Annotated in this window: 49 protein-coding genes and 1 pseudogene (2 of these 50 only partly in view); 27 read left to right on the top strand and 23 right to left on the bottom strand. The window is 70.7% G+C overall.

The window, feature by feature from the left end; translation table 11 throughout:
• On the top strand, nt 1–275 hold the final stretch of the coding sequence (locus ACZ5VQ_RS32340) for a maltokinase N-terminal cap-like domain-containing protein (protein WP_469108011.1). 1,138 nt of this gene lie to the left of the window's left edge; only the last 275 of its 1,413 coding nucleotides appear in the window; the start codon falls outside the window, past its left edge; its stop codon occupies nt 273–275.
• A gap of 85 nt (nt 276–360) precedes the next feature.
• On the top strand, nt 361–2,523 hold the full coding sequence (gene glgB / locus ACZ5VQ_RS32335; protein ID WP_469108025.1) for a 1,4-alpha-glucan branching enzyme: 2,163 nt from the start codon (nt 361–363) through the stop codon (nt 2,521–2,523).
• 206 nt (nt 2,524–2,729) lie between these two features.
• Here the strand turns inward: glgB and ACZ5VQ_RS32330 are convergent, their stop codons facing one another.
• Together ACZ5VQ_RS32330 and ACZ5VQ_RS32325 are read right to left on the bottom strand one after the other, a co-directional pair.
• Nucleotides 2,730–4,088 (bottom strand): MFS transporter, encoded by a 1,359-nt coding sequence (locus ACZ5VQ_RS32330; RefSeq protein WP_469108010.1) that lies wholly within the window; start codon nt 4,086–4,088, stop codon nt 2,730–2,732.
• A gap of 171 nt (nt 4,089–4,259) precedes the next feature.
• A complete protein-coding gene (locus ACZ5VQ_RS32325) occupies nt 4,260–4,910 on the bottom strand; it encodes a TetR/AcrR family transcriptional regulator (protein WP_469108009.1) in 651 nt (216 codons plus the stop codon).
• A 92-nt stretch (nt 4,911–5,002) separates the two neighbouring features.
• Here ACZ5VQ_RS32325 and ACZ5VQ_RS32320 point away from each other — a divergent pair, with 92 nt between their 5' ends.
• Nucleotides 5,003–6,073: a DMT family transporter gene (locus tag ACZ5VQ_RS32320; protein WP_469108008.1), complete on the top strand. Its 1,071-nt coding sequence runs from the start codon at nt 5,003–5,005 to the stop codon at nt 6,071–6,073.
• Here ACZ5VQ_RS32320 and ACZ5VQ_RS32315 read toward each other — a convergent pair.
• Nucleotides 5,973–6,584, bottom strand: coding sequence for a LysE/ArgO family amino acid transporter (locus tag ACZ5VQ_RS32315; RefSeq protein WP_469108007.1), 612 nt, complete (start codon nt 6,582–6,584; stop codon nt 5,973–5,975). The two genes, ACZ5VQ_RS32320 and ACZ5VQ_RS32315, sit on opposite strands and share 101 nt — an antisense overlap.
• Before the next feature lie 68 nt (nt 6,585–6,652).
• On the opposite strand from ACZ5VQ_RS32315, the gene ACZ5VQ_RS32310 reads away from it, so the two are divergent.
• The gene (locus tag ACZ5VQ_RS32310) at nt 6,653–7,573 is read left to right on the top strand and encodes a LysR family transcriptional regulator ArgP (protein WP_469108006.1); all 921 of its coding nucleotides are present in this window, start codon (nt 6,653–6,655) and stop codon (nt 7,571–7,573) included.
• 33 nt (nt 7,574–7,606) lie between these two features.
• On the opposite strand, the gene ACZ5VQ_RS32305 is transcribed toward ACZ5VQ_RS32310, so the two are convergent.
• Nucleotides 7,607–8,140 (bottom strand): hypothetical protein, encoded by a 534-nt coding sequence (locus ACZ5VQ_RS32305; protein WP_469108005.1) that lies wholly within the window; start codon nt 8,138–8,140, stop codon nt 7,607–7,609.
• A 512-nt stretch (nt 8,141–8,652) separates the two neighbouring features.
• On the opposite strand from ACZ5VQ_RS32305, the gene ACZ5VQ_RS32300 reads away from it, so the two are divergent.
• The 3 genes from ACZ5VQ_RS32300 to ACZ5VQ_RS32290 all read left to right on the top strand — a co-directional run bounded on the left by ACZ5VQ_RS32300 (nt 8,653) and on the right by ACZ5VQ_RS32290 (nt 12,079).
• A complete protein-coding gene (locus ACZ5VQ_RS32300) occupies nt 8,653–9,063 on the top strand; it encodes a DUF485 domain-containing protein (RefSeq protein WP_469108004.1) in 411 nt (136 codons plus the stop codon).
• Complete coding sequence (locus ACZ5VQ_RS32295) at nt 9,057–10,694, top strand: solute symporter family protein (protein ID WP_469108003.1); 1,638 nt, start codon at nt 9,057–9,059, stop codon at nt 10,692–10,694. The genes ACZ5VQ_RS32300 and ACZ5VQ_RS32295 overlap by 7 nt, the downstream gene beginning before the upstream one ends.
• Before the next feature lie 134 nt (nt 10,695–10,828).
• A complete protein-coding gene (locus tag ACZ5VQ_RS32290) occupies nt 10,829–12,079 on the top strand; it encodes a DUF4032 domain-containing protein (protein ID WP_469108002.1) in 1,251 nt (416 codons plus the stop codon).
• Between the two features lie 9 nt (nt 12,080–12,088).
• Here ACZ5VQ_RS32290 and ACZ5VQ_RS32285 read toward each other — a convergent pair whose 3' ends face one another.
• The 6 genes from ACZ5VQ_RS32285 to ACZ5VQ_RS32260 form a co-directional block, all read right to left on the bottom strand.
• Nucleotides 12,089–12,937 (bottom strand): universal stress protein, encoded by an 849-nt coding sequence (locus ACZ5VQ_RS32285; RefSeq protein WP_469108001.1) that lies wholly within the window; start codon nt 12,935–12,937, stop codon nt 12,089–12,091.
• 73 nt (nt 12,938–13,010) lie between these two features.
• Nucleotides 13,011–14,141 carry a glycoside hydrolase family 88/105 protein gene (locus tag ACZ5VQ_RS32280; RefSeq protein WP_469108000.1) on the bottom strand — a complete coding sequence of 377 codons (1,131 nt, stop codon included), beginning with the start codon at nt 14,139–14,141 and terminating at the stop codon, nt 13,011–13,013.
• Between the two features lie 109 nt (nt 14,142–14,250).
• Nucleotides 14,251–15,489 (bottom strand): SGNH/GDSL hydrolase family protein, encoded by a 1,239-nt coding sequence (locus tag ACZ5VQ_RS32275; RefSeq protein WP_469107999.1) that lies wholly within the window; start codon nt 15,487–15,489, stop codon nt 14,251–14,253.
• A complete protein-coding gene (locus tag ACZ5VQ_RS32270; protein WP_469107998.1) occupies nt 15,486–17,858 on the bottom strand; it encodes a glycosyl hydrolase family 95 catalytic domain-containing protein in 2,373 nt (790 codons plus the stop codon). The genes ACZ5VQ_RS32275 and ACZ5VQ_RS32270 overlap by 4 nt, the downstream gene beginning before the upstream one ends.
• A gap of 30 nt (nt 17,859–17,888) precedes the next feature.
• The gene (locus ACZ5VQ_RS32265) at nt 17,889–19,733 is read right to left on the bottom strand and encodes an alpha-galactosidase D (protein ID WP_469107997.1); all 1,845 of its coding nucleotides are present in this window, start codon (nt 19,731–19,733) and stop codon (nt 17,889–17,891) included.
• A gap of 263 nt (nt 19,734–19,996) precedes the next feature.
• Nucleotides 19,997–21,181: an ROK family transcriptional regulator gene (locus tag ACZ5VQ_RS32260; RefSeq protein WP_469107996.1), complete on the bottom strand. Its 1,185-nt coding sequence runs from the start codon at nt 21,179–21,181 to the stop codon at nt 19,997–19,999.
• Between the two features lie 180 nt (nt 21,182–21,361).
• Between ACZ5VQ_RS32260 and ACZ5VQ_RS32255 the strand changes: the two genes are divergently transcribed.
• Nucleotides 21,362–23,080, top strand: coding sequence for an ATP-binding cassette domain-containing protein (locus ACZ5VQ_RS32255; RefSeq protein WP_469107995.1), 1,719 nt, complete (start codon nt 21,362–21,364; stop codon nt 23,078–23,080).
• 19 nt (nt 23,081–23,099) lie between these two features.
• Here the strand turns inward: ACZ5VQ_RS32255 and ACZ5VQ_RS32250 are convergent, their stop codons facing one another.
• From ACZ5VQ_RS32250 to ACZ5VQ_RS32235, 4 genes are all read right to left on the bottom strand, one after another.
• Nucleotides 23,100–24,578, bottom strand: coding sequence for an aminotransferase class V-fold PLP-dependent enzyme (locus tag ACZ5VQ_RS32250; RefSeq protein WP_469107994.1), 1,479 nt, complete (start codon nt 24,576–24,578; stop codon nt 23,100–23,102).
• A 143-nt stretch (nt 24,579–24,721) separates the two neighbouring features.
• A complete protein-coding gene (locus ACZ5VQ_RS32245) occupies nt 24,722–25,507 on the bottom strand; it encodes a DeoR/GlpR family DNA-binding transcription regulator (RefSeq protein WP_469107993.1) in 786 nt (261 codons plus the stop codon).
• Nucleotides 25,508–25,559: 52 nt separating this feature from the next.
• Nucleotides 25,560–26,615 carry a 4-hydroxythreonine-4-phosphate dehydrogenase PdxA gene (pdxA, locus tag ACZ5VQ_RS32240; protein ID WP_469107992.1) on the bottom strand — a complete coding sequence of 352 codons (1,056 nt, stop codon included), beginning with the start codon at nt 26,613–26,615 and terminating at the stop codon, nt 25,560–25,562.
• A complete protein-coding gene (locus tag ACZ5VQ_RS32235) occupies nt 26,612–28,060 on the bottom strand; it encodes a four-carbon acid sugar kinase family protein (RefSeq protein WP_469107991.1) in 1,449 nt (482 codons plus the stop codon). Before ACZ5VQ_RS32235 ends, pdxA begins: the two co-directional genes overlap by 4 nt.
• 211 nt (nt 28,061–28,271) lie before the next feature.
• On the opposite strand from ACZ5VQ_RS32235, the gene ACZ5VQ_RS32230 reads away from it, so the two are divergent.
• From ACZ5VQ_RS32230 to ligD, 11 genes are all read left to right on the top strand, one after another.
• Nucleotides 28,272–29,858: an ABC transporter substrate-binding protein gene (locus tag ACZ5VQ_RS32230; RefSeq protein WP_469107990.1), complete on the top strand. Its 1,587-nt coding sequence runs from the start codon at nt 28,272–28,274 to the stop codon at nt 29,856–29,858.
• A gap of 3 nt (nt 29,859–29,861) precedes the next feature.
• A complete protein-coding gene (locus ACZ5VQ_RS32225; RefSeq protein ID WP_469107989.1) occupies nt 29,862–30,791 on the top strand; it encodes an ABC transporter permease in 930 nt (309 codons plus the stop codon).
• Nucleotides 30,792–30,794: 3 nt separating this feature from the next.
• On the top strand, nt 30,795–31,706 hold the full coding sequence (locus ACZ5VQ_RS32220; protein ID WP_469107988.1) for an ABC transporter permease: 912 nt from the start codon (nt 30,795–30,797) through the stop codon (nt 31,704–31,706).
• Between the two features lie 3 nt (nt 31,707–31,709).
• On the top strand, nt 31,710–32,600 hold the full coding sequence (locus tag ACZ5VQ_RS32215; RefSeq protein WP_469107987.1) for an ABC transporter ATP-binding protein: 891 nt from the start codon (nt 31,710–31,712) through the stop codon (nt 32,598–32,600).
• Nucleotides 32,597–33,550: an ATP-binding cassette domain-containing protein gene (locus ACZ5VQ_RS32210; protein ID WP_469107986.1), complete on the top strand. Its 954-nt coding sequence runs from the start codon at nt 32,597–32,599 to the stop codon at nt 33,548–33,550. The genes ACZ5VQ_RS32215 and ACZ5VQ_RS32210 overlap by 4 nt, the downstream gene beginning before the upstream one ends.
• A complete protein-coding gene (locus ACZ5VQ_RS32205; RefSeq protein WP_469107985.1) occupies nt 33,547–34,527 on the top strand; it encodes an aldo/keto reductase in 981 nt (326 codons plus the stop codon). Before ACZ5VQ_RS32210 ends, ACZ5VQ_RS32205 begins: the two co-directional genes overlap by 4 nt.
• Nucleotides 34,528–34,691: 164 nt before the next feature.
• Entirely contained in the window at nt 34,692–35,489 is a 798-nt protein-coding gene (locus ACZ5VQ_RS32200) for an HpcH/HpaI aldolase family protein (protein ID WP_469107984.1), read from the top strand.
• Nucleotides 35,486–36,724 (top strand): sialidase family protein, encoded by a 1,239-nt coding sequence (locus ACZ5VQ_RS32195; RefSeq protein WP_469107983.1) that lies wholly within the window; start codon nt 35,486–35,488, stop codon nt 36,722–36,724. Before ACZ5VQ_RS32200 ends, ACZ5VQ_RS32195 begins: the two co-directional genes overlap by 4 nt.
• A complete protein-coding gene (locus ACZ5VQ_RS32190; protein ID WP_469107982.1) occupies nt 36,721–37,671 on the top strand; it encodes a phosphoglycerate dehydrogenase in 951 nt (316 codons plus the stop codon). Before ACZ5VQ_RS32195 ends, ACZ5VQ_RS32190 begins: the two co-directional genes overlap by 4 nt.
• A 93-nt stretch (nt 37,672–37,764) precedes the next feature.
• Nucleotides 37,765–39,195 (top strand): Nramp family divalent metal transporter, encoded by a 1,431-nt coding sequence (locus tag ACZ5VQ_RS32185; protein ID WP_469107981.1) that lies wholly within the window; start codon nt 37,765–37,767, stop codon nt 39,193–39,195.
• Between the two features lie 144 nt (nt 39,196–39,339).
• A complete protein-coding gene (gene ligD, locus ACZ5VQ_RS32180; RefSeq protein WP_469107980.1) occupies nt 39,340–40,350 on the top strand; it encodes a non-homologous end-joining DNA ligase in 1,011 nt (336 codons plus the stop codon).
• A 95-nt stretch (nt 40,351–40,445) separates the two neighbouring features.
• Here ligD and ACZ5VQ_RS32175 read toward each other — a convergent pair whose 3' ends face one another.
• Complete coding sequence (locus ACZ5VQ_RS32175) at nt 40,446–40,619, bottom strand: CsbD family protein (protein ID WP_469107979.1); 174 nt, start codon at nt 40,617–40,619, stop codon at nt 40,446–40,448.
• Nucleotides 40,620–40,847: 228 nt separating this feature from the next.
• On the opposite strand from ACZ5VQ_RS32175, the gene ACZ5VQ_RS32170 reads away from it, so the two are divergent.
• Complete coding sequence (locus tag ACZ5VQ_RS32170; protein ID WP_469107978.1) at nt 40,848–41,228, top strand: ANTAR domain-containing protein; 381 nt, start codon at nt 40,848–40,850, stop codon at nt 41,226–41,228.
• Between the two features lie 203 nt (nt 41,229–41,431).
• Here the strand turns inward: ACZ5VQ_RS32170 and ACZ5VQ_RS32165 are convergent.
• Nucleotides 41,432–42,220 (bottom strand): annotated as a pseudogene (locus ACZ5VQ_RS32165) (RNA polymerase sigma factor SigF); the annotation flags it as partial.
• 523 nt (nt 42,221–42,743) lie between these two features.
• On the opposite strand from ACZ5VQ_RS32165, the gene ACZ5VQ_RS32160 reads away from it, so the two are divergent.
• From ACZ5VQ_RS32160 to ACZ5VQ_RS32150, 3 genes are all read left to right on the top strand, one after another.
• Complete coding sequence (locus tag ACZ5VQ_RS32160) at nt 42,744–42,926, top strand: DUF6479 family protein (RefSeq protein ID WP_469107977.1); 183 nt, start codon at nt 42,744–42,746, stop codon at nt 42,924–42,926.
• 92 nt (nt 42,927–43,018) lie between these two features.
• Complete coding sequence (locus ACZ5VQ_RS32155) at nt 43,019–43,387, top strand: VOC family protein (protein ID WP_469107976.1); 369 nt, start codon at nt 43,019–43,021, stop codon at nt 43,385–43,387.
• Nucleotides 43,388–43,485: 98 nt separating this feature from the next.
• Nucleotides 43,486–44,322, top strand: a complete 837-nt coding sequence (locus ACZ5VQ_RS32150; RefSeq protein WP_469107975.1) for an EamA family transporter — start codon at nt 43,486–43,488, stop codon at nt 44,320–44,322.
• Nucleotides 44,323–44,419: 97 nt separating this feature from the next.
• On the opposite strand, the gene ACZ5VQ_RS32145 is transcribed toward ACZ5VQ_RS32150, so the two are convergent.
• The 3 genes from ACZ5VQ_RS32145 to ACZ5VQ_RS32135 all read right to left on the bottom strand — a co-directional run bounded on the left by ACZ5VQ_RS32145 (nt 44,420) and on the right by ACZ5VQ_RS32135 (nt 47,433).
• On the bottom strand, nt 44,420–45,637 hold the full coding sequence (locus ACZ5VQ_RS32145) for a DNA gyrase subunit B (RefSeq protein WP_469107974.1): 1,218 nt from the start codon (nt 45,635–45,637) through the stop codon (nt 44,420–44,422).
• A 296-nt stretch (nt 45,638–45,933) separates the two neighbouring features.
• Nucleotides 45,934–46,674, bottom strand: a complete 741-nt coding sequence (locus ACZ5VQ_RS32140; protein WP_469107973.1) for a DUF1963 domain-containing protein — start codon at nt 46,672–46,674, stop codon at nt 45,934–45,936.
• Between the two features lie 147 nt (nt 46,675–46,821).
• Nucleotides 46,822–47,433, bottom strand: coding sequence for a dihydrofolate reductase family protein (locus ACZ5VQ_RS32135; RefSeq protein WP_469107972.1), 612 nt, complete (start codon nt 47,431–47,433; stop codon nt 46,822–46,824).
• Between the two features lie 139 nt (nt 47,434–47,572).
• Here ACZ5VQ_RS32135 and ACZ5VQ_RS32130 point away from each other — a divergent pair, with 139 nt between their 5' ends.
• The gene (locus ACZ5VQ_RS32130; protein ID WP_469107971.1) at nt 47,573–48,199 is read left to right on the top strand and encodes an alpha-ketoglutarate-dependent dioxygenase AlkB; all 627 of its coding nucleotides are present in this window, start codon (nt 47,573–47,575) and stop codon (nt 48,197–48,199) included.
• Nucleotides 48,200–48,239: 40 nt separating this feature from the next.
• Here the strand turns inward: ACZ5VQ_RS32130 and ACZ5VQ_RS32125 are convergent, their stop codons facing one another.
• Nucleotides 48,240–48,635, bottom strand: coding sequence for a DUF6114 domain-containing protein (locus ACZ5VQ_RS32125; RefSeq protein WP_055617604.1), 396 nt, complete (start codon nt 48,633–48,635; stop codon nt 48,240–48,242).
• Nucleotides 48,635–49,327, bottom strand: a complete 693-nt coding sequence (locus ACZ5VQ_RS32120) for a DUF6230 family protein (protein WP_469107970.1) — start codon at nt 49,325–49,327, stop codon at nt 48,635–48,637. The genes ACZ5VQ_RS32125 and ACZ5VQ_RS32120 overlap by 1 nt, the downstream gene beginning before the upstream one ends.
• A gap of 683 nt (nt 49,328–50,010) precedes the next feature.
• Between ACZ5VQ_RS32120 and ACZ5VQ_RS32115 the strand changes: the two genes are divergently transcribed.
• The gene (locus tag ACZ5VQ_RS32115; RefSeq protein ID WP_469107969.1) at nt 50,011–50,676 is read left to right on the top strand and encodes a Tat pathway signal sequence domain protein; all 666 of its coding nucleotides are present in this window, start codon (nt 50,011–50,013) and stop codon (nt 50,674–50,676) included.
• Nucleotides 50,677–50,749: 73 nt separating this feature from the next.
• Here ACZ5VQ_RS32115 and chvE read toward each other — a convergent pair whose 3' ends face one another.
• Complete coding sequence (chvE, locus tag ACZ5VQ_RS32110) at nt 50,750–51,847, bottom strand: multiple monosaccharide ABC transporter substrate-binding protein (RefSeq protein WP_469107968.1); 1,098 nt, start codon at nt 51,845–51,847, stop codon at nt 50,750–50,752.
• A gap of 939 nt (nt 51,848–52,786) precedes the next feature.
• On the opposite strand from chvE, the gene melC1 reads away from it, so the two are divergent.
• Together melC1 and melC2 are read left to right on the top strand one after the other, a co-directional pair.
• A complete protein-coding gene (melC1, locus tag ACZ5VQ_RS32105) occupies nt 52,787–53,158 on the top strand; it encodes an apotyrosinase chaperone MelC1 (protein ID WP_469107967.1) in 372 nt (123 codons plus the stop codon).
• Between the two features lie 27 nt (nt 53,159–53,185).
• A complete protein-coding gene (melC2, locus tag ACZ5VQ_RS32100) occupies nt 53,186–54,010 on the top strand; it encodes a tyrosinase MelC2 (RefSeq protein WP_469107966.1) in 825 nt (274 codons plus the stop codon).
• A gap of 68 nt (nt 54,011–54,078) precedes the next feature.
• Here melC2 and ACZ5VQ_RS32095 read toward each other — a convergent pair whose 3' ends face one another.
• Nucleotides 54,079–56,852, bottom strand: the 3' portion of a protein-coding gene (locus ACZ5VQ_RS32095; protein WP_469107965.1) for an amidohydrolase family protein. It continues 445 nt past the right edge of the window; 2,774 of the gene's 3,219 nt are visible here — the last part of the coding sequence; its start codon lies off the right edge, out of view; it ends in the stop codon at nt 54,079–54,081.

Raw genomic sequence — 56,852 nt, 5'->3', positions numbered from 1 at the left:
CGTGGCGCCCGGAGTGGGCGCGCCGCTGCCGGGACGCGTACTGCTCGGGGTACGCCGCCCAGGCCCGCTGGGACCCGCGCGCCGAGCCCGAGCTGCTGCGCGCGTACGAGACGGACCGGGCCGTGTACGAGGTGCTGTACGAAGCTCGGCACCGGCCCGACTGGCTGCCCGTGCCGATGGCGGCGATCGCCCGCCTCGCCGAGCGCGCCCCCGCACCCTCCGGCTCCGGTACACCGAAGCCGGTCCCGTCCTTCCACAGTGCTCAAGGAGGCTGAACCCGTGGCCCGCAACATCACCGCAGCCGTGACTCTTCCGGTGTCCGAGGACGTCCGGCCCGCAGTGCGGCCGTCGGCGGCACCCATGGACGCGATGGATCGGGAGCGTCTACTGTCGGGCGCCCACCACGATCCGCATGCGCTGCTGGGGGCCCATCCCGTGCCGGGCGGGGTCGTCTTCCGCGCGTTGCGGCCGTTCGCCACGGCCGTGGCCGTGTTGTCCGCGGACGGGCGGCGCATGGAGCTGGGCAGCGAGGGTGACGGCCTCTTCTCGGGTGTGATGCCGCTCGATTCGGTTCCCGAGTACACCTTGCTGGTGCGGTACGAGGGCGGCGGCGAGCTGGCGGTGCAGGATCCCTACCGGTTCCTGCCCTCTCTCGGTGAGTTCGATCTGCATCTGTTCGGCGAGGGGCGCCACGAACAGCTGTGGACCGCGCTCGGTGCCGAGCCGATGGCTCACCAGGGCGTGGCGGGCACCCGCTTCACCGTCTGGGCACCCAACGCGCGGGGCGTCCGGGTGGCCGGGGACTTCAGCCACTGGGACGGGACCGCGTTCCCGATGCGGTCCCTGGGCTCGTCCGGGGTGTGGGAACTGTTCCTGCCGGGCATCGGCGAGGGCGCGCGGTACAAGTTCGAGATCACCTCGCGGCACGGCCACCGGTTCCTCAAGGCCGACCCGATGGCACGCCGGACCGAGGTGCCGCCCGCCACGGCGTCCATCGTGACGGCGTCCCACCACGAGTGGGGTGACCAGGAGTGGCTGGCGCATCGCGGTGACATCGCCGTGCACGAGGCGCCGTTCTCCGTGTACGAGATCCATCTGCCGTCCTGGCGACGGGGGCTGACGTACCGTCAACTGGCCGAGGAGCTCCCGGCGTACGTCAAGGACCTCGGCTTCACCCATGTTCAGCTGATGCCGGTGGCGGAGCATCCCTTCGGCGGTTCGTGGGGGTATCAGGTCACGGGCTTCTACGCGCCGACCGCCAGGCTGGGAACGCCCGACGACTTCAAGTACCTCGTCAACGCGCTGCACCGGGCCGGGATCGGCGTCATCATGGACTGGGTGCCCGCCCACTTCCCGAAGGACGACTGGGCGCTGGCCCGCTTCGACGGGGAGCCGTTGTACGAGCCGGGCGACTCGCGCCGAGCCGAGCATCCCGACTGGGGGACCTACGAGTTCGACTACGGTCGCACCGAGGTGCGCAACTTCCTGGTCGCCAACGCGGTGTACTGGTGCGAGGAGTTCCACATCGACGGCCTGCGGGTCGACGCCGTGGCGTCCATGCTGTATCTCGACTACTCGCGCGAGCCGGGCCAGTGGACGCCCAACGTCCACGGCGGGTGTGAGGATCTCGCCGCGGTCGCCTTCCTCCAGGAGATGAACGCGACGGTGTACCGGCGGGTGCCGGGTGTGATGACCATCGCCGAGGAGTCGACCGCCTGGGGCGGGGTGACCCGCTCCACCGACAGTGGCGGTCTGGGGTTCGGTCTGAAGTGGAACATGGGCTGGATGCACGACTCGCTCGAGTACATCGCGCACGAGCCCGTTCACCGCAAGTACCACCACGACGAGATGACGTTCTCGATGGTGTACGCGTACAGCGAGAACTACGTCCTGCCGATCTCCCACGACGAAGTCGTCCACGGGAAGCAGTCGTTGGTATCCAAGATGCCGGGTGACTGGTGGCAGCAGCGGGCCACGCACCGGGCGTACCTGGGCTTCATGTGGGCGCACCCCGGCAAGCAACTCCTCTTCATGGGGCAGGAGTTCGCGCAGGGCGCGGAGTGGTCCGAGGCGCACGGGCCCGACTGGTGGCTGCTCGATCCCTCGTACGGGGCCGCCGCCGATCACCAGGGTGTGCGGGACCTCGTCCGGAAGCTCAACTCCGTGTACCGGACGACCGGTGCGCTCTGGGAGCGGGACACCGATCCCTCCGGGTTCGCCTGGGTCGCGGGGGGTGCGGCGGAGGACAACGTCTTCGCGTTCCTGCGGTTCGACGCGGAGGGGGGTCCGTTGTTGTCCGTCTCCAACTTCTCGCCGGTGGTGCGGCACGAGTACCGGCTCGGTGTTCCGGATGACGTGCCCGCCTGGGGGGAGGTCCTGAACACCGATGCCTTGCCCTTCGGGGGCAGCGGCGTGACGAGTCCCGGCCCCGTCAAGGCTGAGGCTCAGGGGGAGCAGGGGTGGGCGGCGAGTATCCGCCTCACCCTGCCACCACTGGCAACGGTATGGCTGCGCCCGGCCTAGCTCTTCCTCGCCCCCGCCGCCCCTACCCATTCCCGTCCCTTTTCGGGGGCCAGCCCCCGAACCCCCGCTCCTCAAACGCCGGAGGGGCTGACTACCAGCCCGTCCGGCGTTTGAGGACGAGCGCGTTCAGCGCGATACGGGGGTTCGGGGGCGGAGCCCCTGAGGAAGGGACGGGAATGGGTAGGGGCGGCGGGGGCGAAAAAGCTCTACGCACTCCCCCGGTACCGCCGCAACGCCGGCATCGTCGCCGCCAGAACCAGCATCGTGGCGACGACAAGCAGACCCCCACCAGCAACGGCCGTCCGGGCGCCCAGCGCGGAGCCCGCCGTCCCATGGAGGACGTCGGCCAGACGCGGACCACCCGCGACCACGACCGTGAAGACGCCCTGCATACGGCCACGAAGCTCATCGGTCACGGCCGACAGAAGAATGGCCCCGCGGAAGACCATGGAGACCATGTCGGCAACCCCGGCGGCGGCGAGAAACGCCACGCCCACCCACAGGTTGGAACTCAGCCCGAAGCCGGTGATGGCAACACCCCAGGCGACCACCGCGGCGATGACCATGAGACCGTGCCGCCGCGCCCGCGAGAACGTACCGGACATCAGCCCACCCAGCACCGCCCCGATCGGGATCGCCGCGAAGAGAAGCCCGAGAGCGAGACCCTCTCCGTACGGGGCGTACGTCTGGGCGGCGAGCTGCGGGAACAGCGCCCGTGGCATGCCGAAGACCATGGCGATGATGTCGGCGAGGAAGGACAGCAGGAGCACCTGGTTGAGGGAGATGTAGCGGAAGCCCTCCGCGATCCCCCGCAGACCTGCCCGCCCGGCGGCCGCCGCGGTGGTGCCCAGAGGCGGCAGCGCGGGAAGCCGGTAGACCGCCCATACCGTGGCGCACAGGGCAAGGGCGTCGATGAGATAGAGCTCGGCGAGGCCCACGAGAGGGATGAGGGCGCCGGCCAGCAAGGGGCCGGCGACGAGGCCGGTCTGCATGACGGTCGAGCCGAGCGCGTTCGCCGCGGCCAGTTCGTCCTTGGGGACCAGCCGGGCGATGGAGGCCTGGCGGGCCGGGGAGTTGAGGCCGAAGAACGCCTGCTGGACGGCGAGGAGCACCATCAGGACGCCGACCGATTCGAGTCCGATGACGGCCTGTATCCAGAAGAGCAGGGACGTGACGGCAATCCCGATGTTCGTCACGAGGAGGAGCTTGCGCCGGTCCACGCTGTCGGCGATCGCGCCGCCCCACAGCGCGAAGACGACGAGGGGCAGGAGTCCCGCGAAGCTCGCGTAGCCGACCCAGGCCGAGGATCCCGTGATGTCGTAGATCTGCTTGGGTACGGCGACGGCGGTGAGCTGGCTGCCCACGGCCGTGACGATGGTCGAGGACCAGAGGCGGCGGTAGGCCGGGCGGCGCAGCGGCCGGGTGTCCATGGCCCAGCGGCGCCAGCCGCCGCTTCTCCTCGGTTCGGCCGGGCCGGCCGACTCCGGTGCCCCGGTCTCCGATTCCGCACTGCGTTCTGTGCTGTGGTCCGCGTTGTTTTCCGCACCGCTCTTGCTCGTGTCCACGCCCGTCCTGGTTCCTCGACCTGATTGCTCGATACATCTTTCGATTCGAGGATCACTATCGCCGATGCGGGGCCGCCTTCGCCCGGCGGACCGATCCGTGGACGGGACGGCACAGGGCAGCAAACGACGGCGCAGGACGACAGGCGACAGGCTGGTGGACAGGCAGGCGCGTCAGCCCGTCGCGCGCGAGCCCTCGGCCGTGGTCAACAGCGACGCCGCCTGCTGGCGGGCATGGTCGAGGGCGCCGGGAAAGATGCGCAGACCGTGGGCCACGAGGGCGCCCTCGTGGAGCAGCATCAGTGTGCGGCCCAGGGTGTCGGCCGAGGCGGGCGCGAGGGGGCGTACGAGGTCGGTGAACAGGGTGAGCATCCACTGCTTCTGGCCGGTGATGATCGCGTACGCCGGGTGGGACGTGTCGTCGATCTCCGCGTGGGCGTTGACCATGCTGCAGCCCCGGGGGCCGGCCGCGTCCATCCAGTCGCGTGAGGCCTCGAACACGGCGAGAACGCGGTCGTGCGGGGTGTGGGCCGCGTCCAGGCGGGGGGCGAGGAAGGCCCGCCAGCGCTCGTCGCGGTCGGCGAGGTACTCGACGACGATCTGGTCCTTCGAGCCGAACCGGTCGTAGAGCGTCTTCTTCGTGACACCGGCCTCGGCGGCGATGAGGTCGACGCCGACGGCATGGATGCCGCGGTCGTAGAACAGTCGCCCGGCCGCCTCCAGCGCCCGGCGGGCGCCGGGGGTCAGCGGCACTCGGCGCGGCCCGTTCGAGGCGGTCGGCGCGCCCTGCGCTCTCGATGTGCTCTGTGTCTTCGAGGTGCTCATTTCTCCAGAGTAGACCGATCTGTATACTCGGCGCCAGGTATACAGATCGGTCTACTACCGTCGGCCGTCCGGCCTTGGAGGTGTGCGGTGTCGTGAACATCCTGTTGTCGATCGCGTTCGTCGGGGCCTGGAGCTCCGGTTTCATCGGGGCCAAGCTCGGATCCGGCAGCGCCCCTGCCGTCACGCTTCTCATGTGGCGTTTTCTGCCACTGGCCCTCGTCCTGGGCGTCGTCGCGCTGACCGCGACGCGGGCGTCGTGGCGTGGGCTGACCTCCCGCGATCTGGTCCGGCAGGCCGCCGTGGGGGCGCTGTCGCAGAGCGGCTACCTACTGACGGTCTACTACGCGATAGAGCTGGGCGTCTCCAGCGGCACCACGGCTCTCATCGACGGAACGCAGCCCCTGGTGGCCGGAGCGCTGGCCGGGCCGCTGCTGGGACTGCCGGTTTCGCGTACGCAGTGGCTCGGGCTGGGGCTCGGGGTGACCGGTGTCGCCGTCGTCACCGCGGCCGACGCGGGCGCCGGGACCGGAGTCGCGTGGTGGGCGTATCTCGTGCCGTTCCTCGGCATGCTGTCCCTGGTGGCGGCGACCTTCCTGGACCGCCGGTCCCGTACGGATGTCCGCCCGATGGTGTCGATGACGGTCCATGCCGTCACAAGTGCCGTCGTGTTCACGGCACTTGCCGCGGCCACCGGAACAGTGGCGCCGCCCTCGAGCGGCTCCTTCTGGACCGCGGTGGTGTGGCTCGTGGTGCTCTCCACCTTCGGCGGGTACGGGCTGTACTGGCTGATCCTGCGCCGGTCGGGGGTGACCAAGGTCAACACCCTCATGTTCCTGATGGCTCCCGTCACGGCCGTCTGGGGTGCGCTGATGTTCGGCGAGCCCTTCGGGACACAGACGGTGGTGGGACTGGCACTCGGCCTCCTGGCCGTCGCCGTCGTCCATCGAGGAGACCGCCACGACCACCACAGTCGTCACGACCACCACAGTCGCCACGACAGTCACGACCACCATCGCGACCTCGGCGACCAAGACCGCCAACAGCCTGCCGACCCGGAAGGCTTCACGCTCCGACGATCAGCGTGGCACCGAGCGCGATCATCATCGTGGCGACCAGTGCGTCCAGTACGCGCCACGCCGACGGCCGGGCCAGGAAGCGGCTGAGCAGCCGGGCGCCGAAGCCCAGCGCGGCGAACCAGACCAGGCTGGCGAGGACGGCCCCGAGACCGAAGGTCCAGCGCAGCGGGCCGCGGTCGGCCGCGATGGAGCCGAGCAGGAACACGGTGTCGAGGTAGACGTGCGGGTTGAGCCAGGTCATCGCCAGGCAGGTGAGCACGGCCCGCCGCCGTGAGCCCGCCGTGCCGGTTTCCACGAGCAGCGCCGACGGCCGGAACACCCGGCGCACGGCGAGACAGCCGTAGCCGATGAGGAAGACACCGCCGATGAGCGCGACCGCGGTCAGCGCCTCCGGCCAGGCCACCACCACCGCGCCGACCCCGCCGACCCCGAGCGCGATGAGTGCCGCGTCGGACAGGGCGCAGATGCCCACCACCGCGAGCACGGCGTCCCTGCGGATGCCCTGCCGCAGGACGAAGGCGTTCTGTGCGCCGATGGCGACGATGAGGGAGAGGCCGGTGCCGAACCCGGCGGCCGCGGCGGTCAGAGTGCTGCTCACACCGCCACGCTAGAAAGGCCGCCGTCAAGAGTACAGCTAAAGATTCTTACGTATCATTAGCACTTGTGATGACAGAGCTTCCCCTCGACCAGGTGCGTACGCTGCTGGCCGTCGTCGACGAGGGCACGTTCGACGCGGCGGCCGCGGTGCTGCATGTGACGCCGTCGGCGGTGAGCCAGCGGGTCAAGGCGCTCGAACAGGGCACGGGGCGCGTCCTGTTGATGCGTACGAAGCCGGTCCGGCCGACCGAGTCGGGCGAGGTCGTCGTGCGGTTCGCGCGCCAACTGGCCCGCCTTGAGGACGAGGCCAGGACCGAGCTCGGCATGTCGGGCTCCGACGAGCCGACGCGTCTGTCGATCGCGGTGAACTCCGACTCGCTGGCGACCTGGTTCCTGCCCGCGCTCGCCCGCGTGCCGGAAGACCTGCGGCTCTGCTACGAGTTGCGCCGCGAGGACCAGGACCACACGGCGGCACTGCTGCGCGAGGGGCTGGTGATGGCGGCGGTGACCTCGTCGCCGGAGGCGGTGACCGGTTGTTCCGTCCGGAGTCTGGGGCGTATGCGGTATCTCCCCGTGGCCGGCCCCGATTTCGCCTCGCGGTGGTTCGGCGGGTGGCCGGACACGCCGTTGCGGGACGTGATCGCCGACGCGCCCGTGGTGGCCTTCGACCGACGCGACGATCTCCAGGACGCGTTCGTCCGGGGGCTCAGGCGCGGTCGCGGCGCGGCGAGTTCGCTGCGGCATCTCGTGCCGACCTCTGAAGGGTTCGTCGACGCCGTCGCGGCCGGAATGGGGTGGGGCATGGCACCCGAGGTGCAGGCGGCGCCGCTGCTCGACGCGGGACGACTCGTCAACCTCGCGCCGGACTCGAAGATCTACGTTCCCCTGTACTGGCAGCAGTGGAAGCTCGACTTCCCCGCACTCGCCGCCGTGTCCGAGGCCGTCGCGGCGGCGGCCGCCGAGGCTCTGGACCCGGTGCGAGGCGGCTGAGCCCCGACCGGAGCGGCTCCGCCTTTCCAGCCGTCAGGAAGCCGGGCCCGGCCCCGCTTCCCTCTCCAGGAAGCTGATCACCTGGGCGGCGAGGCCGTCCGCGGCGGATTCGGAGCGGGCGCCGACGCCGACCGCCGGCTCGTGCAGGCCGATGCCACCGGACCAGAGGTAGCGTTCGGTCCACTCGTCGTCGACCTTCAACTGGACCTGGATGTCCACGTGGGACAGGCCGCTTTCGGGAGCCGCGGCGAACAGGACCGCGGTGGCCCGGCGCAGGGGATAGACGTCGAAGCCCTCGATGAACTGCGAGTTGCGCCAGTCCAGAAACGCGCTCTCGCCGTCGGTTCCGATACGGATGTCGAGCTGGCCGTCTTCGAGGTGAATGCCGAAATGCTCGGTCGTACGGTTTTCGACGGTCACCCGGAATCGGAAGTAGATCAGGCCCTCGGCCGCGTCGTCACGACCGCGCGGCGGCTCCGCCTTCTCCAAGCCATGGACGCGAATGCGCAGGCCGGCATGCTCGTCGTCGTACTCCTGCCAGTCCCCGACCACATTCGGCTCGTACACGGTTCACCTCTCGACCTCAGAGGGCTGCTGTCTATCCCTGAGCGCGACGAGGTGTCAAATGAGCAGAATGGGCGTTGGCCAGGGATTTTACCCGGCTTGATCGCTGATCAAGCCGTGCCCAGCCAGAACCCCTCTCACAGGCGTCACGCCCACGGCCCCGGCGTGCTGCACATCACGTCCCCCGGCTCCGGCCGCCGAGGCGGCACCCGGCGGCGCCGGTACCGGCTCCGGCGCCCGATGCTGTGCGGTGCATTTGAGCCAGCCCAGCGGGGTTCGCAGGCCGAATAAGGCCGCTCGCATTTCCCTCACATTTTCGCTGTTGATTATTGAATCGATTGAATGCCAGAATCCGTTCAGCCTCGCCGACATACCCCATCGGCCGGGCCACCCCGGGTTGACCGGGTGAGGATTCCAGCGGAAATTCGGGCCGATTCCCGAACCGCTCGATCCAGAAACTTGAGCCGCGTTCAGCAATGCCTCTTGAGCTGCACTCTTATTTGATAAGGCACGGTATGCCACAACACCCAAGCCCGTACTACGGTTCCCCTCCGGACAGCGCGCAGTCCGGACCCGTGGCCCGGAACATGATCGGTTCGCATCCCGACTTCCGCTCCATCCGCGGCGCCCACCGCAGATTCGGGGCGGTGGCGCTGTCGATCTCGGTGGGCGGGTTCCTGCTGTTCGTGCTGTTGTCGAGTTTCCTGCCCGACGTGCTCAATCGGCCGCTGTTCGGTCATGTGACGCTGGGACTCGCGGGCGGGGTGGGGCAGTTCGTCGTGATGGCCCTGACCGCGTGGCGGTACACGGTGCACATGGAGCGGCGGGTCGACCCGGCCGCCGACCGCCTGCGCGCCGAGCTGCATCGCGACGCGGCCGCCCGGGCCCGGGTCCCCCAGCAGCAGAGGCGGTTCGGCGGATGGTGACGCTCCCTCAGGACCGGCTGGTCACTCTCTCCGCCGGTGTCGTCGGCGGCTTCAGTCTGAAGCTGACCTTCATCCTGTTCGTGTCGGTCGTCGTGGTCAGCATGTTCACCGCGCTCATCATCGCGCCGCAGGGCGACGAGATCAGCGAGTTCTATCTCGGCAACCGCACGATGACCCCGCTGCGCAACGGCCTGGCGATGTGCGGGGACTACCTCTCCGCCGCCACCCTGCTCGGCAGCACCGGTCTGGTCGCACTGACCGGGTACGACGGCCTGCTGTACCTCGTGGGCACCAGCGTGGCCTGGGTGATGGTGCTGCTGCTGATCGCCGAACCCCTGCGCAACTCCGGCAGGTTCACGCTCGGCGACACCCTGGCGCTGCGTCTGCCGCGCAACCAGCGCTCCGTCCGCCTCGCCCTCGCCTTCTGCACGCTGACCGTCACCGTGCTCTACCTCGTCGCCCAACTGGTCGGCAGCGTCGCCCTGTTGACACAGTTCCTCGGCGAACCGTCCAGCGCCACCCGCACCCTGTGCATCGTGGCAATCGGCACCCTGGTCGTGCTGTACGTGGCGCTCGGCGGCATGCCCGGCGCGACCTTCATCCAGATCGTCAAGGCCGTCATGCTGGTCGTCGGTGTCGCCGTGACCGCCGTCATGGTGCTGCACCGCTACAAGTGGAACGTCGACGACCTGCTCGGCGGAGCCGCCTCCGGCAGCGGGATCGGCCAGCGGTTCCTTGAGCCCGGGCTGCGCTACGGCGGCAGCACGACCAGCAAGCTCGACTTCTTCAGCCTGCAGATCGCCATCGTGCTGGGGCTGGCCGCACTCCCCCACGTGATGATGCGGTTGCTGGCCCCGAGCGCCACCCGGGTGCTGCGGCGCTCCATCCTGTGGGCCATGGGCCTGGTCGGTTTCGTGTGCCTGGCCGCAGGCGTGCTCGGCCTCGGCGCGACGGCGATCGTCGGCCGGGACGTCATCGCGGACATCGACGCGAAGGGCGACGCCGCGGTGCTGCTGCTCGCCCAGGACCTCGGCGGTGCCCTGCTCACCGCGCTCATCTCCTGTCTGGCGTTCGTGACGCTGCTGGCCGTGGCCGCGGGCCTCACCCTCGCGGCCGCCTCCTCCCTCGCGCACGACCTCTACGGAGAGGTGGTGCGCAAGGGCCGGGCGAGCCAGCGGGAGGAGCTGACCGTGGCCCGGCTGTCCGCCGTCGTGATCGGTGTCCTGGGGATGCTGCTAGCGCTCGTCTCCTGGGGGACGAACACCGCAACCCTGGCGTTCCTGGCGTTCGCCATCGCCGCGTCCGCGATCCTGCCGACGATGGTCTACAGCCTGTTCTGGCGCCGCTTCAACGCGCGCGGGGCCCTGCTCAGCCTGTACGGCGGCCTCATCACGTCCGTACTGCTGGTCGTCTGCTCGCCCGTCGTCTCCTCCAGGCCCGCCTCGTTCTACCCGGACGCGGACTTCGCCTTCTTCCCGCTGCAGAACCCGGGCATCGTCTCCGTACCGGCCGGGTTCCTGCTGGGCTGGCTCGGCACCGTCCTGGCCCGTCGCCCGGAGGACACCGAGTCGGCCGAGACGTACGAGAAGTTCGAGGTCCGCGCGGTGCTGGGGGTGGATCAGCCGGTCTGAGCCGAGTCGCGGGCGCATCTCCCACAGGGTCCACCGGGTGACGAAACGGACGTCCATGTTGACGAAGGGGACGTCCAGGTGCGGAGATGCTCCTGCGACATGACGGCCGACCGTAAGGGCAGGGCAAGCGAGCGATGGCATTGCAGATCAGCGCCACCAACCCGGAGCATCCCGCGCTCCTGCTCGACCTGCCGTGGCAGCTTCCCCTGGAGGAGTGGCCGGATCACTACCTGGTGCCGCTGCCGCGGGGCATCTCACGGCACGTGGTGCGTTATGCGCGCGCCGGCACGGAGGTCGTGGCGGTCAAGGAGCTCGCCGAGCGGCCCGCCCTGCGGGAGTACGAGCTGCTGCGCAGTCTCGACCGGCTGAACATCCCGTCGGTGGACCCGCTCGCCGTGGTCACCGGCCGCACCGACGAGGGCGGCGAGCCGCTGGAATCCGTACTGATCACCCGCCATCTGGGCGGCTCGATGCCCTACCGGTCCATGTTCGAGACGACCATGCGGCCGGCCACCATGCACCGGCTCATGGACGCGCTGGCGGTTCTGCTGGTCCGGCTCCATCTGGCCGGGTTCGCCTGGGGCGACTGCTCGCTGTCCAACACGCTGTTCCGGCGTGACGCGGGCGCGTACGCCGCGTATCTCGTCGACGCCGAGACCGGGGAGCTGCATCCGCAACTGAGTCCGGGGCAGCGCGAGTACGACCTCGATCTCGCGCGCGTGAACATCAGCGGGGAGCTGCTGGACCTGGAGGCGTCCGGCGCCCTCCACCCGTCGGTGGACCCGATCGAGTTCGGCATGGAGATCTGCGCGCGCTACAACCGGCTGTGGGAGGAGCTCACCCGCACGTCCGTCTATCCGGCGGGCAAGCACCACTACATCGACCGCCGGATCCGCCGTCTGAACGACCTCGGTTTCGACGTCGCCGAGATGCAGATCGCGCACTCCTCGAACGGTGACACCGTCACGTTCGTGCCGAAGGTCGTCGACGCGGGCCACCACCAGCGCCAGTTGCTGCGGCTGACGGGATTGGACGCCGAGGAGAACCAGGCGCGGCGGCTGCTGAACGACCTGGAGGCCTGGATGGCCACCCAGGACGACTACGCGCCCGGCGACCCTCTCGCCGCCCGTCCGGAGGTCCTGGCCCACCGCTGGGTGCGGGACGTCTTCCGGCCGACCGTGCGCGCCATCCCCCGCGAGCTGCGCGGCTCGATGGATCCGGCCGAGCTCTACCACGGGCTCCTCGAACACCGCTGGTACCTGTCCGAGCGGGCCCAGCACGACATCGGGCTGGACACGGCGGTCGAGGACTACGTCAAGAACATCCTGCCTGCGATGCGTGACGCGCTGCCGCCGCCGACGGACGATCCGGCGCCCTCCGTCTGAGGCGGGCCGTCAGGCCGGCGGGACGACCGCCACCGGGCAGGGCGCGTGGTGCATGGCCGCATGGGCCACCGAGCCCACCCGTGCACCGACGGCGGAAGGGTGCGCACGCCGGCCCACCACCAGCAACTGGGCGGGAGCGGCCGCCGTGAGCAGTACCTCGCCCGCGCTGCCCATCTCGACGTGCCGGGTCACCCGCACCTGCGGGAACCGCTCCTCCCAGGGCCGCAGCGCCTCCGCGAGCGCCTTGTTCTCGTACTGCTCCAGTCCCCCGGCCTCGTCGGCGAGCTTCAGTGAGGCGGGGCTGAAGGTGAAGACGGTGGGCAGGCTCCAGGCCCGTACGACGCGTACGCCGGCGCCGCGTGCGGCGGCCGTCTCGAACGCGAACTCCAGTGCCGCCGCGCTGTCGTCCGGGCCGCCCTGCTGCCCGACGACGATCTCGCGGCCGGCCGCCTCGGACTCGGCGAGATCCCCGGCGCGTACGAGGACGACGGGCCGCGCGGACTCGGCGACCACCTGCTGTCCGACGGAGCCGAGCAGGAAGCCGACGATCGCTCCGTGCCCGCGGGTGCCGAGGACCAGCGTCTCGGCGTCCGCCGCCGCGGCGACCAGCGCGTCGACCCGGTCGCCTTCGAGGAGGTCGGTGGTCACGGGCAGGTCCGGGTGCCGGCCGGTGACGTCGCGGGCGGTCTCCGCCAGCGCGTCCCGCACGTCCCCGGTCCTGTCCTCGCCGTCGGACTTCTCCCAGGCGTGCACCACACGCAGCGCCAGTGAACGGCGTACCGCCTCCCTGGCCGCCCAGTGCACGGCGGCCAGGGATTCGGCGGAACCGTCTACTCCCACGGTGATCGGGCGGGTCATGTGACAGCCTCCGTCGCGTTGGTTGATGTGCCCACGCTACAGAGCCATTACGCCGGCCCGCACGGCGGTGCTGTCAGCTCGTCAGAAGGGCGAGTTCGGTGCCCCCGAGCAGGAAGGCGCCCACGCCGAAGTCCGAGGTGCTGTCGTGGGTGACGGGCTGGCTGGACTCCGGGCGGTCGCCCACCTTCTGTACGTAGCCGAGGAAGCCGTCGGTATGGACGGCCGTGGTGACGAGCCCCTGCCATGCCCGGGCCGCCACCGGCTGGAAGGCCGACCGGCGGACGAGGCCGGCACGGATCGCGTACGCCGTGCCGTACAGGAAGAAGGACGTGCCGCTCGTCTCGGGGCCGGGCAGATGCTCCGCGTCGGCGAGGTTGACGTTCCAGAAGCCGTCCGTGCGCTGTGCGGCGGGCAGGGCGGTGACCAGCCGGGTCAGGGTCTCCCGGTATTCGGCGGTGTGCCGCTCGGACCGCGGCAGGGCCTTGAGCGTCTTGACGTGTCCGCCCGCCACCCAGCCGTTGCCGCGCGACCAGACCACCGGTTTACCCGTGGGCGAGACGATCGCACCGGGCAGGAATCGCTTGTCGCGGTACCACAGGCCGGTGCCCGGATCGAGCAGACCGGGCCCGCCCTCGACGCGCTTGGTGTGGCCGTAGAGGGCGTACAGCTTGTCCCAGTACCGCGGGTCCTTACGCAGCACGCCGAGGCGGGCGAACGGCGGCATGCCCATGTGGAGGGCGTCGTCCCACCACCAGTCGTCGTTCTTGCCCGGCTGGTCCGTGAGAACCATGCGGCGCAGGGACGCCTCGATCGCGGCGAGTTTCCCTTCCTCGGGCTCGATCTCGTAGAGGTCGAGATAGGCCTGTCCCGCGTTGTGGTTGTCGGCATGACGGGTCGTCACACCGCCCCGCAGGCCGTACGCGTGCTTCTCGGCCCAGCCGCGCGCGTACGCCAGGTAACGGGGGTCGCCTGTCAGCCGGTGGAGCGCGAGCAGACCGCTGAAGAACGTCGCGTTGGCCCAGCCGTTGTCGCCGGGGTCCGTGTGCGTGGCGATCCAGTGGTCGGCGACCCGGCGCAGGACGGGGAGTATCTCGGCTCTCGTCGGCAGCGCCCGGGCCGTGCGGGCACTCGCGGTCGGAGTGGTGAGGAGGGTGGCGGTGGCCGCGAGGGCGGTCCCGCCGGTGAGTAAGCGACGTCTGTTCACTGGGTCAACTCCTCTGTGTGTGGGGCACATTGGGGCCATGTGTCAGCGGGATGCGTCAGTGCGATGCGTCATCAGTGCGCTGCCTCGGTGCTCCGGCTGGGCGCGGTGTTCACTCGGAGCAGTCGAGGCTCTTGAGGTCGACGGCGTCGGCCATCGCCTGCATGCCCTTGTCGTTGGGGTGCAGGCGGTCACCGCCGTCGAAGACGGGGAGGATGCGCTGGTGGTCGTAGGGGCTGCGGAGGATGCGGTCGAAGTCGGTGACGGCGTCGAACTCCCCGCTGTCGCGGATGAATTGGTTGATCTCCTGGCGTACGGACTCGGCGGCGGTATCCCACTCGTACCAGCCCTTGAAGGGCGCGACGGTGGCCCCGACGACGCACTTCCCGGCCTCGTGGGCGCGGGCGATGATCTCGCGATAGCCCTTGATCATGTCCTGGGCCGTGACGCCGGAGTGGGCCTTGATGTCGTTGACGCCCTCGAAGAGGAACACCGTGCGGACGCCCGGGAGGGAGAGGACGTCACGGTCCAGCCGGTTGAGGGCGCTCTGTCCGGCGCCGTCCGCGAGGACCTTGTTCCCGGAGATGCCCTCGTTGGCAACTCCCTTGACCGGACCGGTCGTTGCCTTCAGCCGACGGGCGAGGTAGTCGGGCCAGCGGCGGTTCAGATCGCTCGTGGACTGCCAGCCGTCGGTGATGGAGTCGCCGAGCGCGACCACGGCCCCGGTGGTCGAACTCGTCCGTACGGACACGGCGTCGAGGTAGAACCAGGAGCCGATCGGCTGGGTCCAGGAGGTGGCGGCCTCCTCGCCCGTGTGGTCGCCCTCCGCCGCGTACGAGGTCTGCATGGCCATGGAGTGCCCGGTGGCCGTGCCGCTCGCCTCGCTGGTGTGGATGCTGACGGCCAGGTCGGTCGCGGCGGGCAGCCTGCCGGGGAGCGGGTCGCTGTACGCGGTGGCGCCGGCGGGGACCGTGACGGAGCGGGATCCGCCGAAGGTCAGCCGCTTGTTGGTGCCGCGGACCACGGTGGCGCCCTCCTGCCGGATGCCGGCGTAGACGCTGTCGAAGGTCAGCGGCTTGTCGCCGAAGGCGTTGGAGAGCCGGACGCGCAGGTCGTCCCCGGCGACGCTGGTGCGCACGATCAGGCGGTAGCTGCGGTCGTTGACGGCGTCGCCGATGCGGTCCGCGCTCGCGCCCCAGGTGACCACGTCGTGCCGTGGCCCGGCGGCGGCCTGTGCCGTGGACGTGTGCGGGTCGGCCGGCTGCGCCGCCGCGGGCGTCGCCTGGACGGCCGCGGCGATCAGCAGCAGGGCGGCCAGGCGGCCGCCCGCTCGGGCGAACCGGGCCGTCATCGGGCGAAGTCCCGCAGCGTGACGGACCCGCCGGGCTTCAGGGTCACCGTCCTGGACGTGTTGCCGTACGCCACCGTCGTCGTCCGGCCGCCGACGCTGTGGATCCGGGCCTCGGTGGGCTTCCCGTCGCGCCAGCGCAGGTCGACGGTGAAGCCGCCGCGGACGCCGACTCCCGTGACGGAGCCGGACTTCGCCCAGGCGTCGGGGAGGGCCGGAAGCAGCTCCAGATGGCCCGGGCGGGAATACACAAGCATCTCGATCATCGCCGCGGGTGTGCCGAAGTTGGCCTCGATCTGGAAGATGCCGCGACCCTTTTCCACTTCGTAGATGTCGAAGAGGTTGGGGGCGGTGCCGTTGCCGCCGTCGATCGACGGGCGGAGGTTGTTGACGATCAGCTGGTAGGCCTTGTCCGCGTGCTTCAGCCGGGCCCAGCACAGACTGCGCCAGGCGTTGGCCCAGCCGAAGCTCTCCATGCCGCGCGCGGTGAGCAGGACAGTTGCGCCCTCCACGATCTCCGGCGGGGTGGAGTCGTCGGGGCGGATGCGGTCTCCGGGGAAGAGTCCGATCAGCGGGGACAGGTGCCGGTGGGTGGTCTCGCCGAGGTTGTCGGGCGACATCCACTCCTCCAGCCAGCCCGTCTTGGGGCTGACCTTCGGCAGATACAGCCGCTTCTGGAGGCCGCCAATCTTCTTCGCGTAGGCGGAGTCCTTCTTCAACTCCTTGGACGCCGTGAGGAAGTGGTCGAACAGCACCCACACCAGTTCCTGCGCGTAGGTGATGCCCTTGGCGTCCTGCGGGCCGTGCTCGGGCGACCAGTCGTTGTCGTCGATGAGCACCTCCTGCGAGGTGCCGGGGAGAGTCGTGGTGATCAGCCGCGCCTCCCAGAACTCGCAGGCACCCTTGAGGAGCGGGTAGATCCTCGCCAGATGGGAGCGCGACCGGGTGAACTCGTAGTGCTCCCACAGGGTCGTGCACAGCCACGCGTTGCCCGCCGGATGCCACCACCAGCCGTTTCCGCCATGGATGTTGGTGGAGAAGGCGACGGTCCAGCCGGCGACCTTCCCGGTGGAGTTGCGGTAGCGGTTGCGCGGGTCGTTGAAGAGGTCGTTGGTGAGCTTCGTCCAGGACTGGAACTGGTCGAGGCAGTAGTCGGTGAGCGCGTCGAAGCACTGGGACAGCCCGGCCCGGTCGGCCATCCAGTAGTTCATCTGGATGTTGACGTCCGTGTGGTAGTCGCCCATCCAGTCCGGGTCGTTGCCGTCGAGCCACAGCCCCTGGAGGTTGAGCGGGAGGCTGCCGCGGGACCCGGAGATCATCAGATAGCGGCCGAACTGCAGGTAGGCGGCCTCCAGTTCGGGATCGGGCTCACCGTCCCGGGCCCGCGCCCCGAGCCGTTCCCAGGTGTCCAGGGAACGCTGCTCGTCCGACGACGTACCGAGCGAGATGTCCAACTGCTCGAACAACTCGCGGTGGTCGGCGACATGGGTGCGCAGCAGAGTGTCCGCCGAGTGGCCCGCCGCGTCGCGGACCTTCGTGCGGGCCAGTCGCTCGGGGTCGAGGGAGGGATCGCGGTAACCGTTGGAGGCGTCGGGCGCGTAGTTGGTGCCGCCGCTCACCACGACGGTCAGTTCCCTGCAGCCGGAGAAGTCGATCCGCGGGCCGTTCACCCGGACGCTGCCACCACTGCCGGTCGCCTTCACGGCGGCGCCGTAGCGCAGACCGTTCGGGAAGGCAGTACCGAAAGAGGTACCCGTCACGCTCTCTCCGTGCGTTCCCTCCAGGGCGATGCTGCCGGTGTAACGGCCGCCGCCACTCTGGGAGAAGTGCAGGACGATCGCGTCGTCGGGGCGGCTGGCGAAGATCTGCCGCTTGTACGTCACTCCGGAGCGGACGTACGACGTGGTCACCACGCCCTGCGCGAGGTCGAGGGTGCGGCGGTAGCCGTTCACGGCGGACAGGTCGTGGTCGGGGATGTCGACGGTGAGGCGGCCCAGGAGCGTGAAGGAGCCGAAGTTCTCGCGGTCGTAGGGGAACTGGCCGTCGGAGTCGAGCTTGTCGTTGAGACCGCCGGTCCACATGGTGGCGTCGGTGATCAGGAGGAGTTCACGGCCCGGGTCGTTGCTCGCGAGGGCGCCGAGGCGGCCGTTGCCGACGGGCAGGCCCTGTTCGATCATCGAGTGCTCGTCGCCGGGCGACTGCCACCACAGCTGGTTCCGTGAACTCCCCTTCGGGAGCGGGGCGTCGGCGGGTCGCTGGGGTGCGGCCGACGCGGTGAAGGCGGGCAGGCCGCCGAGGGCGGTGGCGACGCCTGCCGCCGCGGCCAGTGAGAGGAGTCTTCGTCTGCTGGGCTCGGTCGGGATGTTGTCCATGGTGCGGCTCCAGGGGGAAGAGAACGGCGGTCAGGACGACTTCGGGACGTCGATGCGGTCGATGTCCGGGCCGTAGCCGGTGCCGCTGTCGAAGGTGATGGTGTTGGCGCCGGCCTTGAGGGTGACGGGCACGCTGACGGTCTCGGCGGTTCCCCAGTCCCCGGTGGAGGGGAACTTGTGGTGCCTGGCGCCGTTGCCGTTCGCGGAGACGTCGATGGAACGGGCGTCACCGCTGACGTAGCCGACCTTCACCATGTACGTACCGGCCTTGGCGACGACGACGTCGTTGAAGCGGAGCTTGCCGCCGACGTACAGGTTGCCGACCTTCTTGCCGCCCGAGCAGGCGGAGCAGTCGGCGACGGAGGCGTTGCCGCTGAGGGTGTTGGTGGTCGCCTCGGCCTCGTAGCCGGTCGAGGCGAGAGCGGCGCCGCGCGGGGTGACGGTGAACAGGCGGGAGCCGTGGGCGGGCAGGGCCTGCGTCACCTTGTTCGTGTGGGTGCCGAGGTTCTCGCGGTTCCACAGGTCCCGTACGGAGGCCTTGCCGGTGAAGCCGAGGGTCGCCCAGTCGGCGGTGACGGCGGCGGGCGCGTCGGCGAGGTTGAACAGGGCGACGGTGTAGCTGCCGTCGGCGTTCTTGGCCGCCCACACCTGCTGGGGGTCGGACGGGGTGACCGGGCGGGCGGGAGGGGTGCTGCCCTGGTTGAGGGCGATGACCTCGCGGTTGGTCAGCAGCGACACACCGTAGGAGTCGAGCTTGGTCAGGTCGTCACCGGTGTAGAGCGGGGACTTGGCGATGGCCCACAGGGTCGCGTAGCTCTGCCGCTCCGCCTTGGTGAGGCCGTCCATCTGGCCGTTGCCGACGTCCAGGGAGTCCAGGTCGTTCCAGCCGCCGGGGCCTGCGTGGCGGGTCCAGCCGGGGGCGTCGTCCCAGCGGTCGTCGACCGAGTTCTCCCAGCTGACGAGGGTGTTGCAGTAGCACTCGACGTCGGTGTCGATGCGCCAGCCGTTGGAGTACTTCTTCCAGTCGGCGACCCGGCCGATGTCGAGCGACCAGGAGATCTCCAGGTGGATCGGACGGCCGGTGGCGGCGATGGCCTTCTGCCAGGCGGCGACGTCGGCAACGTTGTCGTACTGGTCGCCGTTCTTGCCGGAACCCGGTCCGACCCCGTCGAGCTTGAGGAAGTCGTAGCCCCAGTCGGCGAAGAGCCGGGCCTGCGAGTCGACGTACTTCTGGGCACAGGGGTTGGAGAAGTCGAGCTTGTAGGCGCTGTCCCAGCCGTTGGTGGTGCGCAGGTCGCCGTACACGATGTCGGCGGTCGTGCAGCCCTCGGCGTTCCAGATGGGGGTCTTGCCCTCCCCGTACGCCTCCTTCTCCAGGCCGACGGGCAGGTAGATGCCCGCCTTGAGTCCCTTGCCGTGGATGTGGTCGGCGACGGGCTTCATGCCGCGCGGGAAGCGCCCCGGGTCCGCCTTCTGGCGGGCGTACTCGTCGAATCCGGGCTTCCAGTCCTTGGCACGCCACCATCCGGCGTCGAGGTTGACGTACTCGTATCCGTACGGCTTGAGCTTGGCCGCCAGGGCGTCCGCCTGCTTGAGGACGTTCTTCTCGGTGAGGTAGCTGTAGTCGCCGTCGGGGTTGAGCCCGGGGTACTTCGAGGACTGCATGCTCCAGCTCGACCAGCCCATGTACGGCTTGGCCGCGACGGCCTCGGCACCGGCGTCGACGGTGGACGTGGTCGCGGGAGAGGTGGCAGTGGGGGTGGCGGCCTGGGCTGCCGGGAGGGTCGTCGCCATGGCCGCGGTGAGGGCCACGACGAGCATGGCTCTCGTGGAGCGACGGGCGGGGGTACCGGGAGAGTACGAGGATGACCTCATGGGTCGGACCTCCAGTGATGGGTTCGGCTCTGCGCGGGTGCGGTGATGCGTTGGTGCGGTGAGGCAGTGATGCGTTGGTGCGGTGGGACACTGATGTGTCGGTGCGGTGGGACACTGATGTGTCGGTGCGGTGGGACACTGATGTGTCGGTGCGGTGGGACACTGATGTGTCGGTGCGGTGGGGCAGTGATGTGTCGGTGCGTTGGTGCGGGAACTTCCTTGGGGGCCAAGGAGCTTGACTGTTCGTCAGGTGGTGCTGCGGCTCATCCCTGGCCGCGGGTCGGACCGCTGATGAAGGACTGGATGGCGGTGGCCGCGGCGCCGCGCGCCCACTCGTCGAAGGGCAACGGACGCGTCAGCAGGTCGCATCGCGCGGCCGTGCCGAAGGCCGACGCGGTGAAGGCGTCGCGGATCTGCTCGGCGAACAGGTCGTATGCGGCGAGGCCCTCGCCGGAGATGATCACGCGCTGGGGGCCCATGAGGTTGGCGACGGTCGCGATGGCCCGGCCGATGGCCTCCCCGGCCCGCGCGTACACCTCACGGGCGCCCGGGTCGCCCCGCCGGGCCAGGTCGACGGCCTGCGCGGCGTCGGCCACCGGCAGGCGGGTCGCCTCGCGCACAGCGGCGACGATCGCGGGGTCCGCAGCGATGGCCTCGGCGCACCCGTGGTTTCCGCAGTGGCAGGGCGGTCCCGTCGGGTCGATGACCACGTGCCCGATCTCGCCGGCCACCCCGTGCGCGCCCGAGACGACCTTGCCGTGCACGACCAGGCCGCAGCCGATGCCCGCACCGACGGTCACCACCGCGAAGTCGGAGAGGCCGATGCCCGCGCCGAACCACTGCTCGGCGACGGTGAGGGCGCGGACGTCGTTGTCGACGGTGACCGGCAGTCCGGTCGTCATCTCCACGAGTTCGGCGAGGGGAAGGTCGCACCACTCCAGGAAGGGCGAGAAGCGCACCTCTCCGGCGGCGCGGTCCACATCGCCGGAGACGGCGACACCGAGCCCCTGGACCTGAACGCCGAACCCGTCGGCCTCCGCGAGGAGTTCCTGCGCGAGGGCGGCGACCGACGCGAGCACGGCCTTCGGTTCGCGGTCGGCGAGGGGCACGTGCCGGGCGACGCGGATCCGGCAGCACAGGTCCGTCAGCACTGCGATGATCTCGTCGCCGGTGATCTTGACACCGATGAACAGGGCCCGTCCGCCGTCCACCCGCACGGGGTTGGCGGGCCGCCCAAGGGACGGGCGCGCCTCGTCGCCCGCGTCCTCCACCAGGTACCCGGCCTCCATCAGCGGCCGGACCGCCTTCGTGACCGCCGCCGCCGAGAGCCCGGCCCGGCCGGCCATGTCCGACCGGGTGAGCGGGCCGTGGGACAGCACGGTGGTGAAGATCTGGGCAGCGGCCGGCGTGTGTGCCGGGAACGCCTCCGTACGAGGAGTCGAGCGCATGCCCGGAACCTAGGTCCGTTCTTTTCCGCCGTCAATAAAAGAAGCAAGGATCCTTTGAAGAAGGGGGATTTGACGCTTTGGCCCTACGGATGCACCCCATCACCGGATATCGCACCGGCACTTGCCCGGCACGGTCCGCGCTCATGCTTGAAGTCCGTGGTCTCCTGGCATGCTGCCTCCATGCCGACACCGACAGGGCCCCGCCCGCCCGTGTCCCCGCCCCTCGCTCCGGTCGACGGTCTGCGGATCCGGGCTCACCGGCTCACCCAGGAGGTGCGCGGAGCGGGGCGCGTACTGGACGAGGTGTCCCTCGACGCCGGGCCCGGGCGGATCGTCGTGATCGCCGGCAGCAGCGGCGCGGGCAAGACGGTGCTGCTGGAAACCCTCGCGGGACTGCGGTCGGCCGACGAAGGTTCCGTACTGCACGACGGGGCCCAACCGGGCCCGCCCGGGCCGGAGTTCGGGTTCGTACCGCAGGAGGACATCCTGCACCGCGACCTCCCGCTGCACCGGACGCTGGTGTACACCGCGGGTCTGCGCATGCCGGCGGGAACGTCGGCCGACTCGGTCACCGCGGCCGTAGACCGGGTCCTGGACACGCTCGGGCTGACCCACCGGGCCGGTACGCCGGTCCGCGCGCTGAGCGGCGGCGAACGCAAACGGGCAAGCATCGCCGCCGAGTTGCTCACCAGACCGCGGGCGCTCTTCCTCGACGAACCCACCTCCGGGCTCGATCCGGTCACCGGGGCGGCCCTGTTGCGGACCCTGCGCGCCCTCGCCGAGCACGGCACCACCATCGTGCTGACCACCCACGTCCTCGCGGACCTCCTCCGCGGCGACCACGTCGTGTTCCTGGCCCCGGGCGGGCAGGTCGCGTACGCGGGTGAACCAGACACCCTGTGCCGGGAGTTCGGGGTCGGCACGGTCGAGGAGGTGTACGAGGCGGTGGCCGACGGCGCGCGTGTCGAACCCGTGGTGTCCCCTGGTGACCCCGCGGAGTCCGATGACGGCGTGGTCCGTCCTGAGCGGCCGGGCCCACGGTCTCGCGTGGGCGCGGTGCGCCAGTGGTCACTGCTCACCCGGCGCGGAACGGCCCTGTTGCTGCACAACCGGCTCTCGGTCGCCGTGCTGGCCGGTTCGCCCGTGATGATCGTGGCGATGTTCGCGGTGCTGTTCCGCGCGGGCGCGTTCGATCCGGCGACCCCGGATCCGGGGTCGACCGCGATGATCATGTTCTGGATCGCGTTCGGCGCGTTCTTCTTCGGGCTGACGTACGGCCTGTTGCAGATCTGTACGGAACTGCCCGTGCTCCGCCGCGAATGGCTGGCCGGACTGCGGATCGGCCCGTACGTGGCGTCCAAGCTCACCACCATGCTCCCGGTACTGGCAGCCGCGGACGCCCTGCTCCTCGCCGTGCTGCGTGCCCTGGACCGGCTGCCCGCGGCGGACTGGGACACGTACGTCTCGCTGTTCGTGTCGAGTGTGCTGGCCTCGGCGGCAGCGCTCGCCCTGGGGCTGCTCGCCTCCGCCGCCGTGACGGACCCGGGGCAGGCGACGCTGATGCTGCCGCTGCTCTGCTTCCCCCAGGTGCTGTTCTCGGGGGCGTTCGTGCCGGTGCCCCGGATGACGGCGGCGGGAGACGCGATCAGCTGGGCGATGACCAACCGCTGGGCGTTCGAGGCACTGGGCAGCGGTATCGGCCTGGAGCCGCTGTGGCGCGACGGTGCCTCCCGGCTGGGGCCGCCGCTGCTGGACTCGTACGGCGAGTCGTTCGCTCATCCCGCGAGCCGGGGCTGGCTGATCCTCGCCGGGTTCGCCCTGCTGTTCCTGGCGGCGACATGGACGGTGCTGGTGCGCAAGTGCCGGAACGGGGTGGTGCGCGGGCGGGCGGGAAAGTGAACCGGCGCCCGTCGACCGCTCAACAGCCCGCCCTCGCCTCCAGTCCCGTGGCCCCGGGCACCCGGTCCCGGTAGGTCTCCCGTACGAACGTCAGGAACGTCTCGATGTCCCTGGGCTGTGACGACAGGCCGAGCGAGATCCGGACCGCGCCCGCCGACGGCAGGCGCAGCAGCTCCAAGTACTCCTCCAGGGAGGCGACTCGGCGGCGTGCGGCCGAGCGGAGCCGGCGCGGTGGCAGGGCGAACGCCGCCTCGCCCGCGCCCGGGTTGCAGAAGCAGCCGGTGCGCAGCGAGATCCCGCGCAGGGCGCTGTCGCGGGTGACGACCCGTTCGTCGATGACACGGCCGTCGGCGCCCAGCAGGTTGAGCGCGACCGTTCCGCCGCGGGCCACGAGGTCGGCAGGCCCGTACGTCCTGACCAGCGGTGAGCCGTCGCTGTGCCGCAACTGCCTCAGCCCCGCGAGGAGTTGACCGGTCAGGGCGGTGACGTGGGCGTGCACGCGGTCCATGCCTATGTTGTCGATCCACTCCAGCCCGGCCGTCACGTCGGGGACGGACAGGAAGTTGACCGTGCCGTCCTCGAAGGCCGCCTCGTCGTCCGCGAGGACGTGCCACTGCGCCTGCGCGCTGACCGCGTAGATGGTGCCGCCGGAGAACCAGGGGCGTCGCAGTCTCGCGAGGGCGTCCCGGCGGGCGATCAGGCTGCCGACGCCGGTGGGGTGGCCGAAGACCTTGTACCAGCTGACGACCGTGAAGTCGGGGTGGTACCGGCTCAGGTCGAGGGTGTTGGCGGGTACGTACGCGGCAGCGTCCAGCAGGACGTCGTAGCCGCGTGCCTGGGCCGCCGCGATCCAGGTGAGCGGGTGCTGGACGCCGGTGAAGTTGCTCTGCGCCGGGTAGGCGAGCAGGCCGTGCGGGCGCTCGCCGGCGTGGCCTCGCCTCATGCCCGGGCCGCGTCTGCGCCCGGGACCGCGTTCACGCGCGGGCAGGGCGGCTCTCAGCCGCTGCTCGTCCATCCGCAGCCCGGGTCCGCTCACCGGTACGTACACCGTCGTCGCGCCGCGCGAACGCGCGTACTCCCGCAGGCCGTTCACCGAGTTGTGGTTGTCCAGGGACATCACCAGCCTGCTGCGGCGGGTGAAGGGATATGCCTCGCCGACCAGACGCAGCGCGCCGGTCGCGTTGGCGGTGAAGATCACGGCGTACTCGGCCGGGTCCGCGTCGAAGTGGCGGAGCACCGCGCGGCGGGCCTGGGACAGCAGCACTCCCGAGGCGCGGGAGGCCGGGCTCTCGGAGTGCGGATTCCCGAAGAGTCCGCCGGTGATGCGGGCGGCGCTCCCCCGCACGAGCGAGGTCGGCGGAAGGCCCGCTCCCGTGTGGTCGAGGTAGGTGTGCCCGCCGGCGTCGAGGTAGTCGAAGTCCTCGTTCCGTAAGTCCGCCAAGTCCCCTGCGTGGGCGTCGTCTTCGGGTATGTGGCCGGTGGTCTGCGCCTTGTCCACTGATCCTCCCGCATGAGAGGCCCGGCCCGTCCCCGAGTCCTGGGCCGGGCACGGTCTCCCGACATCATGCTGCTATTCGTCCCGGTGGGAAGAGGTTGCCGGGAATCGGCGCGATCGTGCCGCTCGGGCCGGGGGCGACCCGGTCAGAGGGTGCCGACGGGCTCGGCCAGGACGGTGGTGACTCCGCGTGTGCGCAGTTCGGCGAGGATGCCGGGGTCGGCGGTGTCGTCCGTGACCAGGGTCCAGCCCTCGGGGAGGACGGCCCAGGCGTGGAAGGGGCGGCGGCCCAGCTTGGCCGCGTGGGCGAGTACGTAGACGTGGTCGGCGCGGCGGGCCATGAGTTCCTTGAGGCGGGTCTGGCGCAGATCGGCCTCGCAGATCCCGTGCTCCGGCGAGACTCCGTCGGTGCCGAGGAAGACCCGGTCGAAGGTGAGCCGTTCGAGGGCGGCCTCGGTCAACGGGCCGACGAAGCCCTGGCTGAGCGGTCTGAGGGTGCCGCCGAGGCACTCGACGTGCACCGTCTCGACGTCGGCGAGTTCCTGAAGCGCCGTCAGTCCGGTGGTCGCGATGGTCACGTCCTTGGCCGTACGCAGTTCGTGTGCGAGCGCGCCGACCGTGGAGCCCGCGTCGAGCAGCAGCGTCTCGCCCGGCTGGACCTGGGCCGCCGCCCAGCGGGCGATGGCCCGCTTGGCGTCGTACGCCTCGCCGGTGCGCTGGCGCAGCGACGCCTCCGGGTGCGCGGACAGGGCCATCGCGCCCCCGTACGTACGGGCGAGCCGTCCGTCGGTGGTGAGCCTGGCGAGGTCGCGGCGGATGGTGGAGGCCGTCACGCCGAACAGCTGGGAGAGTTCCTCCACGCTGGTCAGGCCGGTGGTGGTGGCGAGTTGGACGATCCGGTCGCGCCGGGCCTTGGAGCCGATCGCAGACATCAGTCTCTGTCCTCTGGTGTCCTGTGGTGCCGATGGTGCCGACGGGCCGGGGTCAGCGGGCGGCGGCCGGAGCGGATGACATCTCGGCGGCCTGGCGCAGCGCCTCGACCATGCTACCGGCCTCGGCCCTGCCGGTTCCGGCGATGTCGAAGGCGGTGCCGTGGTCGACGGAGGTGCGGATGACCGGCAGGCCCACGGTGAGGTTGACGCCCGCCTCGATGCCGAGGACCTTCACCGGGCCGTGGCCCTGGTCGTGGTACATGGCGACGATGAGGTCGTAGTCGCCGCGGCCGGCAAGGTAGAAGGCCGTGTCGGCGGGGAGCGGGCCGCGGGCGTCGATGCCGTCGGCGCGCAGGACCTCCAGGGCGGGGACGATCTTCGTCTCCTCCTCGCCGTTGCCGAACAGTCCGTTCTCGCCGGCGTGCGGGTTGATTCCGCACACCCCGATCACGGGTGCCTCGACGCCTGCGCGGACCATCGCGTCGTGGCCGCGGCGCACGGTGCGCTCGACGAGTCCGGGCTCGATCCTGTTGACGGCGTCGATCAGACCGATGTGCGTGGTGACGTGGATGACCTTCACCCTGGGCGTGGACAGCATCATCGACACCTCCTCGACGCCGGTGAGATGAGCGAGGAGTTCGGTGTGGCCGGGGTAGAGGTGTCCGGCGGCGTGCAGGGCCTCCTTGTTGAGGGGCGCGGTGCAGATGCCGTGGACGTCTCCGTTCAGGGCGAGTTCGGCGGCGACGCGGATGTACTGGTACGCGGCGTCGCCGGCCTTCGCCGACAGCGCGCCCCAGGGGAGGTCGGCCGGGAGCAGGCCGAGGTCGACGACGTTGATGCGCCCGGGCGTGAACTCGGCCTGGGCGGGGCTGTCGACGGGCACGATGTCGCACGTGACGCCGAGGATGCGGGCCGCCTCACGGAGGCGCTCGGCGTCGCCGATGACGACGGGGCGGCAGCCGCGCAGGGTGTCGGCGTTCAGCAGGGCCGGGACGATGACCTCCGGTCCGATGCCGGCGCCGTCGCCCATGGTCACCGCGATGATCGGGAGCGGACGTCCGGCGGTGCCGGACTGCTCGGCGGGCGCGGCGGTGGGGGCTGCGTTCACGTGGGTTCTCCTAGCGGGGCGGGCGGGACGGGTGGTGCGACCGGCTGGTCGGAGGGCGGCGCGAGGCCGGGGCGCAGTGCGCGGGCGATGCGCAGCAGGGAGTCGGTGTCGCCGTAGCTGCCGGGTCGGGTGACGACGCGGCGGCCGTCGGCGGTGCGGGAGCGGACGGCGCCGTGGTGGATCTGGTCGAGCGGCAGGAGTTCGCGGATGCCGAGTGCGTCGAGGACACGGCGGGCGGTCTCGCCACCGGTCAGGACGAGGTCGCTGTCGTGCGCCGCCCCGGCGACCGCGTGGGCCAGGCCCTTGGCGAGGCTGCGGGCCTGGCCGGGGACGACGGCGTGGGTGCCGTCGATGCTGACGACGGTGACGCCGTGCGGTGTGTGGCCGTCTTCTGTACGGATGTCCAGGGGCGGCCAGGTCGAGTGGCCGGTAAGGGTGTGCGCGGGCAGCGGCACGTGGCGCGCACCGGCCGCGACGAGTTGCGCGATCTGCGCAACGGCGGCGGGTTCGGCGGTACCGACCACCACCAGCAGGGGTCTGGAGGGGGTGCCGTCGGGGGCCGGTGACACCTCGTCGGCTGGTGCGGGACCGGCCGTGTCCGTTCCGGTGGAACGGTCCCGGTCGGCTTCCGTGGAACGGTCGTGCGCGGTCCGCGTGGAGTGGCCGGGGTCGGCTTCCGTGTGGCGGTCCCGGGCGGCCTCCGTGGAACGGTCGCCGTCCGTTCCCGGCAACCCGGCCCCGGCCCCGCAAGCGTCCGCTTTCGCGAACCTGCGTCCCAGTGCCGCCGCGAGCCCGCCCGTGCCCATCAGCCGTATCCCCGGGCCAAGTCGGAGGGCCGCCTCGGCGATCGCGTCGAGGTCCGCGTCCGTCTCCGCGTCGCACACCGGGTGGTACCCCTCGGCGACGAGCGCCCGCAGCCGGTCGTACAGAGCAGGCTCGGGCGCGCGCACCGTCGCCAGTGCCACCACCCGTGTCGGTACGCCGCCCAGGGCGGCCCCCACCGACACCGGCGCCGCGCCCGGCTCCGCACGCCAGGCGTCGGTCGTGTGCAGGGCGGTGCCGTGCAGGTTGACGACTCCTTCGCGGACGGTACGGCCGGCCACGGGCAGGGCGGGCGCGATCACGACGCCCGTGGCGCCGGTCGCGTAGGCGGCCGCCTCGGCGGCGAGGTTGCCCCGCAGCAGCGAGTCGATCTTCTTCAGGACCACGCCTCCGTCGGCGTGCGCCAGCGCGGCAAGTACCGTGCTCGCCGCGTCGTCCGGGGCCAGCTGCCGGGTGTCGAGGTCCAGTACGACCGACTCGCCCTCGCGGGGGGAAGCCGTGGCGGGGCCCAGCACGATACGCCCGCGCAGACCGAGCGCGGCCGCGGTCTCGGCGGCGCCGGACAGGTCGTCCGCGAGGGCGAACACGCGGGGCGAGAGCACCGTGCGGGTGGTGCGGGACACGTGAACCTCCTTCGGCGGGTGCCTGTTCGGGCGGCCCGGACGGGCGGACTGCCTCGGCGCCGATGATGACACAGCTTGCGCGAAGTGCGCGAGACCTCTTGCGCACTTCGCGCAGTCGTGCCACCTTTTCCGGCGCGACACCTGTTCGTCGCCCGGTGTCGGGCGGCGTCAGCGAGAGCCGGTCGCCCTCCAGAATCCGAGAAGGTCGACGATGACCCCAACTCCTCACCCCTTTCCCCCGCCCGGACCGCCCAGCCGCCGGACCGTGTTGCGCTGGGGCGCCCTCGGCACCACGGGCGTCGCGCTCGGTCCGCTGTCCGCCTGTGCAGGACCCACCGGAGCGCCCGGCCCCGGCACACTCACGCTCGGCCTGAACCGTTCCCTGGTGAGTCTCGACAACAAGCTCAACCAGTTCGACGCCGCGGTGACCGTGCAGCGCGCCGTGCGCCAGGCGCTCACCTGGATCGGCCCGGACCTGCGGCCCCGGCTCGTGCTCGCCGACCGGTTCGAGATGACCGCTCCCACGGCGTGGAGCGTGCGACTGCGCGAAGGCGTCCGCTACTCGGACGGGAGCCCCGTCACCGTCGAGGACGTCGACACGGCCCTGCGCATGTACTCCGAGGTCAACGGCTCGTTCCTGCTCGGCCTCTTCCCCGAGATGCCGACCGTCGAGGCCACCGGCGAGCGCACGTTCCTCCTGCGCACACAGCGCCCCGTACCGGTGCTCGACCGGCTGATGGCCAACATCCACATCACCCCGGCCAAGGCCAACCGGCCCGAGGAACTCCAGTCGGGGCTCGGCTCGGGCCCGTACCGCGTCGTCAGCGCGAACGGCGGTGCGGGCGAGTACACGCTGGCCCGCAACACGGAGTACTGGGGCAAGCAGCCCCCCGTCGACAAGGTCCGGGTCCGGTTCGTGCCCGAGGAGTCCAGCCGGGTCATCGCCCTGCGCAGCGGCGAACTGGACGTCGTGGACACCCTCACCCCCGACTCGGCCGAGCAGCTCGCCGGCCTGCCCGGTGTCGCCGTCCAGGAAACCCCGGGCGTCCGGATCTGCCAGCTCTTCTACAACTTCCGCAAGCCCAAGGGGCATCCGCTCGCCGACGCGCGCGTGCGCCACGCACTCACCTACGCGATCGACGGCAAGTCCCTGATACGCGACGTCCTCATCGACTCCGCCGAGGCGGCCGAGGGAGTGGTGCCGCTCGCGCTCCAAGGGGCGGTGCGCACGGGCACGTACGCCTACGACCCGCGCAGGGCCAGGGCACTGCTCAAGTCGCTGGACGCCGAGGACCTGCGGATCACCATCATGTGGGAGTCGGGCGAGTTCGCCGGCGACACCTCCGTGATGGAGGCCGTCGTCGACATGCTCCAGGACGTCGGCGTACGCGCCTCACTGCGGCAGTTCGAGCCCGGCGGCGACATCCTGAAGTGGCGGCAGGGACGCGGCGGCGACTGGGACGTCATCGGCAACGGCTTCCCCGGCACCACCGGCCAGGCCCTGACCTCTCTCCAAGGCATGTACGGGGGCACGGCCGAGAAGGAACGCACCCGGGACACCTACATGGGCTACGTCATCCCGCGCATCGAACGGCAGCTCTCCGACGCCGCGACCGAGACGGACGCCGCCGAACGCGACAGGAAACTCGCCGCCCTCCAGCACGCCGTCTGGGACACCTGGCCCAGCCTCTGGGCGTTCGCGCCCAAGACGCTGCTCGCGCGCCGCGACCGTGTCCAGGGCCTGGCGCTCCAGCCGGTCAACTCCTATGACCTGACCGCCGTACGACTGGAGGGCTGAGCCGTGCCGACGTATCTCGCCCGCCGTGTCGGGCAGAGCCTACTGACCGTGTTCCTCACGCTCACCACCGTCTTCCTGCTGGTGCGACTCGCGCCCGGCGATCCCGCCTCCGCGTACGCCGCGCCCAGCGCGACCAGCGCCGATCTCGCCCGCATCCGCGAGCAGTTCGGCCTCGACGAGCCGCTGTTCGTCCAGTACGGGTACTTCGTCCGCGACCTGTTCACCGGGGACCTCGGTACGAGCTACTCCTTCCACTCCCCCGCGCTCGACGTGGTCCTGGACCGGATGCCGTACACGATCACGCTCGCCGTCTCCGCCATCGCGGTCACGACACTGGTCGCCGTGCCGCTCGGTGTCTGGATGGCCCGCCGCGCCGACACGCGCAGGGAGTTGGGCGCGAACGTGCTGACCATCGCCGGTCAGTCGATGCCGGACTTCTGGACCGGAGTGATGCTGCTGACCGTCTTCGCGGTGCTGGTGCCGGTGCTGCCCGCGTCCGGATTCACGTCGTGGAGCGGACTGGTGCTGCCGACGGTGACCGTGGCCGTTCTCCAACTCGCCCTGATCTCACGGCTGGTGCGCCGCGAGATGTCCACCGCGCTGGCTTCCTCGTACGTCACCGTCGCCCGTTCCCGGGGCGTCTCGGAGTCCGCGCTCACCTGGCGCTACGCGCTCGCGAACTCCTCGGTGCCCCTGGTCACGGCGCTCGGTACGCGCTTCGCGGCGCTGCTGAACGGTGTGGTGGTGGTCGAGGTCGTCTTCGGCTGGCCGGGGGTCGGCTCGCTTGTTGTACGCGCGCTGGAGACCCGCGACTATCCGCTCATCCAGGCCACCGTGCTGGTCACCGCGACCCTCGCGATCCTTGTCCAACTCCTCGTCGACCTGGCCTATCCGCTGCTCGATCCGCGGGTACGCCTCGGAAAGGCGGCCTGAGCCATGAGTACCGCCGTAGATAAGAGGCGGCCCAGTGCCGTCACCGCCCGCGACCTCGCCCGGGCCACCGCGACCCGGCAGCGGCGCGGCGCCCGTTTCAAGCTGTGGGCCGGAGGCGCCTGCACGGCGCTCGTCGTCCTGCCCGTCGCCCTCGCCGGACTGCTGCCGCTGCCCGGGGCGAACGCCCAGGACCTGTCGCGGCGCAGGCTGCCGCCGCTGAGCGAGGGCCATCTGTTCGGGACCGACCAGCTGGGCCGCGATCTGCTGTCGCGGGTCCTGCACGGCGGCCAGGTCTCCCTGACCGTCGGCGTGCTCGCCGTGCTGGTCTCCGGTCTGATCGGCATCGCGGCCGGCTCGGCCGCCGGGTTCTTCGGCGGCTGGGTCGACGCGCTCGTCTCCCGGTTCCTGGAGGCCCAACTCGCCCTGCCGCTCCTGATGATGCTGCTTCTCGTGGTCGCCCTGTTCGGGCCGTCCGTCACCGTCATCACCTGTGTGATCGCGGTCGCGCAGTGGCCGGAGGTGGCCCGGCTGACCCGCTCGCTCGTCCTCGTCGAGCGCGAGAAGCCGTACGTCGCCGCCGCCCGCGTCCTCGGACTGCGTTCCTGGTCGGTCCTCGTACGGCATGTGATCCCCAACGTCGTGCGCCCGGCGAGCCTCGTCGTCCTGCTGCTGCTCGCGCAGGCGGTGCTGCTGGAGAGCGCGCTGAGCTTCCTGGGCGCGGGCCCGCAGCGGCCGTTCGCGACCTGGGGCCGGATCATCTCCGACGGCCAGGACTACATCACCACCTCGTGGTGGCTGGTGACTCTGCCGGGCCTTGTCATCGTGGTGCTGGTGGTCGGGGTCAACCTGCTCGGGGACGGGCTGCGGGACCGTACGCACACCGGGTCCCGTGCCCGCCTGCGGAAGGGAGTGTGAGCCATGGCCGAGGACACACCGCTGCTCGACGTGGCGGACCTGCAGATCGAACTCATCACCGGCCAGGGCGTGGTGCGCGCGGTCGACGGGGTGACGTTCACCGTCCGCCGGGGCGAGACCGTCACTCTGATCGGCGAGTCGGGGTCGGGGAAGTCGACCACGGCGATGGGCGTGCTGCGGCTGCTGCCCGAGGGCCTCGCCGTGCTGTCGGGGAGCGTCCGGATCGCCGGGCGGGACGTCGTGGCCGATCCGGACGCCGCGCGTGCGGTGCGCGGGCGGACGGTGTCGCTGATCCCGCAGGATCCGATGACGGCCCTGAGTCCCGTGCACACGATCGGCCGTCAGCTGGGCGACGCGCTGCGGTTGCGCCACCCGGCGCTGACCCGAACCGAGGCCCGGGACAAGGGAGTCGAGCTTCTCGGGCGGGTGCGCATCTCCGAGCCGGAGACCCGCTGGAAGGCGTATCCCCACCAGTTCTCCGGCGGCATGCTGCAGCGCATCCTCATCGCGACCGCGCTCGCCGCCGAGCCGGAGCTGCTGGTGGCGGACGAGCCCACCTCCGCGCTGGACGCCACCGTTCAGGCGAGCGTCCTCGATCTGCTGATGGAGCTTCAGGAACACACCGGCATCGGGATGTTGATGATCACGCACGATCTCGGGGTGGCGCGGCTCGTCTCCGACCGTATCCATGTGATGAAGGACGGGCGGTTCGTCGAGTCGGGCTCCGCCGAGGAGATCGTCGAGCGGCCGGCCGAGCCGTACACCCGTGAGCTGCTCGCCGCCGTACCGCGTCTCGGCGCGTGGGACGAGGACGAGGACAGCGACCCCGACGGCGACGGCGACGGCGACGGCGACGGGCGGATCGAACCCCTGGTGCAGGGAGCAACGTCATGACCGACAACACCGCGGTGACCGCCCTCACCGACGGGACCGCTCCCGACAGCGCCTCGGCCGCCGGGCCGCTGCTCTCCGTCGAGGACCTCGTCGTCGAGTACGCCACCGCGCAGGGGCCCTTCAAGGCGGTCGACCAGGTCGACTTCCAGGTGCCGCACGGGGGTTCGCTCGCCGTGGTGGGCGAGTCCGGCTGCGGCAAGTCGACCCTCGCCCGTGCCCTCGTCCGGCTACTCAAGCCGGTGAGCGGCCGGATCGTCCTGGACGGCACCGACATCGCGGCACTGCCCGAGCGGCGGCTGCGTCCGCTGCGGCGGCGGGTGCAGATGGTCTTCCAGGATCCGTACGGCTCGCTGGATCCCCATCTCACGGCTCAGCAGATCGTCGCCGAGCCGCTGCGGGTGGCCGGGGTCTCCGACCGGGCCGAACGTGCGCGTCGTGCGGCCGAGTTGATCGACCAGGTCGGCCTGCCGTCCTCGGCCCTTGACCGGCGGCCGCCCGAGTTCTCCGGCGGCCAGCGGCAGCGCATCGGCATCGCGCGGGCCCTCGCGTCCCGGCCCGACCTCCTCGTCTGCGACGAGGCGACGTCCGCCCTCGATGTCTCCGTACAGGCCCAAGTACTGGATCTGCTGCGGGAGTTGCAGGCGGACACCGGCATCGCCTATCTCGTCATCGCCCACAACCTCGGTGTCGTCCGGGAGATCAGCGACGACGTGGTGGTCATGCGCGCGGGCCGGGTCGTCGAGAGAGGACCGACGGCCGCCGTGCTCGCCTCACCCGCCGACCCGTACACCCGCGCGCTGCGCCGCGCCTCCCTCGACCCGACCACGATCCGGGGCGTGAAACCACGGGCGGTTCTGTCTGCCGCGCCCCCATCTGCCTCGCCTGTTGCCTCGCCTGCTGCCTCTCCTGTGGCATCTGCTTCTCCCGCATCGGAAGGAAACCGCTCGTGACCACCGGCATCACCCTGCCGAACATCCCTGTCCCGCTCTCCCGGCTCGTCCTCGGCACCATGACGTTCGGGGACACCGTGGACGCCGCCGGAGCGGCGGCCATGCTCGATGCCGCGCTCGACACCGGGATCACCGGTGTCGACACGGCCAACGGCTACGCGGGCGGTGAGAGCGAGCGCATCCTCGCCGGGCTCCTGCCGGGCCGGCGTGACCGCGTCGTCCTGGCGACCAAGGCCGGGATCCCGCACCCCGACCAGGGCGAGCACGCCCCGCTCTCGGCCGCCGGACTGCGGGCTGCCCTTGAGGGCAGCCTCAAACGGCTGGGCACCGACTCGGTCGACCTCTTCTATCTCCACCAGCCCGACCGCGCGACACCGCTCGCCGAAACCCTCGCCACCGTCGCCGAGTTCGCCGCCGAGGGCAAGATCCGCGCCCTCGGCGTCTCCAACTACGCGGCCTGGCAGATCGCCGAACTCGTGCGCACCGCCGAGGAGGTGGGCGCGCCGCGTCCCGTCGTCGCCCAGCAGCTGCACAACCTGCTCGCGCGCCGCATCGAGGAGGAGTACGTCGAGTACGCCGCCGTCAGTGGACTGCGCACGATGGTCTACAACCCGCTCGGCGGGGGCCTGCTCACCGGCCGTCACCGCTTCGAACAGGCCCCGGAATCGGGCCGGTTCGGGGATTCCAGGGTCGCCGCGATGTACCGGGAGCGCTATTGGGACGAGCGTCTCTTCTCTGCGGTCGACCGGCTCGCCGCCGTCGCGGACACCGCGGGCATGCCGCTCACCGACCTCGCGCTGCGCTGGCTCCTGGACCGCGACTCCACCGACGCGTTGCTGCTCGGCGGGTCGAAGACCTCGCATCTGCTCGCCAACATCGCCGCGGCGGAGGCCGGTCCGCTGCCGGCCGACGTGATGGCGGCCTGTGACGAGGTCGGGGCGGGGTTGCGTGGGCCCATGCCCGCGTACAACCGGTGACCGCCGCCCAGTGCTCCCGCCGACAGGCAGAACTCCGGATGCAGGTCATCCGTGGCTGGTCGCGCAGTTCCCCGCGCCCCTGACGGGGTGCCCCCTCCACAACCGCGAAGCCGCCTGTCGGTCGTCCGAAACGCTCGAACCGTATGAATCCCGAAGGAGCCCCCATGTCCACCGCCTCCCCCGGTACCCCGGCCGCGTTCGCGGCCGCCTTGCGCGCCCGTGAACCGCTTGTCGGCTACTGGTCCGTCCTCGACTCGCCGGTCTCGACCGAGCGCATCGCCCGTCTCGGGTACGACTACGTGGCGCTGGACGCCCAGCACGGGCTGTTGGAGTACGCGGGTGTGCTGGCCTCACTGACCGCGATCGACACCAAGGGGTCGACGGCCGTCGGCCTGGTCCGGGTCGAGGCCAACGACCCGATGCCGATCGGCAAGGCACTGGACGCGGGCGCGGCCGGTGTCATCGTCCCGCTCGTCGACAACGCGCGGGACGCCGCCGACGCGGTGGCCGCCGTGCGCTATCCGCCGCTCGGCAAGCGGTCGTACGGCCCCATGCGCTCGGGCCTGCGCATCGGCCCCGACCCCGCCGACGCCCACGCTCAGACCGTGGTCCTCGCGATGATCGAGACCGTCCAGGGTCTCGCCGACGTGCACGAGATCTGCGCCACCGACGGACTCGACGGGGTCTACATCGGCCCCTCCGACCTGCGGATCGCGCTCGGCGGGGCCACCTCGACCGACCCCGCGGTCGCGGACGAGTTCGAGGCGGCGCTGGTCAGGGTGCGGGAGGCCGCCGCGGCCGCCGGAATCGCCGTCGGCATCCACAACCCGGACGGCGCGAGCGCCGCCAAGCGGCTCGCCGAGGGCTTCACGTACGTCACCGTCGCCTGCGATCTCGTCCATCTGGAGCAGGCCGCGGGTCAGCACCTCACCGCCGCGCGTACCGCGGGGCTGGTCCGATGACGTCGTCGCAGCCGACGCTCGCCGACGGCGTCGTACACCCGCATCCCACCGAACCCGGCCGCGCCGAGGCCCAGTTGTCGGCGCCCGCCGTGCAGAACCACGCCGCCAATCTCACCGTGCTGCCCGGCGGGGGGCTGGGCTGTGTCTGGTTCGCGGGCACTCAGGAGGGCGTCGCGGACATCTCGGTGTGGTTCTCGCGGCTCGACCCCGATGGTGACGTCTGGTCGATGCCTGCACAGCTGTCCCACGACGACGCCCGGTCCGAGCAGAACCCGGTGCTGTCCATCGACCCGTCCGGCGACTGGTGGCTACTGCACACGGCGCAGCGGGCCGGGCACCAGGACACCGCCGAGGTGCGACTGCGTGTCAGCCGCGACGAGGGTGTGACGTGGGGCCCGTCCCGGACACTCTTCGACGGCGGGGTCTTCGTCCGGCAGCCGGTGACCGTGCTGCCCTCGGGCCGCTGGCTGCTCCCCGTCTTCCGCTGCACCGCCGCGCCGGGCGAGACATGGTCCGGCGACCGGGACACCAGCTCGGTGATGGTCAGCGACGACTCCGGGACGAGCTGGCGCGAGGTTCCGGTGCCGGGCTCGACCGGACTCGTACACATGAACATCCGCCCGCTGGCGGACGGTTCGCTCCTCGCCCTGTTCCGCAGCCGCCGGGCGGATGCCGTGCACCGGAGCGTGTCGTACGACGACGGGGAGAGCTGGGCCGAGCCCCGTCCGCTGGACTTGCCGAACAACAACTCCTCGATCCAGTACGTGCCGTTGGCCGACGGCCGGCTCGCGCTGGTGCACAACCACAGCAGTGCCGCGGACGCCGTCGCGCGCCGCGTCTCGCTGTACGACGAGATAGGGGAGGAGGGACTCAGGGAGACCGGGGACGAGGAGACCGGTGACGAGGGGTCTGGTGACGGGGCGGCTGCCGGGGAACACTCCCCCTCCGCAGCCGCCGCGACGAGAGCCGCCTTCTGGGGCGCGCCCCGTGCCCCGCTCACCCTCTCCGTTTCCTCGGACGGCGGGCTGACCTGGCCCGTGCGCCGTGACCTGGAGACCGGTGACGGCCACTGCCTGACCAACAACTCCCGCGACGGTCTCAACCGCGAGCTCTCCTACCCGTCCGTCGTCCAGACCCCGGACGGCACGCTGCACATCGCGTTCACCCGGCATCGCCGCACCATCAAGTACCTCCGCCTGAGCCCCATTTGGGCGGACCGGGAGCTCCCTGCATGACGACGACGCTCATCACCACGCCCACCTTCTCCCGCCACTCCCCCGAGCCCTGGCGGATCCTGGAACGGGCGGGCGCCGGCCCGGTGCGCCCGTACGAGGACACCGCGCTGCCGGGCGGCGAGCTGCGCGAGCGGATCGGTGGGGTCGACGCGCTGGTGGTCGGTATGGACGCCGTCACCGCCGATGTCATCGACTCGGCCGACCGTCTCAAGGTCATCGCGAAGCACGGCGTCGGCGTCGACACCATCGACGTGGCCGCCGCGCGGGCCCGAGGCATCTCCGTGGTGTGCGCGCCCGGCAGCAACTCCCGTGCGGTCGCCGAATTCACCTTCGGGCTCATCCTGGACGCCAACCGCCGCATCACCGCGTCCCACCAGCGGGTTGCGCACGGCGAGTGGCCCAAGCTGTTCGGGCCCGAACTCGCCGGAAAGACCCTGGCCGTGGTGGGCTTCGGCCGCATCGGACGTCTGCTCACCACCTACGCCCTCGCCTTCGGCATGACCGTGCTCGCGCACGATCCGTACGTCGACGACGCGGACATCCGCGCGCTCGACGCCTCGCCCGCCCCGCTGGACGACTGCCTCGCCCGTGCCGACGTCGTCAGCCTGCATCTGCCCGCAACCTCCGGCGCGGGCCCGCTCCTTGACCGCCGTCGGCTCGCCGCCATGAAGCCGGGCGCGTTGCTGGTGAACGCCGCCCGGGGCGGGCTCGTCGACGAGGAGGCCCTCGCGGCTCTCCTCGTCGAAGGCCACCTGGGCGGAGCCGCGCTCGACGCCTTCGCGCACGAGCCGCTCGGCGACAGCCCGTTGCGCACCGCTCCTAACGTCCTGCTCACCTCGCACATGGCGGCGTGCAGCCACGAGGCCAACCGCACGATGGGCGCGATGATCGCGGAGGACGTCGTACGGGTCCTCGCGGGCCGGCCCCCGCTGCGCCCGGCCCACTGAACCGCCCGCCCTCCCCCAAGCCCCGCAGAGCCCCTTCCCCTCCCCCGTCCCCGAGTCCGGGCAACGACGCCGGACACCTCGAAGGACCCCGCCATGCCTGAAACGACTGCCAGGACGGCATCCGCCGCCGCCCCGACCGAGCCCGACCCGTACGCCCTGCGCACCGAGGACGTCCGCGAGGCACCGACCACCTTCACCGGGCGGCTGCGCCATCTCGGCCCCGGTTTCGTCCTGTCGGCCGCCGTGGTCGGCTCCGGCGAGCTCATCGTGACCACCTCGCTCGGCGCGCGCGCCGGGTTCGTGCTGCTGTGGCTGGTCGTCATCAGCACCGGGGTGAAGGTGTGGGTGCAGATGGAGCTGGCCCGCTGGACGATCCTCAACGGCCGCACCGCGCTTGAGGGTTACCGCGAGGTCGGCCCGCGGATCGGTCCCGTGAGCTGGATCAACTGGCTCTGGATCGGGATGGACTTCGCCAAGATGTTCCAGCGGGGCGGCATCATCGGCGGCACGGCAGCCGCCTGCTCCGTGATGTGGCCGATCACCGGCGAGGCGCTGAGCTACCGTTCGCTCGCGGTGTGGACGGTGCTCGTCACCGCCCTCGCCGTGGTGCTGCTGCGGACAGGCAAGTACAGCGTCGTGGAGCAGTTGTGCGTGGCGTCCGTGGTCGTCTTCACCATAGCCACGGTGGCGCTGGCCCTCGGCCTTCCACTGACCGAATTCGGTTACGGGACAGGCGAGTTGGGCGAGGGCTTCAGCTTCCTCATCCCCGCGGGCACGGCCGGGGTGGCGCTGGCCATGTTCGGGATCACCGGCGTCGGCGCCGACGAGATGACGACGTACACCTACTGGTGCATCGAGAAGGGCTACGCCCGCTGGACGGGCCCGGACGACGGCAGCGAGGAGCGTGCGCGGCGGGCCGAGGGGTGGCTGAAGGTGATGCGGCTGGACGTCGCCGCCGGCTGGCTGGTCTGCACGCTGTGCACCCTCTCGTTCTACGTCATCGGGGCGGCCGTGCTGCATCCGCAGAACCTGGTGCCCGAGGGCAACTCGATGATCACCACGCTGTCCCGGATCTACACCGACACGATGGGCCCCTGGGCCGAGTACCTCTTCCTCGCCGGCGCGTTCACGGTGCTCTTCTCGACGCTCGTCGGGTCGACGGCCAGCGTGCCGCGGCTGTGGACCAACACGCTCGGGCTTCTCGGCGTGATCGACTGGCACGACGTCCGTGTACGGCGGCGCACGATCCAGATCCTGACCTGGTGCCTGCCGTCGGTGTGGGCGTCGTTCTTCCTGTTCGTGCAGTCGCCGGTGCTGATGGTGCAGATCGGTGGCATCGGCGGCGGCGTCTTCCTGCTCGCCGTGGTGATCGCGGCGTGGCGGCTGCGGTCCACCGGCGTCGAGAAGCGCTTCCGGGGCAGCCCGTGGCTGACCGTGGCGCTCGCCGTCAGCAGCGCGGCGATCGTGTTCCTCGGTGTCTACGGCGTCCTGGACGTCTTCGGCATCAGCCTCACGGGGTCCTGAGCCGGCCGGACCGGTACGGGCAGTGCGGGGCTCGGGCAGGACGGCCGGAGCTCCCGATGGCCGCCTCTGACCAGGGGAAGGAGAATGGGTTGGTCGGCGCCCGGCCGCGCCCTGCGGCAGGTCGCGGGAGAGAGGTGAGCGGCGATGACCGACCTCCTGGGCTCGTTGCCCGACCACCAAAGACGGCTGCTCCGTGACGCGCCACCCGGTGTGGAACTGGCCTCCCGGCCGATGCTCGCCACACTCAGCGACCAGCGCGACTTCCCCGGCGAGTGGGTCTTCGAACGGAAGCTGGACGGGGTCCGGGTCCTGGCGGTCCGGGAGAACGGGCGGACGCTGCTCCTCTCCCGCGCCGGCAATCGCCTCAACGACACCTACCCGGAGATCGTCGAGGCGCTCGCCGCGCAGTCGTGCACGGACTTCACCGTGGACGGCGAGATCGTCGCCTTCTCCCGCGGCCGCACGGACTTCGCACGCCTCCAGCAGCGCATGGGGCTCACCCGGCGCCGGGACATCGAGGCGAGCGGCGTCGCCGTGACGTACTACGTGTTCGATGTGCTCCGTCTGGAGGGCGCGGACCTGACACGGCTGCCGCTGCGGACACGCAAGTCCCTGCTCCGACGGACCCTGACGTACCGTGCGCCGCTGCGCATGACGACGCATCGCAACGAGGGCGGGGCCGAGTTGCTGGCCGCCGCCTGTGCCCGGGGCTGGGAGGGGCTGATCGCGAAACGGGCGAAGAGCCTTTACCAGCCCCGCCGTTCACCGGACTGGCTGAAGCTGAAGTGCTCCCGGGCGCAGGAGTTCGTGGTCGGCGGCTTCACCGAAGGGGGCGGCACCCGGGCCGGGTTCGGCGCGCTGCTGCTCGGTCACTACGAGGCGGACCGGCTGCGGTACGCGGGCAAGGTGGGCACGGGCTTCGACCGTCGTACGCTCCTCGGGCTGCGCGAAGTCCTCGATGAACTCCGCGTCCCCGCATCGCCGTTCGGCGACCGGGTGCGTGAGGCGGGCGCCCACTGGGTGGAGCCGAGGCTGGTCGCGCAGATCGCGTTCACGGAGTGGACCCGGGACGGGATGCTGCGGCATCCACGGTTCCTGGGGCTGCGCGACGACAAGAGTGCACGGGACATCGTGCGCGAGCGGCCTTCCGCCTGAGCGACCCGAGAGGTGTCGGGACGCGGGACGCCCCCGCCGGGCGCAGGGCCGGAGCCCTGCGGCCGTCCGGGGGCGTACCAACGCGTGGGTCCGGCCTACCGCTCGGACTTCTTGACGCGCTCGGAGGCCTTCGCGGCGAGCTCCTGGGCCCTGCCCGTCATCTGCTCGCCGCGGCCCTCGTTCTCCATGTGCGTGTCGCCCATGGCCCTGCCGGTGGTCTCCTTCATCTTGCCCTTCATCTGCTTGGCCTTGCCCTTTGACTTACCCATGGCTTTTCCGTCCTTCGATGAGGGTTGGACTGGCGTAACCACCCTGCGCCCGACACTCACGCTTCGCAATCCGTGAGCGACCCGTCACCATGTGTACTCAGGTGAATGCGGGGTAGGCGTTGCGCTGGCATGCGCCCGGTCGAGTGGCGACGATGGACTGGAACCACGGAGTCACGCGGTGGAGCGACGACGAGAGACCCCAAGTGTTCCGACCTCGGAGGGGAACGAATGACCTCGGACGCCGGTTCGAAAGCGGAGGAGCCGGGTGGCGGCCTGCCGGAGCAGGCCGCGCCCGACGAGGACGCGCCCCGGATCGCCGAACTGCAGGAGGAGATCGGCCAGTTGAAGGAGGCCGTGACCTCTCATGCCGTCGTGGACCAGGCGATCGGCATGATGGTGGCACTCGGGCGGGTCACGCCCGACGACGGCTGGGCCGTGCTTCGGGAAGTGTCCCAGCACACCAACATCAAACTGCGGAATGTCGCGGAGATGATCCTTGTCTGGGGACAGAAGGGCGATCTCCCACCGGATGTCCGCGCCACGCTGGAGGACACTCTCGACCGCTTCGGGCCCACATCGCTTCCGGAGGATTCTCCGCCGCTGCGATGAGGGTGTTTTATTCAGCGCGCACTGGTTAGTTCGAACAGTGGCAGTTCACTGGCAAACCGCTCCCGGGAGGGTTCGGCAGTGAGCTCGCCACTCAGCCGCCCGGCCCGGGAAGACCCGTGACGGGCGGCTGAGTCACCAACCCCGCTCTCATACGCCGCTACGACTTCTCCAGCGGCCACTACGCCTCCTTCAGCTGGCACTACGGCTTCCGAGAGGGCTTCCTCGCGCACCTTGGCGCAGCAGCCGTTGAGCAACCGGGAGACGTGCATCTGCGAGATGCCGAGCTGTTCCGCGATGCGGCTCTGGGTCATACCTCGGAAGAAGCGCAGGTAGAGGATGGTTCGCTCGCGTTCGGGGAGCGCCGCCAGACACGGCTTCACGGCTTCCCGGTCGATGACGAGGTCGAATCCGGAATCGGGCTCCCCCAGTGCGTCCCCGAGCGCATAGCCGTCGTCACTGCCGGGCAGTTCGGCGTCCAGGGAGAGAGCGGTGAAGCTGTCGAGGGCCTCGAATCCGGTACGTACGTCGTCCTCGCTCATGCGCGTGTACGCGGCGATCTCGGCGATGGTGGGGTTGCGGCCCGGTGTCGTCTGTGACAGCTCCTTCATCGCGGCGCGGACGCGGTTGCGCAGGTCCTGGACCCGCCGCGGCACGTGGAGGACCCACATGTGGTCGCGGAAGTGGCGCTTGATCTCGCCCGTGATGGTCGGGATCGCATAGCTCTCGAAGGCGTTGCCACGCTCGGGGTCGTAGCGGTCGACGGCCTTGACCAGGCCGAGTGCCGCCACCTGACCGAGATCCTCGACGGACTCGCCGCGCCCCCGGTATCGCAGCGCGATGCGGTTCGCCATCGGCAGCCAGGCCCGGACCAGCTCGTCACGCAGGGCTTGTCGCTCGGGCCCGTCGGACAGGGCGACGAGGTGTACGAAGTCCGCGGCCGAGTCGGGGGCGTCGTCGTGCGGGTGCTGCTTCGTTCTGACGGTGATTGGCATGGTGCGTCGCATCTCCCTCAGAGGGTGCTGACGGGACAGTCACCATGGGAGTGAGCGCGCACACGGACCGCTCTGGACACACCCGCGATCTGGCGGAGCCAGCTCCCACGGACGTGCCTCCTGTCCGAAGCACTAGTAATTCAACTTCCCTCATTCGGACATTTCAAAACGAAGCACCGAATATCGAGAGTCCATCGCGACAATCAATAATCGACCGGTCGCGCAAAGTGACGAAGTGAATCGAATCGACGGAGTACGCATTTCGGCGCGGATTGCCGACGGAGTCGCCACGCGGGCGTCGACGCAGTCGCCAGGAAACGCGCTCCCGTGAATTTGCCGCGCAATTATCAGAAACTGGCCCTCTCCGGCGCGCTGGTGGGCGGAGTGGTGCCGTTCCTGGTGGGCGTCCTCATCGTCGGCGCCCTGATCTGGGCCGTGTGGTGGGGCCGTCGGATGCGTTCCCGGGAGCCGGCCCGCCTCGCCCCGATCCGAGGAGCAGCCCCGGCTGCCCGACTCGGGCCCCGTGGGCGAGGTTCGCGAACGACGCGAGCCCGCCGAGATGCCTCACCGCAACGACCGGCTGACCCCGCACCGGCTCCCCGGCCACGGCAACAGCCAGACCCGCCGCGCGGCGAAGCAGAAGCCCCCGACCTGGAACGAGCACAGCGGCGGAGGCTCCGACGGCGAAGGCCCCGGCCGAACCTGACGCGAACGACGCACGACGGACGACCCGCAGCCGCAGCGGAACGCCAAAAAAAGGGAGCCCCCTCACCGGCGGACATCTGCTTCACTCGGCGCATGCTGAAGATCGGATCCGTGGTGTTGGGCGTATGGGACGTGCGGCGTGCGACCGCATTCTGGATGGAGGCTCTCGGCTACGTCCCGCGCGACGAGCCGGAGGACGACTGGGTGGTGCTGGTGCCCGCACAGGGGACCGGCCCCCAACTGGCGCTCGGCCTGAGTGAGACACCGGTACAGGAGCACCCGCGCGTCCATCTGGACCTCTACGCCGGGGACGCGGCGGATCAGGCCGCCGAGGTCGATCGATTGGTGTCCCTCGGCGCCCAACGGGTCGACTGGGACCTGTATCCCGAAGATCCGGACTTCGTCGTACTGGCCGACCCCGACGGCAACCGCTTCTGCGTCATCGACACCGGCCGAGAGTGACATCCGCGGCCGTTGCGACCACAGGGTGGGCTAGCTACGTCTGAGGCGCGAGCGGCCAACGGGGCGTCGGCGTACGCCGGCCAGGACACCCGGAGCGGATGGGCGCTCTTCTCGCGCTGGCCTCGGCAGCCTGCTACGGCGTTGTCGACTTCGCCGGTGGACTGCTGTCCCGCCGGATTCACTTCGCCGTAGTCACCTTTCTCGGACAGATCGGCGGGCTGCTGCTGGCGCTCATCCTGGCTTCGGCGGTGCCCGCGGATGCCGTGCGGTCCGCCGATGTGCTGTGGGGAGCGCTGTCCGGGGTCGGCAGCGGTGCGGCCATGCATTTCCTCAACCGCGGTCTGAGCCGCGGCGCCATGAGCATCGTGGTGCCGGTGAGCGCCGTGACGGGGGTGGCGCTGTCCGTGCTGTGCGGCGTCTGTTTTCTGGGCGACCGGCCGACTTCCCTGGCCTGGCTGGGCATCTGCGTGACGGTGCCCGCACTGTGGTGCGTCTCCGGTGGGGGCGGCGGCCGCGGTACGGGTACGGCGCGAGCGATCGTGCACGGCCTGCTCGCCAGCGCGGGGGTGGCGGTGCAGTACATCGGGTTGGCGCAGGCCGGCCCCGGAAGCGGTGTGTGGCCCGTGGTAGCGGGGCGCGTGGCCGCCGTCGTCCTGCTGCTGCCGAGCGCCTGGTGGCACCGCTCGCTGTTCCGGCAGCCGGCCGGCTCGCTGATCCAAGCGGTCGTGATCGGGGCGGGCGCGGCCCTCGCCCTGGTGCTCTACCTGTGGGCGGCCCAGCAGCAGATGCTGGCCCTCGCCGTCGTTCTGGCCTCGCTGTACCCGGCGATACCGACGGTGCTGGGGCTTGCGCTGCTGAACGAGAGGGTCAGCCGATGGCAGGTCGCCGGACTGCTCAGCGCAGGAGGCGCCGTCGTCCTGCTGACCTTGGGGTGAGACAGCCCCGCCGGCTTTGACCGCGCTGCTGTGACGGCCGCGGCCACTAAAACCGGCAACGCTTTCGCGCGGCTCCGACGGGGCCGTCCGCCGCTGTTCAGTTCTGGTGGATTCCCCGGACGATTCGGTCGACGAACTCCGCGGCCCGCTCGGGCTCCTCCTCGAACCAGTTGCCGAGGTGCTCCCGGACGGCCTCCCCGACGCAGTCCCGCACGTCGGTGTTGCCCAGCAGCCCGCGCGTGGCGCCGAGGAATTCGGGACGGTCGAGCTTCACCGACACGACTGCCGTGAGGCTCCTGCAGATCCGGTCGTCGCGGGGGTCAAGGTCCGCTGCCGGCAACCCCCGTTCCCGTGCGTACGCGATGACCGCGGCCGCCACTCCGTCGCGGAAGCCGTCCACGTGCGTGCCGCCCTCGTGAGTGGCCCGGCTGTTGGCGAAGCTGCGTATCCGTTCCTCGCGGGAGCCGGTCCACAGCAGGGCCACCTCCATCGTCCCCGCCATCCGTGGGTCCTCGCGCTCGAAGCCGATGACGTCCGGCTGGAGGGCCGACCCCGTCTCCGCGTCGAGGGTTGCCACGAAGTCCCGCACTCCCTCCGGGAACCGGAACGACACCGCCCGGGCCCCGCCCGCCGGGCGTTCGTCGGTCAGGGAGACGCCCAGGCCCCGGTTGAGGAAGGCCACCTGCCGCAAACGCTCCGCCAGCACGGCGAACGAGCAATGCGTCGTCTCGAAGATCTCGCTGTCGGGCCAGAAGGCGATGGTCGTCCCGCTTCCGGTCACCGGCCCCACGGCGGTGGGCGGGGCGGCCTCGGCACCGCGCGCGTACTCCTGGACCCGGCGGACCCCCTCGCACCTCACCTCGGCCGTCAGCCGTCTCGACAGGGCGTTGACGACGAAGAGCCCCGCTCTGAATTGGCCCACGTCCGTGATGTGCCGGCCACTGAGCTCAGGCCCGGCGTGGAAGCTGGTCAGCAGCGCTTGGAGGTCCGGGCCGCCGGGGTCCCCGGTGTCCCCGACGGCCCCAGCGGCCCTAGCGGCCCGGGCCTCGAAGGGACCCTCCGGCCCGTCGTCCGCGACCCGCACGCCGCCGTCGGACGTGAGCGTGACATCGACGAAGCCGCCGCCATTGCCATTGCCGCTGCCGCTGCCGCTGCCGCTGCCGCCGAACAGGACCTGGTTCACCGCCCGGCCGACGACCTCGAACACCATGTGATGCAGACCGCGTTCACCGGTCGAGCCGACCCACATCCCGGGCCGCTTCCGAATGGCTTCACGCCCCTCCAGCACCTCGATGTCGGCAGCGTCGTACCCCATGCTTTCCCCACTCACAAAGACCCCTCCCATGGTGTCCGGCAGACCTCTCCACCCTAGGCGGAATCCAGGGAAACACCAGGTCAGATGGCTTTTGTCGAGGCCGCGGACGGGCGGGTGGGGGCACGCCCGGTGGTGGTCGACTCAGGACCCGCGCACCATGCCCGGAAGGCCCCCGAGGGGCTGGCGAAGCCGCCTGGGACCCCGTTCCGGGCGCCCCTGAGACCCTCAATTCCGGTACGCGGGGACCAACTTGGAGCTCTGCAAGCCGGGGAGAACGCGTCGCGTCCGAGGGCGCGTCAGCCGACCATGTCGAAGTGGGCCCGGGCCCGGTCGAAGTGGCGGCCGGCCAGGTCGTCCCGGCGAATCACCCAGTGGACGATGCCCAGGTCGCCCTCGGTCACGCCCTCGCCCCCGACCTCCGCGAGCAGCACCCAGTCACCCGGACCGTGGTCGTGGTCCGTGAGGGGATCCGCGTTCCAGACCCAGGGGCAGCCGCCCATCTGTACCGGTCCGTCCGTCGTCATCTCGCCGCAGGTCTTCCACCACACGGAGCCCAGCTCTCTGCCGTGCGGGAACTCCTCGGTATCCGAACCGCGGTTGGGCAGCGAGGGCGTGGTCGTCAGATGCAGATCCCGGGCCGGGCGGACCTCCGGCAGCCACTCGTAGCTCGAAGCGCGTTCGGTGACGGGCGTGCCGACCGGGACGTAGACGAGCCGGTGCCAGTCGTCGTCGCTCCACGGGTCCTCCGTGTCCGCGAAGAAGAGCAGCGTGCCGTCCTCGGGCAGCGGGAGATCCGTCGCGCCCGGTGGGATGGCCGCGAGGTCGACCGAGGCGAGGAACGGCAGGTCCGGAACGGGCTCGTCGTCGGGCATCGGCGGCAACCCGCCGAGCCGTCCGGCCGGCGGGTCGTCGGGCGGTGTCTCACCGGCGAGGTTCAGCATCGCGCAGCGACGGGCGGTGTCGAGCCACCGCTCGATCTCGTCCTCGGGTAATCCACGACCGCGAGCTTCGTCGCGGAACGGATCCATCGATGTCATTCGCAGAGTATGCCAGCGCTGCTCACGCCCCCTCCCCCGATGAAGGCGACCGGTCGCGGGCCCGGACAGCCGATGCAGCTCCGCCCGAACCGGCCCACACCGGCGCGGTGTTGGGGTTCGGTCGCCGGGCGTCGGCACGAAGCCCGGTCACTTCACGAAGCGGTACTTCAGGTGGGTGGCCAGTGGCGTGCCGACCACGCTGACGGGTTCGAGGCGCCGCCCGGCGCCCAGTCCCTCGAAGAGCCGCAGTCCCTCTCCGAGGAGCGCGGGCACCACGTGCAGTTGCAGCTCGTCGATGAGCCCCTCCCTGAGGTACTGCTGCACCGTGCTCGCCCCGCCCGCGATGTCGACGTTCCTGTCCCCCGCGGCCGCCTTCGCCTGGTCGAGCGCGCTGTGGATACCGTCGGTGACGAAGGTGAAGGTGGTGCCGCCCTCTTTCACGAGGGTCGGCCGGGGTCGGTGGGTGAGGACGAAGACCGGGGCCCGGAACGGCGGGTTGTCGCCCCAGAACTCCTCGCCGGTGTCGTACATCATCCGGCCCATGACCACCGCTCCGGTGGCGTCGAACCACTCGCGCATCAGCTCGGAGTCGCGGTTCTCCTCCCCGCCGGTCATGCCCTGGCGCTCTCGCCAGCTCGCCAGGTTGTGGATCCACTCGAAGAGCGGTTCGGCGCCGTCGCCGCCCGGGTTGTCGATGGCGACGCCGGTGCCGGCGATGTAGCCGTCGAGGGAGATGGCCATATCCGCGGTTACGGTCACGATGCGTGCTCCTGGGTCCTGGGGGTGCTGCCTTCACCCTTGCGTCGATCGGGACCCGGCGCATTCGACAAGCTTCCGAGCTTTACCCGGCCACCATCTGGATAGCACACACATTCGAATATGTGGGTACCCTGGAAACATGTCCACGCACCTCCAGGGTTCACTGTTCGACCAGACCGACGAGGTCCGCCTCGGCCCGCTCGACGGGCTGCGCCGGACCGTGCTCGGCGACGGGGCGTGGATCGATCTGCTGCCGGGCTGGCTGCACGGGGCGGACGCTCTGTTCGCACGGCTGGCGGAAGAGGTGCCCTGGCGGGCCGAGCGGCGGCAGATGTACGAGCACACGGTGGACGTACCGCGACTGCTCTCGTTCTACGGTGCCGACGACGCGCTGCCGGACCCCGTCCTGGACGAGGCCCGGGACACCCTGTCCGCGCACTACGCCGACGAGCTGGGGGAACCGTTCACCACCGCCGGGCTCTGCTTCTACCGGGACGGCCGGGACAGCGTGGCCTGGCACGGGGACCGGATCGGCCGGGGCGCCCGCGAGGACACGATGGTCGCCATCCTCTCCGTGGGTGCTCCGCGCGATCTGCTGCTACGACCCAGGCGGGGCGGCACCCCGGTGCGGCGCCCTCTCGGACACGGCGACCTGATCGTGATGGGCGGCTCCTGCCAGCGCACCTGGGAACACGCGATCCCCAAGAGCGCCCGGGCGGCGGGTCCCCGGATCAGCGTCCAGTTCCGCCCGCACGGCGTGCAGTGACCCTCCGCAGGGGCGCCGCATGCCACGGCGCCCCGACCCACTACGGATGAGGGACCGGCTCCTGCCGGCGACGCCGCCACGAGCGGGCGCGCCGGGGCTCCTGGTCCGGCAGCCAGCCGAAGGCCAGGCAACTGCCGACGACGCCGAGGACTAGCCCGATGAAGAAGCCGCCCAGGTTCGAGGTGATCCAGGTCCCCAGGGAGAGGAGGGCACCCAGGATCGAGTAGAACAGGCGTTGCGCGGGGTTGAAGAGGATCAGCAGGCCGAGAATCAGCATCAGGGTCGGCAGGAGGTAGCCGGCCAGGCCCTGCATGCCGATGTGCATGACGACCTTCAGCGACGCCTTCTCCGTGACCAGGATCTCCGCCCCGCCCAGGGCGAGCAGCAGCCCGCCCCAGAACGGACGGGCCGCACGCCAGCGCCGGAAGGCGACCATCAGCAGCCCTTGTCGCTGAAGCTCAGCTTCAGACCGGGAAGCTTGAACACCGCCGCCGTGGTGGCGTAGTTGGTCTGCCGCAGGTTGCCGATGTGGACGGTGTCGGCCTGCTGGCTGAAGACGCCCTTCGGGCCCCGCGCATGGGACTTGTCGAGCGTGCTGGCGTCGTTGCCGATCTCGATGTTGTCGAAGGACGCGTCGCCCGACAGCTCGGTGGAGTCGGTGGTGAGGTTGACCGCGGACACCTTCTGGCTGCCCTCCCCGGCCCTGATGAGCAGGTTCGTGCCGCCGAGGTCGACGCTCTGGCAGAGCTTGGTGAGGGTCGCCTTCTTGATCGCGGAGACCACCACCAGGACCTGGCCGCCGGTGTCACCCTCGTTGGGGCTGCCCGGGGCCATCTGGTCGAGACCGCCGAACTGTGCGAAGCCCTCGCCGTCGAGGTTGGTCGCGGTGACGGTGAACGGCATACCGGAGATCGCGAACTGCACACCCAGGGCCCCCTGGGCGGTCAGGATCATCAGGCCGGCCGCGACCGCGGTCGCAGGCACCGCCATCACCGCGGCGCGGCGCAGACGGACCCGCCCGCGTCTCTCGGAACCCTCGGGGCTCTCCGAAATGGAACCGCTTTCCGACACTTCGGAGGGCTCGGGGGTGGAACCGGCTGACGAGGTGGCGTCCGAGGACGAGGCCATTTTCTGCTCCCAGGGGCATGTATCAGTGCGGGTAGGGCTTCAGTGGCACGTTGTCCTGGCGCGGACAGCGCCTACGGCGTACACCTCCTCACACCTCCCGGTGGGCGCAAGGGCTTTCTCGTTACGCAGCAGTAACCGCGACGGAAGTTACCCCCGGTAAGCGACGAGGGTCAAGCACCTTGTGGAAAAAGGAAGTCGGAGATGTGACGGAGGCGTGGAGAGCCCTCCCGTGGCACCCGGCCCGGCGTCAACTTCCTTGCGCCGCGCGGACATTGAACTTTCGTCAACTTCCTTGCAGCACCTTGACGTTGAACATCACTCAGGTTTACAACTCTCCCTGGTTAGCACGGATCCGTGGCGCCGGATCCGCCCTGCGGCGCACGTCGACTCCCGGGTTCCATCCCGTCACACGGTCGGCAGGCCGGTCACGTGGTCGACAGACCCGACCCACGGCCGGCCGATCGCACGTGCGGTCCGCATCCACTCCTCCATGGCACCGGCACGGTCACTTCCCCCCCCTCCTGGACCGCGCCCGGTCGCCCTACCGCCGGTCCCGCGCCGGAGGCCGTCCATCGACGCCTCCGGCCGATCTCCCGGCAGCCACCGCCGGTCCGTCGCGTACGGAGAAGGCGCGACGGGCCGGTGGCGGCCCACCCACCCCACTCTCGGAACGAGGCACCCGCATGCGTACTCGGACTTCCCTCGCACTGGCCGCCGCCGTCACGGCGCTCGCCCTCTCGGCGGCCGGCCCGGCCTCCGCGGCCGACGGCTCGGTCCTGACCACCGGCGGCGCGGGCGGCACGGCCGTCGCGGCCGGAGCCGTACTCAACTCCTCGCTGGCCGCCGGCACCAGCGCCACGCTCTACTCCAGCAGCACCGGCACGAGCGGTCTCTCCTGCACGTCGTCGAAGTTCGTCGCCTCGGTCGTCGACAACCCGACGGCGCCCGGTACGGCCACCGAGTCGGTCACCGAGCACACCTTCGACAGCAGCAGTTGCACCAGCAACGTCGTCGGCGTGCTCGGAGTCACCAGCATCAAGGTCGACAACCTGCCCTACACCTCGGCCGTGGGCTCCGACGGATCGGTCACCATCACCCCGGCCGCCGGCTCGTCCATCCAGACGACCGTTGTGCTGCGTACGCTCCTCGGTAGCATCACGTGCGTCTACCAGGCGCCCAGCCTGTCGGGCACGGCCGACAACGCCGACAACAGCATCTCGTTCAGCAAGCAGCAGTTCACGAAGTTCTCCGGCTCGTCGCTGTGCTTCAGCAACGGCTACTTCACCGCCAAGTACGCCCCCGTCACCGACACGACGCAGACCGGCAGCCCGGCGGTCTTCGTCAACTGACGCCGGCCGGCAGCCTCCGTACGAACGCCTGTGGGGCGGGGAGAGATCTCCCCGCCCCACAGGCGTTCACGGTTCACTTCAGGTCGCTCTTCTTCATGTAGCCCGAGTCGATGAGCACCTGCTCGTAGTTGCCCTTGTCGACACTCACGGGCTCCAGGAGGTACGCGGGCACGACCTTCTTGCCGTTGTCGTACGTACTCGTGTCGTTGACCGCCGGCTTCTTGTCGTGGACGACGGAGTTGACCATGTAGGAGGTGACCAGTGCCAGCTCGCGGGTGTCCTTGTAGACGGTCTGGGTCTGCTCGCCCTCCACGATCGACTTGATGGAGGGCGCCTCGGCGTCCTGGCCGGTGACGATGGGCAGCGGCTTCCCCGCACCTCCGTACCCGTGCTCCTTGAGCGCGTTGAGGATGCCGATGGACATCCCGTCGTACGGCGAGAGGACCGCGTCGATGGTCTGGCCGTTGTACTTCGAGTCGAGAATCTTGTTCATGCGCTTCTCCGCCGTGGGGCCGTCCCAGCGGAGGGTGGTCACCTGATCGAGATCGGTCTCCCCGGATCTGACGATCAGGTCGCCGTTCTGGATGTATGGCTTCAGCACTTCCATCGAGGCGTCGAAGAAGTAGCGCGTGTTGTTGTCGTCGGACGAACCCGCGAAGAGCTCGATGGTGAACGGGCCCTTGCGGCTGCCGTTGACGAGCCCCAGCGACTCGACGATGAAGTCGGCCTGTTGCGAGCCGACCTTCACGTTGTCGAAGGACGCGTAGTAGTTGACGGCGTCGCTGCCGAGGATCAGCCGGTCGTAGGAGATCACGGGGATACCGGAGTCCTTCGCCTTGCTCAGGACGTCGGTGAAGGCACGCCCGTCGACGGAGGCGATGACCAGGGCGTCCACACCGTCGTCGATCATGGCCTCCACCTGCGCGACCTGGTTCTTCGGGTCGTTGTCGGCGTACTTCAAGGTGGTGTTGTATCCGAACCCCTTGAGCTCGTCGACCATGTTCCGACCGTCGTCGATCCACCGCTGCGACGTCTTCGTCGGCATGGCGATGCCCACGGATGCGGTCCCGTCACCGCTGCCGGCGTCGGAACCCTCACCGCATGAGGCGAGAGAGAGGGTCAGGACCGTGGATATGGCCGCAGCTACGGTGGTGCGGGCGCGCATGCTCATTGTTCCTCACTGGGTGACAGGCAGTCGGTGGGACTCGGCGGCCGCGCGTGCACCGGGCGGCCGTCGTCCACGCCTGCCGGAACGGCAGGTCGTGAGGGAGACGTCCGCAGTGCACGGTTCCAGGGCGGAGGCCGTTGTGCGTTGTTCGGTGCCGAGGTCGCGCCGAGGCTGCCTTGACAAGGGGGTTCGGGGCGCCGCACCGGAAGGGCTCGTACTACGCGTACGTACCGGTGGCGGACGCCGAGGTTGGCCGGTGCCCGGGCGCGTGGAGCCTTCCGGGATCGGCTGGTCTCACCGGGTCGCGGTGAGGGGTGGAGCGTCAGACCGGACGGTATGTCTCTCGCGTTTGGGCTCCGCTGAACCCGCACACGACCAGGCCGGGGTTGACCGGCCCCCACGGGCGCGGACTCGAACGTGGGTGCGCGGGGAGCGTATCCCGGCGTACGCCCCCTGTGGCGCTCTTTCATCACATTAGTTGCGACGGCGCACGATCGGCCTGGCCAGGGTGATCGCCACTTGTGACCTTATGTGGACGATCCGGTTCCTAGCATCCGTCCCGCGCGACTCGCGCGGACAACAAGAGCGGGCAGCGTCGGTCACGGCACGGGTCGCAGGTGGACCGAGGGTGGGCATTCACGTCAGTTTCCGGGCGTGATCGACACCACGGGATGGGCGGGAACCCCGGAAGATCACCGCCACGAGCCACACCGAGAAGCGAAGTTCCCTGGCGCGGGCCCCCGCAAGCCCTCTCCGCAGCAAGATCACCCTTGTTCAACCCTGTACGACATGTAGCCAATTGTCCGGAACGCAGCCAACCAGGTCGCTGCGGTTTCCCCGCTCCCCCGAGGGCCCGATAGGCATACGAATCACCAATTGACCCAATTCCGGCGGCATAGGCGACAGCGCGTGCCACCGGACCGAGTACAAGGACGTCTCCGCATGCCCGATCCCACTCGCCGCCACGCTCTGCGGGGCGCGGCCGGACTGGCCGTCGCCGCCGGCACGTTCACCGCGGTCTCTCCTTCGCCGGCCTCCGCCGCGGACCACCACGGCAGGCCCGCCCCCGCGCCCTTCGACTTCGACGAGGTCTACCGGGGTCGTCGAATACAGGGCCGGCCGTCCGGCGGAGGCCATCATCACGGCGCCGGTTACGCGGTGTTCGTGGACGGCGTCGAGCTGCACGTGATGCGCAACGCCGACGGCACCTGGATCAGCGTCGTGAGCCACTACGACCCGGTGCCGAACCCGCGCGCGGCGGCCCGTGCCGCCGTGGAGGAGCTCCGGGGCGCTCCCCTCGTTCCATTCAACTGACCTACACAGCCACGGAGTTCACCCGCAATGACCGTACGCAAGAACCAGGCGAACCTGACCGCCGACGAGAAGCGCAGGCTGGTCGCCGCGCTGATCGAGCTGAAGCGCACCGGCCGGTACGACGGCTTCGTCACGACCCACAACGCGTTCATCCTCGGCGACACGGACAACGGAGAACGGGTCGGCCACCGTTCGCCCTCCTTCCTGCCCTGGCACCGCAGATTCCTCCTGGAGTTCGAGCGGGCGCTGCAGTCGGTGGACGCCTCGGTGGCGCTGCCGTACTGGGACTGGAGCGCCGACCGCACGACCCGGGCAGCCCTGTGGGGGCCTGACTTCCTCGGCGGTACGGGCCGCTCGGTCGACGGACGGGTGACGGACGGTCCGTTCGCCGCGTCCAGCGGCAACTGGCCCATATCCGTACGCGTCGACACGCGCACGTATCTGCGCCGCTCGCTCGGCGGCAGCGGCCGGCAACTGCCCACTCCCGCCGAGGTCGAGTCCGTACTCGCCATGTCCACCTACGACATGGCGCCGTGGAACAGCGCGTCCGACGGCTTCCGCAACCACCTGGAGGGGTGGCGGGGCGTCAACCTCCACAACCGCGTCCATGTGTGGGTTGGCGGGCAGATGGCCACCGGCGTCTCCCCCAACGACCCGGTCTTCTGGCTGCACCACGCGTACGTGGACAAGCTGTGGGCCGAGTGGCAGCGCAGACACCCGGACTCCGGCTATCTGCCCCTCGCGGGCACACCGGACGTCGTCGACCGCGGCGAGACCATGAAGCCGTGGAACGACTCCACGCCCGCCGATCTGCTGGACCACACGAGGCACTACACCTTCGACACGGCCTGACCGCCGCAGTGTGACGACAGCGCGGGCCCGCCCCAGGCTTCACGGCACGGGCGGGCCCGCCACGTCGCTCAGAGGCCCGGGTCGCAGCACCCGTCCCGGCGCATCAGGCGTCCCACGTCCAGCCAGTCGTCCTCGCCCGCCGCGTGGCGTGCCGCGCGTTCGGGGACCGGCTCGTACGCGGCGACGAGTTCGTCGGTCGTGTACGGCACCCCGCCCCGGAGCACGGAGACGGTTCGTACGAGCGTGTCGAAGTCCTCGAACGGGTCGCCGTCCACGATGGTCAGGTCGGCGAGTTTGCCGGGCTCGACCGTGCCGAGGTGGTCGTCGACGCCGAATAGGCGGGCGGGCAGCACGGTCACGGTACGCAGGGCCGCCGCCGGGGACAGGCCGCCCCGGTGCAGCGCGCGCAGACCGATGTGGAGGGAGAGGCCGACGGCGACGAGCGGCTGGTCGGTGCCGAGGGCGACGGTTCCTCCGGCGGCCAGGATCCGCCGGTAGATGTCGGTCTCCGTGCGCAGCGTGGCGAGTTGGGCCGGGGTCGGCGGCACGCCCGCCCCCTGCCGGACCAGGGCGGCGTCCCAGGGCGGCATCACGGCGGTGACCCGGGGGTCGTCGGCGAGCCCGGGGTCCGCACCGAGGAGCGGCGCGGAGGTGAACGGTGTGGCGATCAGGCCGAAGTTGACGCCGCGTGCCGTGTAGATCTCCAGCAGGTCCTGGTAGGCGCGTCCGGACGCGGTGATGGCGTGGCCTGACTCGTAGCGCTGGGTTGCCTGCAGATGGGTCGTCAGATCCTGGCCCAGTTGCACGCCGGGCGAGAGCAGATGGCTGCCCGAGCGCACACCGAGCCGTTCGTGTCCGAACCGGCCCGCCTCCTCCATCACCCAACTCGGCGCCCGTACATAGGTTTTGACGAAGTCCCAGTCAAGTGCGGCGCCCCGTTCCAGTGAGCGCCGCAGCCCGTCCCTGGTCCGGTGGGCGCGCCCCATGCTGTACGCGACCCGGGAGCCGTCGAGGAGCTCGCCGGTGGTCAGGAGCCGGGGCCCGGCAAGCTGACCCGTCGTCACTGCCTCGCGGATACGGGCCTGTTCGTAGGCGAATCCGCCGAGGGACACGGCGGTCGTGATGCCGTAGGTGAGCTGCCCGACGGTCTGCCGGCCGCCGTAGGTGACCTGCCAGGGGTGGGTGTGCGTGTCCCACAGCCCGGGCACGACGGTCCGCTCGGAGGCGTCGACCAGCCGGAGTGCCGTACGTCGGCGGTGCGGTTCGACGGCGGTGACGCGTCCGCCGCGTACGACGATGTCGACGTCGTCCCGTACGGACTCGCCGGTGCCGTCCCACAGTTGCCCGGCGTGCACCACTGTGTCGGCCGGTGCGGGTCTGCGCTGGTCGAGCGGCACGCGGACGGTACGGGCCGGGCCGCCGTCGACGCCGATGAGCCGCAGCCGGGTGCCGGAAAGGTACAGCAGGGTCTTCGAGTCTCCGGACCAGGACGGATGGTCGGCCGGTTCGGTCGTGAGGGTGCGCAGGGCGCCGCGCGGGGTGCCGTCGGGTCCGACGGGCAGCAGGCACAACGCGGACTCGACGATCACCGCCATCCAGCGCCCGTCGGGCGACCAGACGGGCCCCGAGTCGTACCGGTCGGAGAGCGAGACATGCGACGCGACCGTGTGCAGACGGTCCGTGCCCGTCGTGGTGTCGACGACACGGACGAGGTTGTAGCCCTCCCGGAAGCGGAGGTTGAGGCGGTTGCGGTCGCAGAGAGCGAGGTGGCGGCCGTCGGGCGACCAACTGGGCCGGCCGGGCAGACCGCCCGCGCCGAGCGGCGTCACCAGCACCCGTTCCGTACCGGCCGCGAGGTCCCGGACGACGAGCCGCCCGCTCATGTCGAGGCAGGCGAGCCGTTTCCCGTCGGGCGAGAGCGCCGGATGCACCCGGCCGCCGGTGGCGAGCGCGGTCTCCTCGCCGGTGGCCGGATCTCGCCGGTACACGCCGAGCAGCCCGTCGCGGTCGTCCGCGTACAGCAGTGAACGCCCGTCGCGCGCCCACGAGGGGCCGAGCAGGTAGGTGGTGGGCTCCGCGCGCCGCAGCCGCTGTGGCGGCCGGCCGCCCGAACTGTCCGCCAGCCAGAGCGAGTTGAGCGCGGCGAAGGCGATCTGCCGCCCGTCGGGCGAGAGCGCGGGCAGGTGAATGCCCCGCACCGGTCGCGCCCGTCCCGCCTCCCCGAGGTCGTACTCCTTGACCTGGTAGTGCGGCCGGTCCACGGGCAGTACGCCCTCGAAGGGGATCGCGTCCGCCTCGGCCGGCTTCTCCGGTCGCACGACGGTGAAGCGGCCGTCCACAGTGAGCAGCAGTTCACCCTCCGGCGTCCAGCGGGGCGGCACCGGCGCGATGTCCCCGGCGACCGGGACGGGTTCGCCGTCGACGACGAGGGTGCAGGAGCCGTTGGGTGACGCGGTGGTCCGCAAGTACGCGAGGCGGCGTCCGTCCGCCGCGAGAGCGGGGGCCAGGATCTGGGCGGCCGCGGTCTCGGTGTGCTCCACGACGACCGGACCCGCGCCCGAGGCGGGGACGGCGGCGACGGTCCGGGCGTCGAGGCCGAGGCCGTTGGCGGTGGTGACGCCCTTGGCCCGGACGAAGAGGATCCGCTTCCCGTCCGGCGACCAGGTGGGGTCGAAGTCCTCCCACACCCCGTCCTGCGAAGGACCCTCCTGGCCCGGCAGACCGGTCACACGGGCGATGTCACCGGTGCGCAGGTCCAGCACATGGATGCGGTACGGGCTGCCGGTCACCTGGTCGCCGCCGCGCTCGGAGGCGAAGGCGATCCGGGTGCCGTCGGGCGACC

The sequence above is a fragment of the Streptomyces sp. NPDC033178 genome, assembly GCF_055577685.1.
The sequence above is the reverse complement of the archived record's forward strand: the minus strand, read 5'-3'. Positions and strand labels throughout refer to the sequence as shown.

Coding starts and splice junctions, on each gene's coding strand:
- glgB (WP_469108025.1), top strand. CDS start 361: ATGGACGCGATGGATCGGGAGCGTCTACTGTCGGGCGCCCACCACGAT.
- ACZ5VQ_RS32325 (WP_469108009.1), bottom strand. CDS start 4,910: ATGAGCACCTCGAAGACACAGAGCACATCGAGAGCGCAGGGCGCGCCG.
- ACZ5VQ_RS32310 (WP_469108006.1), top strand. CDS start 6,653: ATGACAGAGCTTCCCCTCGACCAGGTGCGTACGCTGCTGGCCGTCGTC.
- ACZ5VQ_RS32300 (WP_469108004.1), top strand. CDS start 8,653: ATGCCACAACACCCAAGCCCGTACTACGGTTCCCCTCCGGACAGCGCG.
- ACZ5VQ_RS32295 (WP_469108003.1), top strand. CDS start 9,057: ATGGTGACGCTCCCTCAGGACCGGCTGGTCACTCTCTCCGCCGGTGTC.
- ACZ5VQ_RS32290 (WP_469108002.1), top strand. CDS start 10,829: ATGGCATTGCAGATCAGCGCCACCAACCCGGAGCATCCCGCGCTCCTG.
- ACZ5VQ_RS32285 (WP_469108001.1), bottom strand. CDS start 12,937: ATGACCCGCCCGATCACCGTGGGAGTAGACGGTTCCGCCGAATCCCTG.
- ACZ5VQ_RS32275 (WP_469107999.1), bottom strand. CDS start 15,489: ATGACGGCCCGGTTCGCCCGAGCGGGCGGCCGCCTGGCCGCCCTGCTG.
- ACZ5VQ_RS32270 (WP_469107998.1), bottom strand. CDS start 17,858: ATGGACAACATCCCGACCGAGCCCAGCAGACGAAGACTCCTCTCACTG.
- ACZ5VQ_RS32265 (WP_469107997.1), bottom strand. CDS start 19,733: ATGAGGTCATCCTCGTACTCTCCCGGTACCCCCGCCCGTCGCTCCACG.
- ACZ5VQ_RS32260 (WP_469107996.1), bottom strand. CDS start 21,181: ATGCGCTCGACTCCTCGTACGGAGGCGTTCCCGGCACACACGCCGGCC.
- ACZ5VQ_RS32255 (WP_469107995.1), top strand. CDS start 21,362: ATGCCGACACCGACAGGGCCCCGCCCGCCCGTGTCCCCGCCCCTCGCT.
- ACZ5VQ_RS32245 (WP_469107993.1), bottom strand. CDS start 25,507: ATGTCTGCGATCGGCTCCAAGGCCCGGCGCGACCGGATCGTCCAACTC.
- ACZ5VQ_RS32230 (WP_469107990.1), top strand. CDS start 28,272: ATGACCCCAACTCCTCACCCCTTTCCCCCGCCCGGACCGCCCAGCCGC.
- ACZ5VQ_RS32220 (WP_469107988.1), top strand. CDS start 30,795: ATGAGTACCGCCGTAGATAAGAGGCGGCCCAGTGCCGTCACCGCCCGC.
- ACZ5VQ_RS32215 (WP_469107987.1), top strand. CDS start 31,710: ATGGCCGAGGACACACCGCTGCTCGACGTGGCGGACCTGCAGATCGAA.
- ACZ5VQ_RS32210 (WP_469107986.1), top strand. CDS start 32,597: ATGACCGACAACACCGCGGTGACCGCCCTCACCGACGGGACCGCTCCC.
- ACZ5VQ_RS32200 (WP_469107984.1), top strand. CDS start 34,692: ATGTCCACCGCCTCCCCCGGTACCCCGGCCGCGTTCGCGGCCGCCTTG.
- ACZ5VQ_RS32195 (WP_469107983.1), top strand. CDS start 35,486: ATGACGTCGTCGCAGCCGACGCTCGCCGACGGCGTCGTACACCCGCAT.
- ACZ5VQ_RS32190 (WP_469107982.1), top strand. CDS start 36,721: ATGACGACGACGCTCATCACCACGCCCACCTTCTCCCGCCACTCCCCC.
- ACZ5VQ_RS32185 (WP_469107981.1), top strand. CDS start 37,765: ATGCCTGAAACGACTGCCAGGACGGCATCCGCCGCCGCCCCGACCGAG.
- ligD (WP_469107980.1), top strand. CDS start 39,340: ATGACCGACCTCCTGGGCTCGTTGCCCGACCACCAAAGACGGCTGCTC.
- ACZ5VQ_RS32175 (WP_469107979.1), bottom strand. CDS start 40,619: ATGGGTAAGTCAAAGGGCAAGGCCAAGCAGATGAAGGGCAAGATGAAG.
- ACZ5VQ_RS32170 (WP_469107978.1), top strand. CDS start 40,848: ATGACCTCGGACGCCGGTTCGAAAGCGGAGGAGCCGGGTGGCGGCCTG.
- ACZ5VQ_RS32155 (WP_469107976.1), top strand. CDS start 43,019: ATGCTGAAGATCGGATCCGTGGTGTTGGGCGTATGGGACGTGCGGCGT.
- ACZ5VQ_RS32150 (WP_469107975.1), top strand. CDS start 43,486: ATGGGCGCTCTTCTCGCGCTGGCCTCGGCAGCCTGCTACGGCGTTGTC.
- ACZ5VQ_RS32145 (WP_469107974.1), bottom strand. CDS start 45,637: ATGGGGTACGACGCTGCCGACATCGAGGTGCTGGAGGGGCGTGAAGCC.
- ACZ5VQ_RS32140 (WP_469107973.1), bottom strand. CDS start 46,674: ATGACATCGATGGATCCGTTCCGCGACGAAGCTCGCGGTCGTGGATTA.
- ACZ5VQ_RS32130 (WP_469107971.1), top strand. CDS start 47,573: ATGTCCACGCACCTCCAGGGTTCACTGTTCGACCAGACCGACGAGGTC.
- ACZ5VQ_RS32125 (WP_055617604.1), bottom strand. CDS start 48,635: ATGGTCGCCTTCCGGCGCTGGCGTGCGGCCCGTCCGTTCTGGGGCGGG.
- ACZ5VQ_RS32120 (WP_469107970.1), bottom strand. CDS start 49,327: ATGGCCTCGTCCTCGGACGCCACCTCGTCAGCCGGTTCCACCCCCGAG.
- ACZ5VQ_RS32115 (WP_469107969.1), top strand. CDS start 50,011: ATGCGTACTCGGACTTCCCTCGCACTGGCCGCCGCCGTCACGGCGCTC.
- chvE (WP_469107968.1), bottom strand. CDS start 51,847: ATGAGCATGCGCGCCCGCACCACCGTAGCTGCGGCCATATCCACGGTC.
- melC1 (WP_469107967.1), top strand. CDS start 52,787: ATGCCCGATCCCACTCGCCGCCACGCTCTGCGGGGCGCGGCCGGACTG.
- melC2 (WP_469107966.1), top strand. CDS start 53,186: ATGACCGTACGCAAGAACCAGGCGAACCTGACCGCCGACGAGAAGCGC.